Origin of the sequence: Indibacter alkaliphilus LW1 (assembly GCF_000295935.2) — a bacterium.
Taxonomy (GTDB): Bacteria; Bacteroidota; Bacteroidia; order Cytophagales; family Cyclobacteriaceae; genus Indibacter; species Indibacter alkaliphilus.
This window is the reverse complement of record NZ_ALWO02000021.1, coordinates 1-42,461: the sequence shown is the minus strand read 5'-3', so window position 1 is coordinate 42,461 and position 42,461 is coordinate 1. Positions and strand designations below refer to the sequence as shown.

Annotated in this window: 42 protein-coding genes; 18 read left to right on the top strand and 24 right to left on the bottom strand. The window is 40.5% G+C overall.

The genetic code is table 11. The features are described from left to right. Window positions 1-48: 48 nt before the first annotated feature. From A33Q_RS04200 to A33Q_RS21945, 17 genes are all read right to left on the bottom strand, one after another. Window positions 49-477, bottom strand: coding sequence for a hypothetical protein (locus A33Q_RS04200; protein ID WP_009035895.1), 429 nt, complete (start codon window positions 475-477; stop codon window positions 49-51). Between the two features lie 48 nt (window positions 478-525). After that, window positions 526-969 (bottom strand): hypothetical protein, encoded by a 444-nt coding sequence (locus A33Q_RS04195; RefSeq protein WP_009035896.1) that lies wholly within the window; start codon window positions 967-969, stop codon window positions 526-528. Between the two features lie 87 nt (window positions 970-1,056). Continuing rightward, window positions 1,057-1,230, bottom strand: coding sequence for a hypothetical protein (locus A33Q_RS22280; protein ID WP_009035897.1), 174 nt, complete (start codon window positions 1,228-1,230; stop codon window positions 1,057-1,059). Between the two features lie 435 nt (window positions 1,231-1,665). Further along, window positions 1,666-2,457 (bottom strand): hypothetical protein, encoded by a 792-nt coding sequence (locus A33Q_RS04190; protein ID WP_009035898.1) that lies wholly within the window; start codon window positions 2,455-2,457, stop codon window positions 1,666-1,668. Continuing rightward, window positions 2,435-3,367: a conjugative transposon protein TraN gene (gene traN, locus A33Q_RS04185; RefSeq protein WP_009035899.1), complete on the bottom strand. Its 933-nt coding sequence runs from the start codon at window positions 3,365-3,367 to the stop codon at window positions 2,435-2,437. Before traN ends, A33Q_RS04190 begins: the two co-directional genes overlap by 23 nt. 4 nt (window positions 3,368-3,371) lie before the next feature. Further along, window positions 3,372-4,589, bottom strand: a complete 1,218-nt coding sequence (gene traM / locus A33Q_RS04180; RefSeq protein ID WP_009035900.1) for a conjugative transposon protein TraM — start codon at window positions 4,587-4,589, stop codon at window positions 3,372-3,374. A gap of 49 nt (window positions 4,590-4,638) precedes the next feature. After that, a complete protein-coding gene (locus A33Q_RS04175) occupies window positions 4,639-4,986 on the bottom strand; it encodes a hypothetical protein (RefSeq protein WP_009035901.1) in 348 nt (115 codons plus the stop codon). Window positions 4,987-5,000: 14 nt separating this feature from the next. Beyond that, window positions 5,001-5,618: a conjugative transposon protein TraK gene (traK, locus tag A33Q_RS04170; RefSeq protein WP_009035902.1), complete on the bottom strand. Its 618-nt coding sequence runs from the start codon at window positions 5,616-5,618 to the stop codon at window positions 5,001-5,003. A 12-nt stretch (window positions 5,619-5,630) separates the two neighbouring features. Next, window positions 5,631-6,731, bottom strand: coding sequence for a conjugative transposon protein TraJ (gene traJ, locus A33Q_RS04165; RefSeq protein ID WP_009035903.1), 1,101 nt, complete (start codon window positions 6,729-6,731; stop codon window positions 5,631-5,633). Then, window positions 6,728-7,357, bottom strand: a complete 630-nt coding sequence (locus A33Q_RS04160) for a hypothetical protein (RefSeq protein WP_009035904.1) — start codon at window positions 7,355-7,357, stop codon at window positions 6,728-6,730. Before A33Q_RS04160 ends, traJ begins: the two co-directional genes overlap by 4 nt. After that, window positions 7,354-7,992, bottom strand: a complete 639-nt coding sequence (locus tag A33Q_RS04155) for a hypothetical protein (RefSeq protein ID WP_009035905.1) — start codon at window positions 7,990-7,992, stop codon at window positions 7,354-7,356. Before A33Q_RS04155 ends, A33Q_RS04160 begins: the two co-directional genes overlap by 4 nt. After that, on the bottom strand, window positions 7,989-8,687 hold the full coding sequence (locus tag A33Q_RS04150) for a hypothetical protein (RefSeq protein ID WP_009035906.1): 699 nt from the start codon (window positions 8,685-8,687) through the stop codon (window positions 7,989-7,991). Before A33Q_RS04150 ends, A33Q_RS04155 begins: the two co-directional genes overlap by 4 nt. Further along, complete coding sequence (locus A33Q_RS04145; protein WP_009035907.1) at window positions 8,684-11,161, bottom strand: TraG family conjugative transposon ATPase; 2,478 nt, start codon at window positions 11,159-11,161, stop codon at window positions 8,684-8,686. Before A33Q_RS04145 ends, A33Q_RS04150 begins: the two co-directional genes overlap by 4 nt. Beyond that, a complete protein-coding gene (locus tag A33Q_RS04140; RefSeq protein WP_009035908.1) occupies window positions 11,151-11,492 on the bottom strand; it encodes a DUF4133 domain-containing protein in 342 nt (113 codons plus the stop codon). Before A33Q_RS04140 ends, A33Q_RS04145 begins: the two co-directional genes overlap by 11 nt. 1 nt (window position 11,493) lies before the next feature. After that, window positions 11,494-11,790, bottom strand: a complete 297-nt coding sequence (locus A33Q_RS04135; RefSeq protein WP_407635777.1) for a DUF4134 domain-containing protein — start codon at window positions 11,788-11,790, stop codon at window positions 11,494-11,496. A gap of 12 nt (window positions 11,791-11,802) precedes the next feature. Beyond that, window positions 11,803-12,126, bottom strand: a complete 324-nt coding sequence (locus tag A33Q_RS04130) for a hypothetical protein (protein ID WP_009035910.1) — start codon at window positions 12,124-12,126, stop codon at window positions 11,803-11,805. A gap of 137 nt (window positions 12,127-12,263) precedes the next feature. Then, window positions 12,264-12,488, bottom strand: coding sequence for a hypothetical protein (locus A33Q_RS21945; RefSeq protein WP_152527376.1), 225 nt, complete (start codon window positions 12,486-12,488; stop codon window positions 12,264-12,266). 190 nt (window positions 12,489-12,678) lie between these two features. Here A33Q_RS21945 and A33Q_RS04125 point away from each other — a divergent pair, with 190 nt between their 5' ends. The 3 genes from A33Q_RS04125 to A33Q_RS04115 all read left to right on the top strand — a co-directional run bounded on the left by A33Q_RS04125 (window position 12,679) and on the right by A33Q_RS04115 (window position 15,523). Further along, entirely contained in the window at window positions 12,679-14,058 is a 1,380-nt protein-coding gene (locus tag A33Q_RS04125; protein WP_009035911.1) for a sensor histidine kinase, read from the top strand. Then, complete coding sequence (locus A33Q_RS04120; protein ID WP_009035912.1) at window positions 14,022-14,753, top strand: response regulator transcription factor; 732 nt, start codon at window positions 14,022-14,024, stop codon at window positions 14,751-14,753. The genes A33Q_RS04125 and A33Q_RS04120 overlap by 37 nt, the downstream gene beginning before the upstream one ends. A gap of 356 nt (window positions 14,754-15,109) precedes the next feature. Further along, the gene (locus A33Q_RS04115) at window positions 15,110-15,523 is read left to right on the top strand and encodes a response regulator (RefSeq protein WP_009035913.1); all 414 of its coding nucleotides are present in this window, start codon (window positions 15,110-15,112) and stop codon (window positions 15,521-15,523) included. A 776-nt stretch (window positions 15,524-16,299) separates the two neighbouring features. Here A33Q_RS04115 and A33Q_RS04110 read toward each other — a convergent pair. Further along, entirely contained in the window at window positions 16,300-17,160 is an 861-nt protein-coding gene (locus tag A33Q_RS04110) for an RteC domain-containing protein (protein WP_009035914.1), read from the bottom strand. A gap of 40 nt (window positions 17,161-17,200) precedes the next feature. Continuing rightward, window positions 17,201-17,794 (bottom strand): Crp/Fnr family transcriptional regulator, encoded by a 594-nt coding sequence (locus A33Q_RS04105; RefSeq protein WP_009035915.1) that lies wholly within the window; start codon window positions 17,792-17,794, stop codon window positions 17,201-17,203. Window positions 17,795-18,023: 229 nt separating this feature from the next. On the opposite strand from A33Q_RS04105, the gene A33Q_RS04100 reads away from it, so the two are divergent. Together A33Q_RS04100 and A33Q_RS04095 are read left to right on the top strand one after the other, a co-directional pair. Beyond that, a complete protein-coding gene (locus tag A33Q_RS04100) occupies window positions 18,024-18,455 on the top strand; it encodes a MauE/DoxX family redox-associated membrane protein (protein ID WP_009035916.1) in 432 nt (143 codons plus the stop codon). Window positions 18,456-19,117: 662 nt separating this feature from the next. Further along, window positions 19,118-19,393 carry a DUF6520 family protein gene (locus tag A33Q_RS04095; RefSeq protein WP_009035917.1) on the top strand — a complete coding sequence of 92 codons (276 nt, stop codon included), beginning with the start codon at window positions 19,118-19,120 and terminating at the stop codon, window positions 19,391-19,393. A gap of 46 nt (window positions 19,394-19,439) precedes the next feature. Here the strand turns inward: A33Q_RS04095 and A33Q_RS04090 are convergent, their stop codons facing one another. From A33Q_RS04090 to A33Q_RS22090, 4 genes are all read right to left on the bottom strand, one after another. Further along, entirely contained in the window at window positions 19,440-20,813 is a 1,374-nt protein-coding gene (locus tag A33Q_RS04090; RefSeq protein WP_009035918.1) for a RagB/SusD family nutrient uptake outer membrane protein, read from the bottom strand. 192 nt (window positions 20,814-21,005) lie between these two features. After that, on the bottom strand, window positions 21,006-24,200 hold the full coding sequence (locus tag A33Q_RS04085) for a SusC/RagA family TonB-linked outer membrane protein (RefSeq protein WP_009035919.1): 3,195 nt from the start codon (window positions 24,198-24,200) through the stop codon (window positions 21,006-21,008). A gap of 10 nt (window positions 24,201-24,210) precedes the next feature. Beyond that, entirely contained in the window at window positions 24,211-26,532 is a 2,322-nt protein-coding gene (locus tag A33Q_RS04080) for a TlpA family protein disulfide reductase (protein ID WP_040489870.1), read from the bottom strand. 357 nt (window positions 26,533-26,889) lie between these two features. Further along, the gene (locus tag A33Q_RS22090) at window positions 26,890-27,045 is read right to left on the bottom strand and encodes a hypothetical protein (RefSeq protein WP_160169333.1); all 156 of its coding nucleotides are present in this window, start codon (window positions 27,043-27,045) and stop codon (window positions 26,890-26,892) included. A gap of 343 nt (window positions 27,046-27,388) precedes the next feature. Between A33Q_RS22090 and A33Q_RS04070 the strand changes: the two genes are divergently transcribed. The 6 genes from A33Q_RS04070 to cas6 (A33Q_RS04045) all read left to right on the top strand — a co-directional run bounded on the left by A33Q_RS04070 (window position 27,389) and on the right by cas6 (A33Q_RS04045) (window position 34,019). Next, a complete protein-coding gene (locus A33Q_RS04070; RefSeq protein WP_009035922.1) occupies window positions 27,389-27,925 on the top strand; it encodes a helix-turn-helix domain-containing protein in 537 nt (178 codons plus the stop codon). A 491-nt stretch (window positions 27,926-28,416) separates the two neighbouring features. After that, complete coding sequence (locus A33Q_RS04060) at window positions 28,417-29,685, top strand: STAS-like domain-containing protein (protein ID WP_009035924.1); 1,269 nt, start codon at window positions 28,417-28,419, stop codon at window positions 29,683-29,685. 288 nt (window positions 29,686-29,973) lie between these two features. Further along, entirely contained in the window at window positions 29,974-30,753 is a 780-nt protein-coding gene (locus tag A33Q_RS04055; protein ID WP_009035925.1) for a DUF5677 domain-containing protein, read from the top strand. Between the two features lie 725 nt (window positions 30,754-31,478). Then, window positions 31,479-31,646, top strand: a complete 168-nt coding sequence (locus tag A33Q_RS22085; RefSeq protein ID WP_016254637.1) for a hypothetical protein — start codon at window positions 31,479-31,481, stop codon at window positions 31,644-31,646. Then, window positions 31,639-32,241 (top strand): zeta toxin family protein, encoded by a 603-nt coding sequence (locus A33Q_RS04050; RefSeq protein ID WP_009035926.1) that lies wholly within the window; start codon window positions 31,639-31,641, stop codon window positions 32,239-32,241. The genes A33Q_RS22085 and A33Q_RS04050 overlap by 8 nt, the downstream gene beginning before the upstream one ends. A gap of 986 nt (window positions 32,242-33,227) precedes the next feature. Further along, window positions 33,228-34,019 (top strand): CRISPR-associated endoribonuclease Cas6, encoded by a 792-nt coding sequence (gene cas6, locus A33Q_RS04045; RefSeq protein ID WP_009035927.1) that lies wholly within the window; start codon window positions 33,228-33,230, stop codon window positions 34,017-34,019. 207 nt (window positions 34,020-34,226) lie between these two features. Here the strand turns inward: cas6 (A33Q_RS04045) and A33Q_RS04035 are convergent, their stop codons facing one another. Next, window positions 34,227-34,754 (bottom strand): hypothetical protein, encoded by a 528-nt coding sequence (locus A33Q_RS04035; protein WP_152527375.1) that lies wholly within the window; start codon window positions 34,752-34,754, stop codon window positions 34,227-34,229. A 153-nt stretch (window positions 34,755-34,907) separates the two neighbouring features. Between A33Q_RS04035 and cas6 (A33Q_RS04030) the strand changes: the two genes are divergently transcribed. The 7 genes from cas6 (A33Q_RS04030) (at window position 34,908) to A33Q_RS21755 (ending at window position 42,447) form a co-directional block, all read left to right on the top strand. Next, window positions 34,908-35,564, top strand: a complete 657-nt coding sequence (gene cas6, locus A33Q_RS04030; RefSeq protein WP_009035929.1) for a CRISPR-associated endoribonuclease Cas6 — start codon at window positions 34,908-34,910, stop codon at window positions 35,562-35,564. 5 nt (window positions 35,565-35,569) lie between these two features. After that, window positions 35,570-36,130 (top strand): hypothetical protein, encoded by a 561-nt coding sequence (locus A33Q_RS04025; RefSeq protein ID WP_009035930.1) that lies wholly within the window; start codon window positions 35,570-35,572, stop codon window positions 36,128-36,130. Then, window positions 36,127-38,259, top strand: coding sequence for a CRISPR-associated helicase/endonuclease Cas3 (locus A33Q_RS04020; RefSeq protein WP_009035931.1), 2,133 nt, complete (start codon window positions 36,127-36,129; stop codon window positions 38,257-38,259). The genes A33Q_RS04025 and A33Q_RS04020 overlap by 4 nt, the downstream gene beginning before the upstream one ends. A gap of 10 nt (window positions 38,260-38,269) precedes the next feature. Then, window positions 38,270-39,640, top strand: a complete 1,371-nt coding sequence (locus A33Q_RS04015; RefSeq protein WP_009035932.1) for a hypothetical protein — start codon at window positions 38,270-38,272, stop codon at window positions 39,638-39,640. Between the two features lie 30 nt (window positions 39,641-39,670). Continuing rightward, window positions 39,671-40,774: a hypothetical protein gene (locus A33Q_RS04010; RefSeq protein ID WP_009035933.1), complete on the top strand. Its 1,104-nt coding sequence runs from the start codon at window positions 39,671-39,673 to the stop codon at window positions 40,772-40,774. A 66-nt stretch (window positions 40,775-40,840) separates the two neighbouring features. Next, complete coding sequence (locus A33Q_RS04005) at window positions 40,841-42,244, top strand: hypothetical protein (RefSeq protein WP_009035934.1); 1,404 nt, start codon at window positions 40,841-40,843, stop codon at window positions 42,242-42,244. Between the two features lie 35 nt (window positions 42,245-42,279). Then, window positions 42,280-42,447, top strand: coding sequence for a Dna2/Cas4 domain-containing protein (locus A33Q_RS21755; RefSeq protein WP_235062772.1), 168 nt, complete (start codon window positions 42,280-42,282; stop codon window positions 42,445-42,447). Window positions 42,448-42,461: the final 14 nt, after the last annotated feature.

Below are 42,461 nucleotides of genomic sequence, written 5' to 3'. Positions count from 1 at the left end.
ACACACTTATCGGGATAGTGTCCATTTAAAAGAAATTTTTGAAATAATCTATTTGCAGCTTTCATTGACAAACACCCTCCCATTCTTTGCTATTTCCCCATCAGGAAAAATAGTTTTCAGATATAATTCACAATCAGAATGAGACTCAATAAAATATTTATAAGTAGCCAAAACTTCTAAATCATTTATGATTAAAGTATCCTTATCAATATACCAAAGACCTATTTTGTCAATAATTTTTTCGTTTTTTAAATCTTTAAAATGTAAAGTATCACTCTTAAATTCCAGAAAAACATTTTCCATATAAAGGTTATACATTTGAAAACCTCTTATTTGGTCTTCATTGCTAAGTTCCTGAAAACTTTTAGACCCGATTATATTTTCAAAAGTTTCATATTTTTCTAAAATCCATTTTCCTTCCAAAATAGGACTCAAAACCAAAATGAAAGACCCTATTAAAATAATTACTTTAGTCATACTTTATTTATTTATGATTTCAAAATATTCTATAAAATGAATTTGCATTTAATCGAAATCCATCAATTCTTCCTTTTTAAAAATCATACTACTTTTAAATGGAACTCCATCACGTGGATTAATCATTTTCATGTGTAGTTCAGTATTGCTTAATTTGGTAATTAAATATTTTTGAACGCTCATTTTTTGTAATTGTCCAATTACTAAAGTATCACCATCTGTCCACCAAAGACCTTTTAATTCAATAATTTCATTATTTTTATAGTCTGTAAATCTTACAGTATCTTTTGCAAAATGGTAATATGAACCATTTAGAACCTTTGAAAAGGTTTCAGCTAATTGACTTTTTGTCTCTTCATCTTCCATTTGAAATCTTTTTGATGTAAGAATATTTTCCATAGGTTCATTTCGATACATTTTCCACTTTCCGATTAAAAGATCATCATGGATAGAAAAAATTAGTAATACACATATTATTTGGATAGGATTCATATAGCACGTGAGACTTTAATTATATATTTAATTTGTAAACAAAAAGAAAATAAAGGCTGATTCTTAGAACAGCCTTTATAGCTAAAATCATTGCATTGGTGGGTTATGATTCGGACAATTTGCTTCATATGACTGTATTAGAAGCTGATACAATTCATCGCTACCCTGAAATCCACCACCACTAAGCAACAACCAAGCTGTGTCACAATAATCCGATCCACCGACCAGATTCTCCATTTTTTCCATGTCTAATCTTTCCATGATTTTTAAAATTTAAATGTGAATGAAACTAAGAAAATAAAGATTATGATCAAATATTGTTAGGCATTGATAACTTTACACTTACCGTAAATTGTACTATTCTTATAGTCATTCCCCAAAGAATATTCTAAATCTTTCGTTTCTCCCCTCCTTAATTCAAACTATTTATTAAGTAAATTTATGATTTACTTAATAACAAACTTTTTTTATAGTTTTTGTAAAAAAATTAAAATACAATTATTAATTATCCAATTTTATTTATAGCATATACCTGATAAAATTCCAGATTTGGCATTTATTAACTGCTTTGAATTTTTTACTAATGAGAAATTCGATGTATTTATATTTTAATTTCCAGTTTTGATTAAAGTCATGAAAAAAACACCTCCCCATTAGAAAGGTGCTTTTTACTTCATTCCAGTTTACTTTTACAAGTCAAACCCTCTTTCCCTTAGAAGCCTTGGGCACCTGGGGCGTTTCGGGTATCATACGGGCTTTTTTTTTGGATTCATCCGGCTCTTTGACCACATTGTCCAGCGTAAGCTCATTGGTTTTCACCGTCCTCATCTGTGAATCATACACGTTGACAGACTTGAACTTGGGGTTGGCCTCCACATACATGATTTCCTCTTTTCCGTCCTTTTGCATGGTAACCGGATATTGGTTGCCTTTTTGAACCGCTTTCAAAAGCCAATCTGCTTTGTTGGGATCAAAGGCCTCTTTGATGGGCAGGTTCTCCAGTACCTTTTTGACATCATAGCCATAATTCTCATGGTACTGCTCCATTTTGAAGTTGCCGTTCTGTTCCTTTACGCCCAGGTCCAGCTGCAGCCAGGCTTTGTAAGGCTCCTTTTCTGCATTGAGCAGGTTTTTCATTACTGCCCTGCCTTCCATTAGGTTGAAGGCCTCCTTGACCGTCACTCCCTGATTAGCATAGAAGGTATGGGTTTTGGGTTCAATGGAGGGATTGGCATTGGACAGGCTGACATCGTATTTGTTGAAGAAATAGCGATCAGAGACAGCTGATTTTCCGAAATGCAGCTGCATGTCCATGTTTCTGCCTTCCACTTCCATTTTGAGGGGGAGGGTAAAGTTCTCCTCCCCTGCTTTGAGCTTCTTTTCCAGCTGGGTTCCCAGGCTTTCATCGAAGCCTGAGTACTTGAGCCTTTCTTTGAGGTAATCCAGATTTTCCTGATTCATGGTGTTAGTGTATATTAAGTTGAACATTGGCAGGCTTTCTTGCTTTGAGCAGTTGCTTACCTTTAATTTTTAATGCGATATTGCGGTCACCCATACTTTCGGCAAATCCTATATGCAGGTATTTGTCATCTGCAATGGTGAATTCAGGATATACCAATACCAGCTCCATGGGGCCTTTTAAGCCATCTGCATCTTTTTCATGAAAGACTTTGACCGGAGTCTTTTCAATCTCCCTGACGCTGGTACGCTTCGCCAGTTTCTTATCCTGAACCCTGGAAATATCCAGGATGGGATCAAATGGAATATTGGACCTGTTTTTAAGCTGCATCCTGAAGTACATCAGACCATCCTGGGCATAGATGCTCCTGAGCATCAGCTTCAGCCCCAAATGCTTGTGCTTTTTGCGCATAAAAGGCCTTTCTGACTTCAGGGCTTCCGCCACTGCTTCTATTTCATGGGATTTGGGAAAGCCCTTGGCCAATCGTTGAAAAGATACCCTATCCCCTTCCTGTATGTTGATGGATGTTTCTGCGGGAGTATCATGGTAGCTTACTTCGAAATAAAATATGGCCCCATCTGCTGTCATGACATGGAGGTTGGTTCCCGGAAAATGTCTTTGACCTGCTTTCAGTTTGAGAACATTATGGGCAACCGCATCCTTTTGTGCCATGAGGGCTTTGCTTCCCCTGTCCACGCTCATGATTTCAAAAGGAAAGATGAGCACGGTAGTTTTATCCCATCCCACCTGGAGAGAAGAGCCGGAAATGATAACCTTTTGGTAGGTCCCGATTTCCGGACTCCTTCCCTGCGCCAGGCTTGAGTGGCTGTAAAATGCCAATAAGAATAAGAGCATGAGCAGGGACCATACCGGCCACCTTTTGGGAGAGGTACAGACTGCAGAATCACTGCACTGGAAAATATTGAGTTCAGCTGTCATGGCTTCAGGATTTGTCGACCAATAGAACCGGGTGCCCTGCCTTGACATTCACCTTGATCAACCTGGCTTTTTTGGACAGAAAGCCACGGGCTGTTTCCACTCCCATGCTGGCCAATTGGGTTTCCAGGGTAAATCCTGGCTGTACGGGATTGTATCCTGAAATTCCTGTATTGACCCCTTCCTTGGCCGCATCCCTTGATATGGCTCCGGGAATAAATACTCCTGGCAAGGCATCAAGTCCAAAGACTTCCATATCCACAGGCAGCAGGTAATAGTCCTTGCGCAATTGGGAAACCTTGACCAAAAGCCTTTCTCCCGATAGCCGGCAGGTGCCTGAAAGTTCATCTCCAATGTTAAAAAGCATCCCGTTGATCATGAGATCCTCTTCAAGCCGAAGCTTGACAGAGGCGCCTGTCACCAGCTCTTTGTCTTCGGCTATGATGGCCTGAAAAGCAGGCCTTAATTCCAGTTCCATTGAGGAGACCGTATTCAGGTCATAAAAACCGTTGGACTCAATAGGGACAAAAGCCTTTTCAGCCTCACTCTCAAAAATCCCGATGTCAGGTTTCACTTCAGGCAAGGGAGGTCTTTGGGCACTTTTTACTTCAAAAACAGGAGCTTTTTCCATACCTCCCTCTTCCCTGCTTTCCGAAACCATTTCAGGGTATTGTAGCAGCAGGATTTTATCAATCAGGCCCTCCAGGTGTTCCATTTCAGGATCCGGGGCTTTCTGGGACTGGGTAATATTACCCAATAGTTTTTCCAGCTTTTCCACCTCGGGATTCAGTGGAGGTTCCGGCTCTCTAAGCGTCTTTTTCCTTTCCGGAGCAGGAATATTTTTGGGCATAGCCGGCTCTTCAATCAGCTTGGTGATTTCTTTCAGGTTATCGGCTATGGCCAGCTGTTTTCTCTCCAGGCCAATGGGCATGCCTTCTGGTTCTAGAATCTCTCTTTCCGGAACCTTATCAAAATAAGGATCCAACCGTCTCTGTTCTTTGAGCTTTTTTTCTTCCTGCTCGGCCACCTGATAAATTTCCATTTTGCCGGCTTCAGCCTGTGTATTGATGGCCTGAGGCAATTCGGTATTGAGTCCGCTTGGACTTTCAGCAGCTACGAGCTCCATCCCTCCGCTTTTGTAAAGCAGGAACAACAGCAAGGGCACTATGCCCAGGGGCAACAACATGTAAAATATTGCCTGTCTTTTCTTTTTGAGATCTTTCATGGTATTGATGTTTAAAGTGAATGGTTGATTTATAGTGGTATTGTGGTTTTCAGTCTTCAAATATTTCTAAAGGAAATGACAGCCTATTTTCCCGAACCGTATCCGATGGAGCAAGCACAGGTATTTGAATATGATTCAAATACTCCTCTCCCCTTCTTTCAGCCCAAAGTCCGGAAATAAGCATGAAGCAATAAGCCATTGCCAGAAATCCCCATACATACCTCCTGATCGGTTTGGGCAGTTTTTGTTCCTGCTGTCCGAGAAACTCCCCTAGTCTTTTGGCATTTCTTTCTATGCCCAAATAGATGATGGATCCTGAAGGGAGCAGCTCCACCCCTAGCAATCTGATGCTTCCTGGACACCTAGCAAGGGATATTGAATCATGTTCAGTTTTCATGACAGATCATTTTTTTATCTCTTGATGACTTCCAGGTCCAGGTTCTCTATGGTCTTCCAGTTCTGGATCAGGAAGCCATGGGGGTTGTTGTCCGATTTCTGTACTTCTCTTAGGCGTCCTTCAGTGATCAGGCTCCGGATCACGATGGAGCTGCTCCGCTCAATTCTCTGTTTGCCGAAATAGCTGAAATGGTAGGGATAGACAGAGGTATCCAGCACTACGCTGTCCGGAATAAGCTCCTGTTGGATATTGGATGCCACCAACTGGCTATAGTATCCCTTTTCCCTCAGGTTGTCTATGGTTTCCTTTGCGGATCTATCGGCCAGGTACAGGGCTTTTTCCAGTTGTCTGTTGATGGCTTTTTCATCCGGTGAGAGGGAAAAGAAATGGTGGTGAAACATCCTGATATGGTCTCTCAGCTCCACATCCAAAAAAGCTGCCCTTGGGGAAGCCTGGGCCTCGAGGAGCTTATCCCATGCAAGCACATATACTTTGGAGGCGGACTCTTCTGCTGATTGCCGTACGGTCCATACCGCGTAAAGCATCAGCAAAAAGGACAGGCCCAAGGCTGCAAAGGAGAGCCTTTTGACATATTGGAATGCGGTTTCAAGGTGTTGTAATTGTTTGAACATGGTTTAGGCAGGTTATAAAGATGAAGAAGAGTTGAACCGCATGTACTTGGCAGCCATGGCCGGAGATGAGGTCAGTAGGTTGCTGCTTCGGTGGAGAAGTGTATCCCGGCCTCCCACGCTGACGATGTAATTGGCCACAGAAGGCACCGTAAAGTATCCTATGATAGCAATGATCAAAAAGACCAGATAGGCTATATCAGTGGAAGAAAAATAGGTTCTTCCCGATGCGGCAATTTGGTCCATATCCATGAGAAGCATATTTTCCTGGATCTTGGCAATGATGGCTCCAAATATGTTGGCAATGGGCAGCCACATGAACACATTGATATACCGGGCAAACCAGGTATACAAAGTATGTTGGAAACCGTCGAATACGGCCAGTCCAAGAACAATGGGACCCAGTATCCCCAGCACGATCAGGTAGAAAATCCGTATGGTATTGATGGCCAAAGCAGCTGCCTGATAGAGCAGTTGGAGGATTTCGGAAAGTATCCTTTTCACATACTGCTGCATGTTGAATACCAATAATTGACTCAAAAACTTAGAGGCATTTACACTGTCAGCAGCTAAGCTTTCCCCCGGCACCCTATCAGGATCTTCGTATTTGAGCCAGAGTTCTGCATTGCCCAGGCTCTCGGGACTTACAGCAAATACCTCTGCATATTTCCCGCTCTCCAGGGCCTTTTGTTTTTCATCCAGCATGAGCTGTATGGCAGCATGTGAATCTCTTGTCAGTATACCTGTCACCTGCGTGATCGGATCCAGTATACCGTTCATGATATTGAGCAGGGTGGGAAAGAAAAGAATGGCCAATCCTATCCCGAAGGGTCTGAGCAGTGGATAAAACTCCACAGCTTCTGCATTGGCAATGTGCTTCCACACCCGGGAAGAGATATAGAGCAATGCTGCCACCCCTGCAATGGCCCTTCCCACAGAAGTCAGACCGGAAGCCAAGGGAATCATTTCCCTGTAAAGGTTTTCCAATACTGCCTGCAACCCTGATGTTTCATTGCCCAGGCTTTGGGCCATCAGCATACCTCCCGGCATGAGCAGCAAAGCCATGAAAGCAAATGCCTTCTTTTTCCTTATTTCCATCCTGGCTACCTTTCTCATGGCCTTGTAAACTGAAGTGAAACGGAAACCTGATGCTGCTCCTGCCTCTTCAGGCCTGCTATGCCTGCAAAGACCAGATCAGCCTGGGTATAGGCTGAAAATAGCCTGCCCATGTCCCTGTGTATCCCATCAATGGCAGCAAGCCTTTGGTCATCGGACATGGAGAGCCTTCCTGCAGTAAGTATGAGACCTAATTCCTGAAGGTTGGAGATGCTCCTGTCCATCAGCCTGCCGTAATACCTTTGCATATAAGCCAGCTCATTGGGACCAAAGCTTCCTGACTGCCTGAAGTAATTCAGGGACTGGCCGGAGAGTCTGATCACCCTGAGCTGCATATCTATGATCTCCCTTATCCTGTAGTAATTCCTTACCTGTGGACTGACTTCCAGCAGGGCATCAAAAAAAGTCCTGTGCAGGGAAAAATTACCCTGACTCAGATCCCTTACACCGGTATATCCTTTGGATAAGATGTTATAGCCATCTTCCATTGTGGTAAGGATACTTCTCAGTTGGTTGAGCTTGTCAACATTGAGGAGCAGCTGTTGTATTTCATGGTCCTGGGCTTTTGCCGAAAAGCCGGTAAAGCACATCTGAAAACAGAGGCAAATGGCAAACAATCGTTTCATGGGTATAAGGTTTTGCTTTGATTAATTGCTGTAGATTCTATCATCCTATGTTGTAGGATTCCCTCGTAGATCAGGACCAGTCTTCTCAGGTCTTTTTCCGTTTCTGTTAAAGCCCGGCCCAGCGCTGTCAGCCTTTCCAATCTTTCTGCATCATCCATTTCGAGCTCCCCTTGGGAGAGCAGTATTTCTGCCTGTGACTTCTTTTGTTGCAGAACCTTATTTATGCCTGAGTGAAGCTGCATCAACCCCTGCTGTAAGCGAATGGGAATGCCGGATCTGTTGATCATTTTCCGAACTGCGAAACTTAAGTTTTCAAGCTGATCGAGTTGGGTTTTGATTTCGGATTCCAGGCGTTCATGTTCATTCGGGGGAAGGGCTTCAAAATCCAAATAATGGGAGGTATGCAGTCCAAACTCCCCTTGCAGGTCTTCATTGATCAGACCCAGTCCAAAGCCCTTTTCACTGTATCCTTTTCGGATCGTTCCGTTCAATACCCGGAGGGCTGCATTCTGGGAGACGAGGTACTCGATCTGGGTCTTTTGCTGCATAAACCACTCTTTGAGGTTCTGCCCTTCAACATACTGATTGACAATCAGGTAAATCACTATGGATACAATTAACTTGACGGCGTTCATGGCAGTAATTTTTTAAATGACTTCCCTTGCTGAAGCTGTGATTTGCGCATACTATGTAAGCCGGTCAGCTGGGCATTTACCCTTCGGGTATCTGCCAGGAGCAAGGCCGTATTGTCACGGATTTCCTCCATTTTTCTGATCCTCTGTCCATCCTCCATTTTGAGGCTGTAGTCTTTCATGAGCGTGGAAAGCTGCTGTACATTTTCCAGGGAATGGGATAAAATCCTCCCATACATCCTTTGGATTTCCAGTAGCTCTGCGGCCACAAAAAGCGGCTCGGCATTGAGAAACTGCCAGGTCAACATGTACTCTTCCACCAGTGCTTTTTGCAGTTCCACTGTCTCTTTGGCCATCTGCATATCCTGCAAAAGTGACCTTACTTTCCAGAGGCTTTCATAGTAATCCGAGTACAGTTCCTGCTGTCTTTGTGTCCAGTTCTGTATTTCTTCCAGGCGGAGTTTGGACAGGGTATTTTCTATTACTTTCTGTGCATTCTGGAGCCAGATGACTTCATTCTGTCTGCGTTGGATCTGCAGGTCTACGGCAATGATCACCCGCTTCACCCCTGCTTTGATGATCTCTGAAATTGGATCAGAAGTGGCATTGGCATTTCCAATGCCCACACAGGCCGAGAGTAAGAGGCATGTGATAAATTTCAGGCCCTTCCTTCTGCCCATTCTGAACAAAGGCTTCATCGCTTTAGGGTTTTGAGTTCCTCTGCCATCTGTACAATGGCCCGCTGTCTGTCTCCCGAATACCTTTTGGTGAGCATGTCCAGTCTGGAGCGTTCCTTTTCCTCAGTGGTATAGGTCAGGTACTCTTCCGGACTGACCTCAGTACGGTACACCTTCCCTACCGGTCCGAGTCCGATAAACACTTCCTTGTAGCGGTATTTGGGATCATTGGCCTTGTTGATGGAAAGTATCTGCATTTTCTCCCTATCGGTCAATCCCAGGAGATCCTGAATGTGGTGGAACTTGTTCTGGTATTTGGATTGGTCCAGCAGGATTTTGCAGTCGGAATTGTTGATGATGGCATCTTTGACCACAGGGGAAGAGATGATGTCATCCACCTCCTGGGTCACCACTACTGCTTCCCCGAAGAACTTCCTCACAGTCTTGAAGAGGTATTTGATGTATTCGGCCATACCTTCTTTGGCGATGGCCTTCCAGGCTTCCTCTATCAGGATCATTTTCCTGATCCCTTTGAGCTGCCTCATTTTGGAGATAAAGATTTCCATGATGATGAGGGTCACTACAGGAAACAGGATGGGATGATCCTTGATGTTATCCAGTTCGAAGACGATCAGCGGCTGGTCCAGGAGGTCCAGGTTTTCTGTGGCATTGAGCAGGTAGTCAAACTCACCTGACCTATAGAAAGGCCTGAGCACATACAGAAAATTATTGAGGTCAAATTCCCTTTGGCTGACCTTCAGTTCCTCCAGCTCTAGGGAGAAGTCTGCCACCAAGAACTCATAGAAAGTATTGAAGCAGGGAAACAGGTCAGGCTTTGCTTCCAAATAGGCATAGTAGGATTTCAGGGCATTGGAGATGGCCACATATTCACTTCTGGTAAAGGTCTCATCATCTTTTTTCCAAAGGGCCAAAAGCAAGGTTTTGAGACTTTCCTTCTTTTCGGTGTCCAGCTTTCCTTCTCTCAATACAAAGGGATTGAAGCTGATGGGCCGATCCTCCTCATAGGTGAAATAGTAGCCTTTGAGCAGTTCGCACAATCCCCGGTAGGAATGCCCCACATCCACCAAAACCACATGGGCACCGTGCTCCACATAGCTTCTGACCATATGGTTGGTAAAGAAACTTTTACCTGATCCAGAAGGTCCCAGTACAAACTTGTTGCGGTTGGTGATCCATCCCCTTTGCATGGGTTCATCTGAAATATCCACCAAGAGGGGTTTGCCATACAGTCGGTCTCCCAACCTGACTCCGAATGTCCCGGGAGAGCTGTGATAAGCACCCTCTGAATTGATCAGGCAGGCGGCTATATCCGCAAAGCAGTCGAAGGTTTCATTGACAGGCAAGGCTGCTTCATTTCCCGGAATACCGGCCCAGTACAGCTGAGCTGCCCCATGGGTTTCCAGTTTGGGAATGATGTTCATTTTGGTGAGCGCGGCGGCTGTCATGTTCTGAAGTTCCCGCTTACCCTCTCCCCAGCAGATCAGGTTAAAATGGGCCTTTACGGGAGTTCTGCCTTCCGATATGGCCTCATTGAGGTAATCCTGCATGGCATCTGCGGCAATGGCATTTTCCCTGCTGTAGGCTGACAATGACTGAAAGCGCAGTCTTCTGGACTCCAGGTTTTTTAAAACCTTGTTTTTGTCCTCTGTTACGATAAACTGATTGTAAATATGATTGCAGGGCAAAAGATGGGATATGGGAGCTGTCAGCCCCAGGGTGAAGGCACTCCTATCACTTGAATAAGGTTCAAACTCTTCGGCAACAGGGAAGAGGTTGGGCAGGTCATTGACATCTGCCAGACTGAATATTAGCGGCTCCTGTTCCCCTATTTTCAGCTCAGGATGGAAAGCAACATCCGACAGCAGTCCTTTGGAGGCATTTCCGTTCAGCAGGATATACTGTTCCAAAAGACCTGCTGCACCCAGATGTCCTGTATAGTCTTCAGAAAACAGCTTTTTGACCTGGATGCCGGACTCTGCCAGTACTGCTTCGCACTGTCCCAACAGTGCGTGGAATTTCTCATAGACCCCATCTGAAAGCAGTTCGGGATCAGGCAGGGAACTGCGCAGGAGGTTGGATAATGCTGAGTTGCCTAGGGGTTTGCCCTGATTTCTTCTGCATAAAAACAGGTAGGTATCATGGGAGAGGTATTCCCTTTCATGAAAGAAGAGCTTGCTTTTGTTTTCCAGAAAGCCGGCGGTGAACTCATCCAGCTCTTCTTTATGGCTATTGTCCACCTGCCTTTTCAGGAACCTGTCCTGTTTGTGCAGGATGTATCCTTCTGGCAGGAGCCGGATCAATTTGGTCCAGGTGGCATGGAGGTTTTCAAGTTGCTTTTCCCCTTGGGTAAATATTTCGGGGAAGCTCAGTTTGAATCCAGCAGTGATTTCTCCTCCATAAGAGAGCAATATCCCATCTTCCAATCTGTAGATGGGAAAGAGTTCATCCAGGTCTTTAATCTTATTATTGAACATGATTCAATTTGTTTAAAGTCTTCAACCTTTTCACAAATACCCTATCCCGAAAGCGGATCACCCTTGGCAGGCGCTTTCTTGCCGAGAGCTTCATCAGGCCATTTTCTCCATAAGTTTTGTTCATCTCCATGATTTTCCATGCCCCGAAAGCTCCGGGGGCTCCTATCAGGATCAGGCTAAGGATAAAATTCAGACCTACCAGGTACATTAGGACGAGGGCAAAGAGCATGGATAGGAGCAACAAACCCATATAGAGAATATACTGGGCTTTGAGGCCCTGAAACTCCATGGGTGCATTGACTCCTTTGTTGATTTTGAATGTCCTGCCCATATTATCCGAAGAAAGAAGATAGTACGGTGGCGACGACTACGAGGAACACACAGCTTCCGAACCATGCTGCTGCCACCTTTCCTGTATCGGGTTCACCGGAATTCCATTTGTTGAACACTTTTACTGCTCCTACCAGGCCGACTATGGCACCTATGGCATACATCAGGTTGACGCCGGACTGGAAATAGGATCTCACTTGGGTGGTGGCGGCCGAGATTCCGGCATTGCCGTCCTGTGCCACCGCTGCTGCGGAAAGCAACAGCAGGGCTGTGAGGATCAGGGGGATTTTAAACTGCATTTTTTGCATGGCTTAAGAATTAAGTTTAGTGGATTTGTAATTGGTTTCGAGTTCTTTGATGATACCCCTATAAGGTTCCTGCAGCAGTACCGGAAACGCTTTGAGGGGTTTGTTTTTATACATGAGGTAATCCCTGTAGGCAGCAAATGCCTCTATGAGCCTAGGAGAACTACTATCCACAGCCAAATCATCGCCAACTTTGGAAGGACTTTTCACCTTTCCGAAGGCCTTCTTCAGCTTATCTCTGTAAAAGCTGAGGAGAATTAGCCCATAGTAGATCAATAAGAAGAGGCCCAGGGCCAGCCAGAAATAAGGGGAGGAAAGGTCTACCATCATTATGTTCGTTAGTATGACCCAAATCTGAAAAATCCATATCCCTAAAATTCACCCTCTTGACCCAAGTCAGGTGAAAAAACCAGCAAAAAAAAACAGCCCAAAAAGGGCTGTTGGGTAAGGTTGATAAAAAGATCATCTTACATCTGCGCGCAGATAAGTAAAGCACCTGCCAATGCATCTGAACAAGTTGATGCTGTGACAGTCACTTGGTATCCATTGCCACAATCTACACTAACCTCGCAAGAGTCCATGGTTGTATTACAATCCGGACAATCCTCCATAAATGATTCCCCTGAACTCAGGCTTAGTGAACAAAGGGAGAATACAAATCCTGCCAAAATAATTTTTACTGATTTTCTCATAGTTTTAATTTTTAAAAATTGAACATAATTGAATAAAATTCAAGACAGCAATTCACTTACTGTCAAATACTTCTGGTAAATTCTGTATTATACTCTGTATTTTTTCAAGAAAAGTGTTAAGTAGTATTAACTCCTTAGTAAAATGTGCAGAATTGCACTTATATTTAATAATACTTTTAGTTTGAAAGCTATGAAATATAATAATCTCCTTTTCATCATCAGCCTTTCAGTAATTTTTGCTGTAAGCCTTCAGGTTTACAGGATAGTCCAAAACTACCATTTCCAAAAGACAAGGGTAGCAGTTGATCTACAGAACAATTTAAATCACACCACAGACTTATACTTTCAGGAAATGGGAAAGAAAGATATTTTAACTGTAAAATTTACTCCAAATCAAGACAGTTCCCCTTCGGAAATTTCCACTAATATAAATCTGGTAAAAGCCTTAGACTCAATACTAAATCCGACATCGCCAAAAAAAGAATTAAAGGATGAACTAAACATTGAAAATTTTATGGATATCAAAGTTTCCAGCAGTAAATCAAAATCCATAAAAGCCACCATTATAAGGGACACTTTGGATCAGCATTTATTTGAAATGCTCTTTGTCAGGGAGTTAATACCCTATAATCACAGCATCGATTATGAGATTATCCATATCAATGAAAACCTTGAGCCGCAGGAATTGGAACAATTAGCAAGCAACCCGGAAAACCAGGTACTTGAAGCCAAGTCGGTCTTTATCCCCAAGGGGCAGCGGATTTTTCTCCAATATACCAACCATCCCAAAGCTTTAATTGCAAGTGGCATATTCGATATCAGCATCTCCATGGTATTTATTGCTTTGATTGTATTTGCATTTATGATGCTTTTCAGGTCACTCAAAACCCAGAAGGAAATTGATGAAGGTCAACAGGAGTTTGTACAATTTATCAGCCATAGTCTTAAAGGCTCTCTTTCTAAAGGGGTTTTTTCCGTAGATTATTTAGAAAGCCAGATCAAATCAAAAGAGGCCAAAAGTCTGGATTTGAAGACCTTCGAAATTCTCAAAAGGAATCTTGGTTACCTGAACAATATCTGTGACAGAATACTGAATATTTCCACTTTGACCCACAATGAAAAGCCGCTGACCAAGACCTCTTTTGATCTTTTGGTTCTGATAAAGGAATGCATTCCTGACAAACCCGGTGAATATGGAAAAGACTTTTCCATTGAGACAGAGCATGATGAAGTACAGATCATTGCTGACAAAACTTTTTTAAGGGAAACATTTTCCATCCTTTTGGACAATGCCATCAAGTATGGAGGGGACATTATCAAAATTGTGGTTGAGCAAAAAGAAGCCATTCTTATTTCTTTTATGGATAACGGGCCCGGAGTACCCAGGAAACTCCGGAAAAAGATTTTTGACAAATACCATAGAGGCATATTCCAGAAGAATGAAAGCCTGAAAGGAAGTGGATTGGGCTTATTCTACGCCAAATCAATTATAGAATTACATAAAGGTAATATTCAACTTAAATTTTCAGAACCATGGACAATCTTTCAGATCAAAATCCCCCGGAAATAAAGAAGAAAATACTGATAGCAGAAGATGATGAGGAAATGGCCTACATGATGCAAAACGCCTTAAAAGACCTCGGCTATGAGGTAAAGGTAGTCTATGATGGTGCCGCTGCCATACATGAGTATACTATCAATCCCCCCGACCTGATTATCCTGGATATCATTATGGAAAAAACCAGCGGTTTGGAAGTTGCGGCGCATATACGAAGCAATGACAGACTAACGCCTATTTTTCTACATTCTGCAAAAACGAGTGTTGAGGATGTACTGGAAGGCTTGAGTATTGGGGTGGATGACTATCTAAGAAAACCGACAAACATCGAGGAGCTTAAGTTAAAGGTCCGAAACTTTCTGAAAAAGCCTCAACCGAAATATGATCAAGGTTGGTACAGACTCGGTGATCTTGAAATTAATTTCTATGAATCAAAAGTAAGGTGTAAGGATAAGGAAAGAAGCCTACAACAAATGAGAAAAGAAGTTTTATGGGAATTGTATACCAATATGCACAGGGTGTACCCCACTAGGAAAATGATCAACAAAATATGGGGGGCTTACAACGATCAGAATGAAGGGAATTTAAGGGTTGTGATTTCAAAGCTGAAGGATGTGTTGAAAATGGATCCCAAATGCCAAATCGTAAATTTAAGGGCTAAGGGATATCGGTTGATCACCGTTTCGAAACAAAAGGAGCTGAGCTGACTACCAACCCAGCTTTACGCCCCAATCTAGCACTTCCCTGTTTTTGGCGGCACCTTTAATTCTCTATTGGGCATCCCTCGCCAAAAACAATTCCAATGATCTACTCCAAAACCTAGGGTTGAAACCCTAGGCTATAATACAAGGTACCCCTATAGGGCTGAGGACAGTAAGCCTTTCTATTAGGCGAGAAGGACATCCTTTATCAACTTAGATCAAAAACATGGTATGGAGGTAAGATGAATGATATTTTTTGGCCTGAAGGATTTAACGCTTGAATAATTTTCATTTTTAAAATAATACCTTAAATTTAGTTCACCTTATGAGAGAGGATTGGGTTATACCTTAACCTTTATTTTATGCTCCAAAACCATCCTTGGGAAAAAGTCATTCTGATAGATGACGATCCTCTCTTTTTAACCATCAATAAAAGAATCATCCAGCAATTACTACCAGAAATTCCAGTTCAGTCTTTTCAAGATAGTATGCAGGGATTACACTTTTTGCTCAGAAACTTTCCCGAAAAATTCCACCAAAAATCCAGGTTCCTCATCTTATTGGATTTACTGATGCCAAAAATTAGTGGAATAAAACTGATAGATACCCTGTACCAATATTGCGAAGGTTTCGAGCAATGTTACGATATAGTGGTTGTCAGTAGCAGTGTTCAAGAAATCCCACTTGAAAGTTTAATCATTAGGGGCTTAATCAAGAATGTTGCTCAAAAGCCACTTACACTTTGTTTTGCCAAAACTGTACTGGAAAAGATCTAAGATCATTTTTCAGTTTTTAGATAATAATAGCCTTCGGAATTTAAAAATTCCAAAGACAGATAATTCAGGATTGGCAATCCTTTTGTAACTATATTCATGTTTAGTGAGACTGATTCCAATACTCTTGTTCAAGTCTATTGGCAGGAACCCAAACACCAGCGGTTTATAGCCCCTATATTGCTTAGGCATGCCATTCTATTTAGGGCGTGCTGAAAAACGCCAACAAGAGAATAAATTCTTTGCATTTTGATGAATCCCAATTTAACAAGTATTTTCTTTTTAAGAAGGTGCAAGTTTATTCAATGATCTAGCTTGATTTGCGTGCTCCTGGAAATTCCACAACTTGAAATTTTCAGGCTAGTCTCAGACATACCATCTTCTTCATTGGGCTCACTCGAAGTATAAGCATACATCTTCATTCGCCCGCTTTGAATCTGGCATACCTGAGACTTTTTCAGCAAGCCCTATTTAGGGCTATATCCAGCTCCAATTTCTCCCTTCCCTGTTTTTGGCGGAACCTTTAATTCCCCATTGGACATCCCTCAGTCAAAACACCATTTTTGTCAACCATAGATCGCAGGGTTCCATCTTGGGCTTTTCAATGTTTGATCAAATGATGGTCATTAGTTTCCAACAAACAGTTCCTCAGTTCATCGATTCACCGATTAAACAATTTCACAATTCCACAATTTATCAATTCTAATAATCCCTCATGCCCATCTTTAAGTCCTCTAATGGCTAAACACTGGATTACAAAATATCTAAACACCCCTCCTTTATGGGTAAGTCATATCAGAAAAAGACTCTGCCTTTTCCATGGATTGAACCAGGTTGTCCTTTAAGGAGTCAAGAAACACTGTCCTGCTTTTCTTCCTGATCCTGATCTCCTGAAAAGTCCTGTAGTAATCTTTAAGCCTTTGAGGAAAAAACCTGCTCAATCCTTCTGCTATTTCCTTGATTTCGGCACTGCCATTATTAAAAACCCCGGCCACTTTGAGTGCATAAATCAGCTCTATCAAATGGACCTTGGGTGCAGTCCACACCAGTCGGGGATCATCCGGACTATCTTCGGCAGTCGCCCGTCCAAGGAACTTTATCTCTTTTTGAAGGTAGCTGTTGACTTCTATATAGGCTTTGATTTTCGACACCAGATAACTGTGGACTGTACTGAATCTTTCATCGAGTGAGGAGCAGATTCCATTCGGTCTTTTTTCATGATTGAAGTTCTTCCTTAAAAAGTACTGGCCATCAGAATCACTCCTGTTGAGTTTGATATAATTATGCAAATGCTGCTGGGATTTCAAAAATTGGTATACGATTTCCTGTTTCTTTAAAAGGTACTGTTTCTGAACCTTTTTACCGGCAATAGGTCTATCTGATTCTACTGTAAATACTTCTGCATAGTAAAAGAGCGTACTTTCAAACTTAGGCTTGATCTCCTTAAAAAACCTGATCTCTTCCTCTTCATCATTGAACTCATATTTAAGGACAAATTCCTTGAGCTTGGCAATAGTCAATTCTGTCTGCTCAAAACAAAGCTGTAAATGCTGCAGCTTATTTCCTCCGTTTTTTGGTATTTCATCCAGTTTTTCCTGCAACTGTGACCAAAGTGAAATTGTAAACTGATCTACTGTCATAATTTTTAAACTTTTAGTGAAACATTGATTCCGTTTAAGTTCAATTTTCGGATGCTGTTCTCTTGATGGTACTTAATGTAGACCTGGAAATCCTCAACACGCCTGTAATATCTTTGCTCATCAATATATTGCCAATGTTGGGATAAAGGCCTAAAAGGGCTTCGTATTTCTGATGGCTGTTCAATTCCATAATTTCCATTTGCCAACGCAAAAGGTCCCTTTGAAAACTCCTGATCATATTTATCAGAATAGGATAAAATCCGGGAATACTTTTGATCAATTCCTTTTCGAAAGATTTTCTTAGCCTACAGATTTGCATCTCAGTCCTTGCCACTATCATAAAATCACTTGGCTTTTCACTCAAATAGGATTCTGGATCATAGGCCGTAGATTTGGGAAGAAAAATATACTTGCTGGTAGAAATCCCTTTCTCAGAAAGATGGGAATACACAGCTATGCCTTCTAAGATATATCGAAAATACATATCTACTTGACCAGCGAACTTCAGATACATACCTTTTTTATATTCTATGAATTCGAAGTATGTCATGGCTTTTTCAAAATTCTTCATGCCAAGCTGATCAAAGGGGTCAAGCTCACTTTTTAATCGAATTACCAATTCATCTCTTTTCATCAATTAGGTTGTGTTAAAAGTAAAACAAAATCAAATCACCGAATCAAAATTAATCATGCACTTTAGTTGAAAAATAAATCTATTTATAAATTGTATTATTCACCTAATAAAAAGTATTAATTAGTGCTAACTATGTTAAAACATGTTCAAAAACAATCAAAATAAGGCTCAAAAGTGAAAATGTGCAGTTTTGGACATGGGAAAAGTTAAATATTTCCGAAATTTAAACATGTCAAAGGAAGCCAAACCATACAGGATAAAGCCTTATATATCAGAAGCCTGCGCCCTCCTACTCTGCTTGCTTTTTGCCTATACGGCGATCAGCAAAGTCTATGACTGGCAGGGTACCAAAGGGGGATTGTACAACCAGGTTTTTCCGGATTGGATGGCTACGGCAATTCTTTATGGATTACCACCTATAGAACTTGTCACCTCCGTAATGCTAATCAGCAATCCTTTGAGGAAAACAGGCTTTCTGGTTTCCATTATCCTGCTGGCTGCCTTCAGCATATATATAGGCATAGTGATGACAGGCATCTTTGGCAGAACCCCCTGTAGCTGCGGCGGGGTGATCAACAGTTTGGATTGGGGAGAGCATTTGGTGTTTAACCTTGTGTTTTTGGGGATAGCGGTGATAGGGCTAAAAGTGAATAGAAAATAGTGATTAGAGAATAGATAAAGAATGAAACGGGAAAACTGAGATTTGAAAAGATATATGTTGAAATACGATAGAAATAAAGTAGAAATATTGGTTAGGCTGATTTGAAGGCTCGGTTCTCTAATTCAAGTGATTGGGGTATGGTGATTTGGTAGCCATGGGTATGGTGCAAAATTCTCTTACTACATTTTTACCGTTTTGCGCCACAGCCCATGGTCATCATTAGCCCTATAAGGGCGCAGGTATAATAGCCTCGGGTTTCAACCCGAGGATCCAAATCGAGAAGTTGGATTTGTTTTTGGCCGCAGGTAGTTCAATGGTGAATTCAGCTTATCGCCAAAAACAAGGAAGAGAAATAGTGAGATGAAAATAGGAAGAGAGTGAGTAGTAATTAGTGAAAAGTGAATAGTTAGGAATCCGTCACGCCTTAACATTTAACATTATAACCATTAACATTTCGTCGGTTCATATTTTGAACAATTTGTCATAAAAAAAGGAAAGGAGGTAAACAAAAAACAGTCAGAAAACAACAGAAAGTAAGCTCACCAGGTGACAGGCTTTCAACTGCAGGGGTAAGAAACCGGCCATCCCTCTCCAAAGGTCAATAGGTCTAAAGATCTCAGATCAGAACAGCCGGGATTTCTTTCACAAAATCATATAAAGTTATGAATACTAAATTAAAAATCCTGCTACGCGCAGGAGTATTCTCGTTAGCTGCGGTATTTGCATTTGCATTTACCCAGCCTGTAGATTCCTTCCAGCCAAAATATGGCTTGTTTGGTGGACAGTGGTATGATGCCACAGGCGCCACAGAAGGAGTCGAGTACGAATGTAACCTTGTTGAAGAGGAAGTTTGTACAAGATCTGCTCCAAATCAAGGAGCCCCAATCGTTGAAAACGGGGAGTTTATGCCTTTATCATTAACTCCTATCGAGGATTAAACAGGAAGAAAAGGTGGGGCCACTTAGCCCCGCCCTTTCATTCATCTTATTCCCTTTTATTTTGTTCCAGCCCACCCAGTTCTATGTCATTTTCCGGTATGGGCAAAGCATAGTTTACACTATTCGGCTCCAATCTGTATACCTGCCCTCCAGCTTCCCTGACCAATGTTTTGGCCCTGGAAGGCTCTTGGTTGTACCTTCTCAGATCCATCCACCGGGTTGGCCTAAAGCACAAGGTTTTCCTTCTTTCAACTATTACCCTTTCAAGTATTTCAAGGTCATCGGAAAACCCTACTGGAACGAAATATTCCGGATCAAACCTTTTCTCAAGCAGCTCATTGAGGTAATCCACAGCCTCCTCTCCCCTTCCAAGACGGGCCAGACTTTCAGCTAAATTCAGGTATACTTCATCCATGGCCAAACCTGTAAACCAGCTCGTTTGACCTGAGTAGTTTCCATTAAAATTAAAGCCTGAAGGTACTGCTCTGAAAAACACCTCTTTTCTCAGGTCACCTTCACCATAAAGATCGAAAACCTCATCACTTACCAAAGTTTCGGGAGAAAATGAAAGGGAACCTGTACCTGCTGACTGGTGAAATATCAGCTCTGTATTTGAGGTGAATGGTATGGGTATGATCAGGTTAGAATTGATTTGGGAGTAGTCCATCAATCCGTTGCCAAGGGCAATGGCATTGGAAGCATAAGTTACCGCAGCATCAAAGTCTCCTGCTATCATGCTCAACCGGGCCAGCAGTGCATTTGCTGAAACTTTGGAGGGTCTTGTAATCACATCGATTCTATCGGGTAAGAGCTCCAGGGCTTCCCTAAGGTCATCCATTATCAACTGAAAAGTCTCTTCAAGACTTGATCTTTGAACCTGAATGTTGATATTACTGCTTTTTCTTAATGGAAGACCCAGATTTGCCGATGCAGTAGATGGGTTATAGGGTAGACAAAAGATCTCCATCAGGTGATGAAAAGCAAAAGACCTGTAAAACAAGGCCCTTCCTATAATCTCCTGCTTCTGAATTGACTCCTGTGAAGTTTTCGGCTCTATACTTTCGATCCTGTCCAAAACAAGGTTTGCATTGAATACCTGTTGGTAGGTAATGGACCAATCTGAAAAATTGGGCACCCCTACCATAAGCTCTTTGTCCCAGGTATACATTTGCCTGTCCAATATTGTTCTGATAGCAAATCCATTTTCACTAAGCCTTATGTCATCTGCACTGATGATGGCCCCACTTGGACCTGTATTCATCCTTCTCAAAACTGAATCATCCAGCAAGCCCTGGAGTTCATCAAGGGAGCGGGGAACAACCATGCTGATGTCAGGTTTTTCATCCAAAAACTCCGTACATCCCGCTATGAGCCAGATCAGGCAAATCATCGGCAAGCTTTTTTTCCAATATGTTTTCATTTTATTCCTGTTTTATTGTTTGGTATTTCATTAAAATATCCGGCAGAGATCTGACGCCAATTGGTATCCGGCCAGGCAGTTCCGTCACCTTATGTGTATCCGAAAGCTACATTTGGGTTCATTATCAACATTTACCTTATGAGAAATCAAAGGCCGGTTTTCAATCAGCTTCCTACCCCCACCGGAATTTCATTATAGGTTTACATTCACTCCCAAGGTAAATGACCTCATAGGTCTGACCGTCCTGAAGTCAGGATCTATAGGCAGGTCGGTGGCCTTCCAGAGAATCCCAAGGTTGTTCAGGTAAACAAAAACTTCCAACCTGTCCAGTTTTAGTTTTGAAGGTGATTGAAGGGTATAGGCTATCCTGATATCCTGAAGTCTGATATGATCCCCTTTTTCTATAAGTGCATCTGAATTCTGAAAAAGCCTGGCACTGTTATCGTCATATGCTGTGGGAAGGGACGGTACATCCGTCACCAATTCATCTCCGGGGTTCTGCCATCTCCTTTCATAATCAGAATGGGTTATCCAGCCATTGAGCAGGTTGAAATAACTCAAAGTAGGTCTTCTGAAAACATAGCCCATCCTGTAACTGATATTGGCCGAAAGTGAGAAGTTCTTCCAAGTAAAATCATTCCTAAGGGCTCCGAATACCGTAGGCCTGCCATAACCCTGGAAAATCAGGTCATCTATTTCCGTGCTGCTGATCACGGCACCGGCATTGGTACTGGGCTCTCCGTTCAAAAACCCACGCGGGTTTCCTGTATCAGGATCCAGACCTGCATAGGGAACTGTATAGACTGCGTGTAAAGGAAAACCTTCTCTTGGAGTGGGATCTACAGGACCTCCCGAGCCATAGTCAAAGTAAGAACGCGCAGAAGTAATACCTTCAAAATCAGTCACCTCTTCCTTGTTTATAGAAAGAAAGAAATTGGTATTCCAGCCAAACTGCCTTCTCCTGTCAATATTCACAGATGTGAGATTGATATCCCATCCCCGGGTGACCATACTTGAGAAATTCCCGGTAAAAGAAGTAAATCCCGTATTACTGGGAAAAGGGATGGTACCTATCAGGTCAATACCGTTCTTTGAATAATATTCCACATTACCCATCAACCTTCCCCCTTTGGTTTCGAAGTCCATGGCAAGGTTAACTATCCCAATTCTTTCCCATCTCAGATCAGGGTTACCGGGATTGTTCAAAGCAAGATATGGGAGGTTACCTATATTGGATGCCTGTCTGATAAATGCGGTAGGAAATGCACTCAAGGAAGAATTGACATTACCGTTGTAACCATAGGTACTCCTCAGCCTCAGAAATGGAACTGCCTCCCAGTTATAAAAACTTTCCTCACTGATATTCCAGTTGAGCCCGGCAGACCATAGCGGCACCAGCCTTTGGTTGGCATTGACACCAAAAATATTGGATCCGTCCTGCCTCGCACTGAGGCTCAGCACGAACCTGTTGTCATAGGTATAGCCAAAATTGGCATATCCTGACACAAAGCGGTTCACTGTCCCGGTTACTCCCTGAAGCCTTGGAATGCTGGAAAACGAGAGACTGGAAGACCTTTGGAAAAACGGAAGGTAATCCACCGGGAGACTGGCTCCTGTTTCGGAATCATATCCATACCAGCGGTTGGTATTGCCAACAGTTCTTAAATCTTTGACCTCAGCTCCAGCGATGGCACTCAGGAAACCTTTTTCTCCCAATTTCCCATTGTACTTCAGTTGGGCCCTGAAATGGTGACTTTCTGCATTAATATCAGTGTAGTCCCTTACACCACCTATAGGAATATTTCTTACCGGATTGCCATTGGCTGCAAAGGTGGTAAAGTCATTGACAAGGTCACGTGCAAAAAAACTGTCCTCCCTTCTGAGCTGTTCGCTGCCTGAGGTATTTGACCAATACTGGTGCATCAGCTCCGCTTCCATTCCTTCAAAAATCCTGTAAGACAAACCCGTATTCAGCCTGAAATCATTCTGCCTGAAATGATCTCTTGTCCTTCCGATTTCATCAAGGGGTACAAAGCTCCAGTCCAAAAACCCGTTATCCATTGCGCTCTCGGCAAATCTCCTGTTGATTCCTCTGATCGTAGCCAGGTTATTTCCTTGCTCATCCCTTAATGGTTCATACATATAAAGGGAGGTAGGAACTCCTGTCTCTGAAATCCTTGAACTTTGGGTGATGTAAATCCCGGAACTGATTTTGAGCCTGTTTTGTGCAAGACTGAAATTGTTCTGGGCACCAAGGGTAAACCTGCTGTCTGAACGGGTGACAATTTCCTGTCTGTTTCCATCAAACCCTGCAGAAACACTGTAATCATGGTTTTCTGATCCTCCTCTTACTCCCAGGCTGTACTGCTGTCTTACCTGAGGCCTATAAATGTACCTTTCCAGATCCCTCCTGATGTCTGAGTTTCTATATCGGCCTATTATGTTTTCTGCTTCTGCTGAACTGATCAGCCCATCCCTTTCCTTGATCAGGGTTTCCACAACCGGAGAAAGTGTGAGGTTGCCCGCATTGTTTTCCCGGTCTGTAAACTGGCCTCTTTCAAACAACATGCGCTCTGCATCTATAAATGAGCCTATAGACATAAAATCTTCATAGAAAAGATCTCTGGGTTCAATCACAGTGGTATTTGCATTGATACTCACTTTTGGGCCCATTCCTTTTTTGCCTTTTTTGGTAGTGATCACCACTACTCCATTGCCTGCCTGGGCTCCCCAGATGGAAGCCGATGCAGCATCCCTAAGTACAGTGATACTTTCCACATCATTGGGGTTGATGTTTTCCAATGGACCGTCATAGGGAAAATTATCTATGACAACCAGAGGCCTGGCATCCGAAAACAGGGTTGATGTTCCCCTGATGGAAAAATCATTTTCCCTTCCCGGCACATCCCTGTTGAAGATCAGGCCTGGGGTCACATCTTCGAGCCTGTCAAGAATATTGGTACTGATTCTTCTGTTTACCAGTTCATTGTCCACCTGTACAAAAGAACCTGTAGCCCTTTCTTTGGGGATATCCTGATATCCCGTAGAAAACACTTCCACTTCTGTCAGGCCCAAAGCGTCTTCAGATAGTCTGATTTCCAGATTCTCTGCAGCCGTAGAAGGTACCCTGATTTCAATTTCCTGAGAAGTGAATCCTATGGAGGAGACCAACAGTACATAATTTCCCTCTTCCAGTCTTAAGGTGAAATTTCCTTCCATATCCGTGATGGTTCCCAGGTTGGTTCCTTTTACCACAATGGAAGCACCGATAGCCGGCAATTCATCAGTTGAAAGTATGATACTTCCCCTGACATTCGGTTCTGATTGCTGGGCATGGGAAATCCCCCATACCAGCAGCAATACTGCTAAGTAGAGCACTTTTTTCATAGGTATTTGTTTATGGTGTTTGGTTAATTGTATCAGAAATAAGCTGGATTACAGCTTCATGATCCTTTCTCAGGCCTGTAGTTTCAACAATTTTACCTTCCCTGTTGAGAAGTACCTGGCTGGGGAATCCCTGAAAGGAAAAATACTTGACCAAGGGATGGTCCGAACCCATACCCCCTGTATACAGATGGGTGGTTCCCTGAGGGGCATACTTCCCTCCTTCTATACTTTTAAGCCATTTTTCACGGTCAGTATCCACGGATACTCCCAGAAAAACCACTTCTTCGCTGTCTTCAAAATGATGTTCTACAGGAGTCAGCACATTCCCGTTGTAGAGCACACAGGCATGGCATCCGGTAAACCAAAAATCCACAAACACCACTTTCCCTCTAAAGTCATCCAGTCCAACCTCTCTCCCATCTTCAGCTGTGAGTTTATATCCCGGGACTTCATTTCCTTTTGTTTTTCCTTCTACAAAGTTTCTCAGCAATTCAATGGAAGTACTGTCTTCCATCACAGAAAATGCGGTTTCCAAGTACTCTTCCTTTTTGACGATCACAGGATAAAACCTCATGATAAATTTTGAAATCATCCTGTCCCGTAAGTAACTGTTTTCGATGGCCAGTACTTCATCAAATGCCCGGGTCCTTTTGGAATAAGATCCTGCCAGGTATTTTTCAAGTAGGTAGTCTGTATAGAAAGGTGCGCTCAAAATAAGCTCCTGATCGTAATCAATACCGGGAAGAGAAGGCAGGGCCTTTAAAAAAACCTCTGACCAGGCATCCCTGTCATCTTTCCGGTTGATATTGAAATTAAATGTCTTGGGAAAGAGCAGTTTGCCAAGCTGGTTGATCTCCAAAAGTTCCAGGAACTCACTGTCCAGAACCCCTTTATAACTCTCGATAATATCAAAATATGCATGTCCTTCTATTTCCTTTTCAAGTGTTTCCCTGTAGTGATCCAGCCTTTTTTCCTTTGGATAGGGAACAAAGCTTCTGACCCCATATTCAGGCTCCCTGGAATCTGTCCCTGCCTCCAGAAACGCCTCCATGTCTTCTACCACTAAGTTTGCGGGGCTCTCAGCAAGATCGACGAGCTTGGCTTCATCCAGTTCCTTCTGGATTTTGTATTTATCGGCATTTGGACCCAAAAACACAAGTCTGTTCCGGAAGGTATCCATGAAAAATCCAACTGTATCTCCTGGAGTGATGATAAAGTCTGAAAACAATGTCCCATGAGCTTTGGAAGTTAGCCGGCCAAAAGCATACCCTTTGATGTCTTTGGTAGTGTGGCTGAAGGTGATGTTTCCGGGCAGTCCATAGTATCCATCCCCTGAAGAGACCGGTATCTGATATATGGTGGGTGCAGGTTTCTTGACCAGGCTACCCATATAATCTTCATAGATGGCAAGCTCCAGCGTATCGGAAGAAACTTTGGCAAGTATCTCCCCATATATTACCAAGGGAGCTTGGGTTCTATTTCCCTTATCATCCTGTGCAGGGCTGGGAAAACAAAACAAAGAAAGAATCAAACCCATCCCGAGCAGCCTCTTCGGCTTGATATAAGAAGGCACGCAGACATGCCTGCTGCCGTCTTTGAGGGAGTGGTTTCTATAAGCCAGCCCCTTGATGCGGACCTTGGCTGAGCGGAGGGAGATGATGAGTAATCTTTCCCTGATCAAGTCAATGGCAGTATTTAAAATTTGACATTTAGGGAAATGAAATGACCGTGGGTGTACGTCATCCTGATCCGGAGCTTGCGGAGGTGAAAGCCTGTCCCGCAGAATTGCGGGGGATCTACCTACTCCCAAAGGAAGGAGACTCTTCGCTTCACTCAGAGTGACGGTCCCTACAATTCTGTCAATGGCAGTGTTTATAATCTGGCTTTTACAGCGTGGAAATGACCGTCGGTGTACGTCATCCTGATCCGGAGCTTGCGGAGGTGAAGGATCTCCTTCCCTTAAGAGTGGGAGATTCTTCACTACGTTCAGAATGACGGTCCCTACATTTCTCTCATAGGTACCCCGCACAGTTACTGCCAGAGAAGCCAGCCAGAGTACTGCAATTAGACTTCTGGGGTACTTGGCCCCCAGGGAAGTCACCGCTCGGAGGCGGACATAGGCAGGACAGGATTCCGGAGGGTAGAACACATTGTAGAGGGTCTTTTTGATCAACCGGATCGGGGAAAAAGCCCTCCGTACGGGAGAGGGCGGGGAGTCCTCCCCTGCCCTTTTCCCTTTGGGGTGAGCCACAACTCCCTTGCGGATGCCGTATGATTTGCTTCGGTATAGGCATAGGAATGCCAGGTAGCATAATTTTAGGTATTGCTTCATTTGATAAAATTTTAGATATGTTTGAAATAGAGTTTTGTAGACGAGGGATAGATTGTACGAAGTACAAAGTACCAAGTACCATGACCCTCTTAGACACGAGAATCGAGAGACAAGAAGAGTCCATTAAGCAGGCTTTTGACCTACTTTTAGGAGAGTAGACAATGGAAAGCCCCTACAACAGGCCAATCCATAATGGTCTAAGCGCCATTGTCTATGATCTAGAATATAGACTACAGCATCTCAAACCTGTCTTGTGTCTCGCATCTTATGTCTTGCGTCTTATTCTCAGGTCGGCCTAAAAGAATGTCTTTGGCGTTTGGAGGTTTCGTATGCCCACCTGGTAGGAAAATCGGTTTGTCAAACCGGGGATTTGATGATGTTACGTTGGATCTCTTTGAGAGAGATGATTCTACCGATCTGATAAGGGGAAGTGCAAGCGGTACCCTCCACCCTGCTTGCCAGGGAGTGCGCTGCTCGCGCAAAAAGATCGATGTGTGAAATGCTCGCTTTCATGGTTTATCATATAAAAAGTCCATTAAAGAGTCCTCTCAAAAAGTAGAGAGGTGAACATATCTCTTATAATTTGTTGCACGGCACGTAGGAAGCCTTAACTCCAAAGAGTCTCTTGAAACAAAATTACAAAGAGATAGCCCACCTCTATATTGTAAATATAGCGGATGGGCTTCTACTCTATGTCCATTGTTTCAAGAAATTTCCTACGTTTCTGCAACTGGACTAGGTTAGATGCCTAATAATCAATTATTTTCTTAATTGACATTGCTAATATAGCAATTTGTAACCACAAGCAAAACAAAAACCCAAAAAATGATGACAAAATTATTATTGACTTTGTCAAATGGGTTTAATAGATAGAAAAACAATTGATTTAAAGCAACTTGCCAAAAATCTAAAATCATTGAGAGAGCAAGCAAATTTATCAATATTAGGCTTACATGTACTTAGTGGTTTTTCAGATGACCACCTTAGGCAACTAGAAAAGTTAAACAATAGTGTGGTTCCTAATTCAAGTACCCTATTTGATCTGGCAACTATTTACAATGTGAAAATTGATGATCTCATAAATGAAAAGGAAATTTCATTAGGTGAGGAACTAAGCCATTTAGAGAACTTTTTTTCAAATAATATAAACTCACCAAATTATCTATATGATAAAAATTTTTTACCTAGCTTCATTAAAACCAAAGTTTTAAAATTACCTGGAATGAAGTCTGGCATGCGCGTTTCCGAAATAATTAAAGCTTTCCCTGACAAAACGTTAAATAGTAAAGATCTTTCTAGAGAGCTTAATAGACTATATAGAAAAGGGGAAATAGAAAGGTTTGATAAAACTGGTAAAAGTTCTGTTTTCTATTTTAAATTAAAAACCAATTAGCTATTCTTTGAATCTAATTTTTCAATTAAGTAAAATGCTTTTTACTTTTTGCCTTGATGCAAAAAGTAGCCAAAAAATCAAGAATTTCGAATTCCCGAGAAAATCAGGACAGGCTCTATCCACGCTCAAGGCCTGCGCTGGCCCGGTCGAAATTCATCCCGCCCTCCAAATTTTCAATTTACAGTTAAGAGTAAAGTTGAGGGTTTGGATCTTAAGGTCCACTTTGCAAAGGTCCGGATATTTTTTGATTGTGCTACAAATAAGAAACTCTCAATTATTCAACATTTATCCTAAAACGACAAATATTATAACGATTTTGAGTCGGTTTTTGATGAAATTACCCTGTACAGGGTATTTTTTGGGAGCGTTGGAATGAGTAGGTTTGGGGATAATTAATTAGGAAATATCCGCAACTTATTGCGCTATTAGTTCCATATGGCATACCAAACGCAATAAACTTCGCAAAGAGAACTGTTAGCATTAATATTAAAATGAGATATAGACCTACAACATATTTTAAAAATCATAATTGCGCTGTCTATGACAACGTACTTAGACCATATAATTTAACAAATAAAAGATTAATACCAGAAGTGATTAATGGATTGAAAAGACTCCATTTTAAATTTGGACATAAAAAAATAGTTATTGATTTAGCAGGAGTTGAAAAAGTTTTTCCGTATCCTGCTGTTCCTGTAGCTGGATATATTCACTATTTTAAAGAAAAACTGGGAGTAGATTTTGAGTTTATTAATGTACCAACGTATTTAAGAAAAATTCACTTTTTAAGTCCTGATGATATAACCAAAACAACAACAGGTATTGGAACAAATTTTTTAGATAGAGTTTGGTTATTCCATTCCTCTGACGATGTACACTCTTTAGTAAATGGCTTTTTGGCAAGTATTAGGAAAAGTACAACCGTTGAAGATGGAATTTTGCAAGCTTGTGAATGGGGTTTAAATGAAATAATGGATAATGTCATCCAGCACTCTACAGAAGATACAGGCTTTATAATGGGACAAGTTTTAAAGGATAGTCAAATACTCAAAGTTTCAATTTTTGATTATGGTCAGGGGATATTTCAGTCACTAAGAAACACCGCATATCGACCTCGAAATGCAAGTGATGCGATTTCATTATCTGTTCAAGAGGGTGTAACTAGGGATAAAAAAATAGGTCAAGGGAATGGTATGTGGGGACTTTATAATATTATTAATTTAAATGATGGAGCATTACAAATTATATCAGGTAAAGGAGGATTAAACTTTATAAATCGAAAAAAGGAAACGGAATCATATCAAAATATTATAATGTTAAATCAACATAAACAATCCACAGCAATTAATTTCGATATAAAACTTTCCAACCCAATTTCTATGAAAGAGGCACTTGGAGGTTATGAGCCGATAGACATGTTTATTGAAAACTTGGAGGATGATTTTGATCGAATCGTATATAAAATAATTGAGCAATCCTCAGGCACTGGAACTAGACAGTCAGGATTTAGGATTAAAAACGAACTAATAAATATATATAAGTCGGCAAAAAAGCCAGTCATAATTGATTTCGAAGGAGTAGGAATAATTGCTTCATCGTTTGCTGACGAATTGATCGGAAAACTAATTTCAGAACTTGGTCTTTTTCAGTTTCAAGCAGCGTTTCCTATGAAAAATATGAATCCAACTGTTCAAGCTATTGTTCAAAGATCGGTTAGTCAGAGATTGGCTCAAAATTTAAATACTAATGCTAACATTTAGCCCACTAGAGAAAAGCCCTCGAAAAAAAGCCCTGATAGGAGAAAAAATCTATCAGGGCTTTTTGCTAGTGGCTGTTGACTGACATCCGCAAGGTGAAGGGTTCGTTAGGTGGAATAGTAGGTTGATTGGTGGATTTTAGGAAGCGGTTGTTTTGAGCCGCCCCTTTGGTTCAAGACTTAGTCTTGGATCATACTATTATAACGGAAAGCAACCTTAATTAGATGCTTTCTTTTATAAAGGAAAGCAAAACGTTGTGCAGCAGCATAAAAAGACAAACAAGGAAGTAACATGAAAACAAAAGAAGATATTACAAAATTAGCTTTACAAGTAGCTGAAACCTCAAATCTCATTCTTGAATCATTAAATAAAAAAATCAAACCAGACTTTAAGGATTCATATCTATTGGGAATTCTATCAAGGTCAGCAGTTATAAACTACGATATCAATCAAATTCTATCAAAAAACAATCATAATTTACACACATCTGTATTCATCTTGCTTAGGTGCTTGCTTGACGATTTTATTCATATCCTGCATTTATTACAAAATAATTTTGAAGAAGAAGAAATAGTTAAAATTGCTGCTTCTGCTCATAGACAAAGATTTAAAACTTTAGAAGAGTCGAGAAAGATAAATTATAAATTTTTTGGTGGAGAAAATAATCAACTACAAACACAATCCAGAGAAGATGAATTGAAAGAAGAATTTCTACAAAACCCTAACAATGATATTTTTTTTCAGGAAAAATCAGAATTTAAGTTTAAAAAATTTAAAACTGTGCAGCAGTTAGTTGATAACCTTCCTGAAACAGAAATAGGCCAAGCTAATGTACATGCATTTATATTGTGGAAGTTTTTATCACAGTACATTCACTTTTCGAACCTCACATTTTACATGGAAAATCAGGAAGAAACAAGAAAAATTGAAATAGCCCAATTAGAAGAGGTTTTATTCTATTGTTATAAAACTATAGTTTGTGCATTTGATGAATTAAAAAAGAGGCATGAGTTTTTAGAATGGAAAGACCCACATAATTTAAATGATTATTTTAATAGTTTATCAGTCTGAAAAATAAATTGCCGCCTGCACAATCGAGGTACAGTCTTAAATTCCAAGTAACCTTTAAAGGTTTCTATTAAATCTACAATAGCGAAAAGAGGGCTTCAGGCGATTCGTTGCACGGAAGTTCATCTACTGTAGGACTGGTTTTCTCGAGTGCTAAGCTTACTTGATCCGACTTAGACTTTCCAGGACATATTGGATTTTTATCTTTTTCTGGATTTGATAAGTCCCTAAAGAGTGCCAGAAGATCCGGAATATCTCCCCTCCTATTTTAGGGGGTCAATATCATCCGGAATAGCCGTTGAATCCGGCACTTTATGCCATGTTAACTTCTGAAAAACATTCCGGAATTAAAGGGCAAATCCCGGATTCGGGACAGGTGATGCTCCCTAATATACAATGTGGAAATTAACTTTTTGAGGAATTGAAATGTCAAACATTTAAACACAAGCTTTCCGAAAATCCATATTTGCTATCTTTCATTATTCCCAATATTTACCAGTATTTTAATTTGCTGGCGTTTTTTTGATTTATATAGATGAAATCCCCTGCATATAATCCGCAAATAGAACTGCGCCAATTTAGTTAATTAAGAATCTACCACCTATAATCCCTAAGAGGCACGCCTCCTTGTTAAGCAAATCACTTATCTTTACTGAATTAAAATTCAGAGTTCTTGAATGGTATGGTTTTAGTGAATAAATTTGAATGGATATTTGTTAATTTGAAGTATGTGTAAAGAAAAATTAATCACGGGTATCAAAGTTGCTCAACAAATGAGTAAGGCAAGGAATATTCTAAATAGTCAAGTAATTCCAAGAGAAGAGTTATTCCAAATTCGGAAAAAAGAGGGCAAACTAAGTCAGGAGCTTATTACAGCTTTAAAGACAAATGCCTGATTTGACAGTAATAGCAGGATGCAATGGTGCTGGTAAATCAACCTTTGCAACATCATTCTTACCTGAGGGGTTAATCTCATTTGATTATGATAGGATTTTTCAGGAGCATTACAACAGCCTTCCAGACAGTGAATTGAGAGAAAAATTTGCAAAAGACCAGACCACAAAGGAGTTTGAAAAGTTGATTGAAGAATCAATTTCCAAAAGAGCAGACTTTTGCTACGAGACTAATTTTGATTCATACCCCATTTTTTGGCCTCAGAAATTTAAAGAGTACGGCTATCAACTGAATTTAATTTTTTTCTGCTTGGCTAACCAAAATATCGCTAAACATAGAATTCAAGTCCGTACAGAATTTAAAGGACATTTTGTGGATAATAAAACCATTGAGTTGAAATGGAAAGCTGGCTACAAAAATTTAAATATACATTATAATTTTTTTGATAATGTTTTACTTGTGGATAATTCAAATCAAAACGAAGTATATACCAACATTTTGCAAATTGAAAAAGGTAATTTGGTACTTATGATGGATAACCTGCCCCCTTATTTCAGTCACAGGTTACCTGAAATTTATAAACTTATCTGTATTTAATAATTCATCGGAGCATTAACTTACCCGAATTTCGTGATTAGTTTATTGATTTAGAATTAATTATAGTATTCTGTAGCTTAGACTATCCACAATTTGACTAATACTGTAAGCTCCTCCCTATCTCCCCTACCCCAAAGCTTCATCAAGGTTGTGGATACTGGGACTTTTGGATGGGTACTAGACTTAACAGACACTTTTGTAATCGGCAAATAGAAACACACCATATTTGGCAACAAGTATGCACCACTGATAATCTCAAATCCTATTTCATCTTTTAATAACCTAAAATCATTAATGCGGATTGAATTAAAAAAGCCGTTAGTAACCTTGATTTTTGGTAGACATAATTTATTTTTAGTAGGGAATGGTTGGTCCCTGTAAAATCGTGAGGATGAATTTGGAATAAGAAAGTAGAGTAACCCACCTAAAATTGATAGTTGCAGTAGTTTGAATTACCCATAAAGAACTCCTTCCGGGGAGTTCTTTTTATTGAAAGGACTGGTAAAATTACCTTGTACAGGGTGTTTTATGGGAGGGGGGGGGGAATGGTAGGAGATTGATCTTATACTTTTTGCCTTGATGCAAAAAGTAACAAAAAGATCAAGAATTCCGAATCCTATCAACCCACAAACCAACCGCCGGCCCGGTCGGAATTCGTTCCCGCCCTCCAAAGTTTCAATTTACAGTTAAGAGTAAAGTTGAGGGTTTGGATTTTTGGATTTACCGTGAAAGGATCCTGATATTTTTTAATTGTGTTTCTAACAAAAGACTCTCAATTATTCGATTTTTATCCTAAAACGACAAATATTATAACGATTTTAAGTCAGTTTATGGTAAAATTACCCTGTACAGGGGATTGACTACTATTCATTTATTTTAAATCTTACAACCTGCCTTTTTTGTAAAGAAATTAAAGACAGACAATACATGTCAAACTTTTGATAAATAAAATCTTAGCGACTAGCTTGAACAAAAAATGTAAGCCTATGCGATTCCGGATTTATATCAACAAAACAGGTAAAGAGAGTTTCTTACCGATCAATTATCAGTATGAACTTTCTGCTGCTATATATAAGACCATTGATCGGGCAGATAGTGAGTTCAGTAAGTTTTTGCATGAGGAGGGGTATTTGGCTTATGGCAAAAAGTTTAGACTTTTCACTTTCTCAAGGATATTTTTCGAGCAGTTTAAGGTAATCAAAGATGCAGGACGTATCCATCACCAAGGAAATGCTGCCTTCTTTGAGATCAGTTTCCTGGTTGACAAAGCCGCTGAAGAATTCATAAAGGGGCTGTTTTTAGATCAGGAATTTGTATTAGGTGACAAAATCAGCAGGGCATTTTACCAGGTAAGTTCCATCGAGGCAGTACAGCCTCCTTTGTTTAAGGAAAATATGAGGTACAGATGTCTTTCACCTGTGTTCCTCCGCAGAAAAAGGTCTGGTGGCGGAGAAGATTACCTCCATCCGGAAAACAGTGACTATGGAATTCTTTTAATGCAAAACCTGCTTTCAAAATCCAAAGCTTATGAATTGGCCAATCAATGGGATGAATCCCCTATCGGAAACCCAATCCCTGACTTTGAATTTACTCCTATTGGCAGGGTTTTCAAGAATGGGGTCAAAATCAAACAACTGACCGAAAAAGAAACCCAACTTATAGGCTACAGCTTTGAATTTGAGTTAAAAGCTCCTGTTGAGCTGCATGAGATCGGCTACCACGCAGGATTTGGACATTTAGGCAGTCAGGGCTTTGGCTGTGTGGGGGTGAAAAGTTAATTCTTCAAGGTAAGGAAAAAAAAAAAAATGAAAAGAACTTCACATTACAATCAACAATCATTCGAAATTTTCTTCTTAAAAATACGATCAGCCTTTTCTTGGATGTCGATTTTAAGTTTTTCAATCCTGCTTTTCATAAGACGATCTATTTCCAATGACCTCTCAAGTGAGATTTCTCCTTTTGGAAGATTTCTATCGTCAAAGCTATTAGGAATGTGTTTTTTGGACATAATTGATATCAAAGGAATTGAAAAACAATACCCAAATATAATGAAAAAACTTCAATTCCAATTCTGTATAAGTAATTTGATTTTGAGCTTTCAACTTCTCCAATTCTGTCCGCGCATGAGACTGACATACATTAAAAAGATTCAAAATTTGATCATCTTCAAAAGAAAACCCCCAAGTAAGACCTGGTCTTTGAACTTCAAATATAAAATCTGGTGTAGTTACAACAAGCTTGGAAATATTATGAAAAACTGCCATTTGAATATCTTCAAAGGAAAAAGAAGTATTCATCGGGTGGTTATGAACAACTACACTATCAGCCAACTGAAACAAATATCCCATGGGAATATTTACATGCTTGTCAGTGCCCTTAAATCGAAGAATCTGTTTGTTATTTTTAAAAACATAAAGATGTTCTTCCTTATCAAACCTGATTTTCTTAATGGCCTGTTGAATGGATTTAACTTCATCTCTTGGGAGAGGATAGTGGTATTCTTCTTTCATCATATTCAATTCTTTGAAATAAAAGAACCCGGGGTAATCCCCGGGAGAAATCAGGGTCGATTAAGTTCAAATTACAGTACTAATTTTTAAATTCCAATTGATTTCATTTCAAATTTAAAAATAAAAATTTTAAATTACAGTACTAATTGGAAAATTATGCGAATACACATTAAACTTAGCCAAAATACTGAATTAGTTCCTTTTGATTATCAAAGAAGTCTTGTTGGCACATTTCATAAATGGCTTGGAGAAAATCATGTTCACGATGCTATTTCTCTATATTCTTTATCATGGCTGATGGGTGGTAGAATTGATAAAAAAGGTTTTGATTTTAAAAATGGTGCCTATTGGCAAATCAGTTCTTACGATACTGCTTTGATTAAAACACTTATCAAAGGAATACAAAACGACCCTGAATTGAATTTTGGAATGAGTGTCAGAGAAGTATCGATTATGGAGGATCCTAGAGTTGAGCCCATTCAACGGTTTTTCTTAAACAGTCCCATTTTCATCAAAAGGAAATTAGAAGAAAGAGTGCATCATTATACATTTTCTGATGCTGACTCAGGCCTTTACATGACTCAAACCCTCCAAGAGAAACTCGAAAATGCAGGTCTCGACCCAAAGGGTGTAAAGGTCTATTTTGACTCCACATATCAAAAACCAAGTACCAAGATGATCAATTACAATGGCATCAAATGCAGAGCGAGTATGTGTCCTGTAATTATCGAGGGCAGTGAAGAACAGCTCAAATTTGCTTGGAACGTGGGTATTGGGAATAGTACTGGAATTGGATTTGGCTCTTTAAAATAATAGATATGACATATTATGTAATAAAATATTCTGGCCCCTTTGGTTTTATTAAACCTTGGACGGCAGTGAGGGATGAACTGACTTATTCGCAAACATTTCTTTCTCCATCTACTGTAAAGGGGATAAGTCAAAAACTGTTTGGTTTAGGGGAAGTAAATCGAATAAAGCGATATCGGTTACAATTTGATGTAATCTCAGAACAACAAGAGCAAACTTGGGCTCCCTTGCGGAAAGTGAGTAAAAAGGCTGGTGTAAAATCACTCAATAATGGTATTCTAACTAGAGGTGTTCTTTTAAATCCTGAGTTGTTCTTGGCTTTCACCAGTCTGGAGGATGCCGAGAATGCCATCGAGCAACATCTTTGCTTATGTAGAAATGAGGATGTCCTTCTGCCTAATTATGAATTTGGTGTTGAAGAAATTTTAGAAAATGATTTTAATAATCTGCCTGGTTTTGAACTTCTACCTTCTGATGATCCCAACGATATCCCAGCAGGACGCGATCGGTATGAGGAAGGTGCACCCATGACTTACGGACAACTCTATATTAAAGAACCTGCCTCATGAAACCTAAGCTGTTTGCTAAATCAGTTCACTATGGTGCAATCCCGCTGGAAGATCATCTTCGTGCAGTAGGTGATACTGCTTTTGCTTTTGCTGAAACATTTGGATTGGATAAGGAAATAGCTAAGACTGGAGGATTATTGCATGATCTAGGTAAAGCTCACCCTTATTTTCAAAATGTAACACTTGGAGATCAATTGCCAACACCTACTCAGCAACGTAGGTTTGGTAGTCGTCCACCTTTCCGGCATGAAATCAGTTCATTGTTGTTTTTGCCACTTTTCATTAAGGATTTATGGCCCCCTTTAACAGAAATGATTGTGGGACACCATAAGTCAATTGACGCAGATCGTGGAATTCTCACACTTGACAGCAATTTAGATGAAGCACTCACAGAATTACACCTAGGTGAATGGGAGGAATGGAGTCCGGCAGCACTGGAAGTATTGGCTAAGTTGGGTATTGCCACAAAAAAAGTTTCAAGAGAGGAAGCCGAAAATGCTTTGGAATGGGTAATAGATTATTGCGACCAAACCGATACTGGTTGGAGTGAGTGGAGAGGCCTTCTAATGGCTGCAGATCATTTTATTTCTGCTACTGAAGGAAAGCTGAATAAGAAAGAACTACCGTTATTCAAATCTCCTGACACCACTGCATTTAAGCGAACTTCCTCATTGTTTCCTCTATCTCTTCTACCAGCAGATATACCAGAAAAGCATACTTTACTAGTGGCACCAACTGGGGCTGGAAAAACTGATTACCTGCTAAGGCGTTGTAAAAACAGATTGTTTTACATCCTTCCTTTTCAGGCTTCCATCAATTCAATGTATGATCGCCTTAAAGCTGCTATGCCATCAGATGATATTCGTATTCAACATGGTTCATCTAAATTGGTTGACTTGGAACAAGGTGATGAATATGCGGCTATATTACAGCCACATTGCGGAGCAGGAGCTAAGGTCATGACCCCTTTTCAACTGGCATCTATCGTTTTCGGAAGTTTCGGCTTTGAAGCTCAGATTCTGGATGTCCGAGGTACGGACGTGATCCTTGATGAAATCCATACTTATTCAGATGGTGCCCAGGCAATAGTTATGGCATTGGTTGATCGACTAGTGAAATTGGAATGTCGGGTTCATATTGGAACCGCAACTATGCCAAGCGCACTTTATAACGAGTTAAAGAAAGTCCTAAATAGAGGAGGTGGTGTTGCAGAGGTTTCCCTTAGCCCCAAGGATCTTAGTACTTATGATCGTCATATAGTTCATAAAATATCAAACGAAGATTGGCTTGATGTTTTGAAGGAGGCCATGTCCATGGAAGAAAAGGAAAAGGTTCTAATTGTATTCAATACCGTAAAAGGAGCGCAGGACGCTTATAAGATTGTTGAAAAGGAGTTTTCTACCGTAAATAAATTGCTAATCCACAGTCGATTCAAGAGGCAAGATCGAAATGATCGCGAAGCTCAATTAATGGCTATGGAAAGTTCAGATGATAGGTGTATTCTGGTAAGTACCCAGGTAGTGGAAGTCAGTCTGGACATCAGTTTTGACCGTATGATTACAGAAGCTGCTCCTATTGATGCATTGATTCAACGTTTTGGAAGAGTAAATAGAAGAAGAACTAATGCGGAAAAACGACTGCTCAAACCAGTTCATGTACTTGAGCCAAGCGAAAACACACTTCCTTACAAGAAAAAAATAGTTGCTGAAAGTTTTGAACTTCTACCTAGTGGTGGGTCATTGAAAGTTACTGAACTACAATGTATGCTTGATCAGGTATATCCAGAAGTAGATATGCAGGGCATCGAAACATACATCGCATGGAGAGAAGAAGATTTTCGGTATAAAAAACTCTCCAATGTACATGGTCAACCATTGCTCGATATTCTTGAAATGGACAGTGATGTATGTATTCTAGGTGCTGATCAGAAAGCCTATGAAGAAGCAAATTGGATAGAGCGAACAAAGTTGGAAATTCCAGTAAATGGAAAATCTTTACGCCCTTATCGTCAACATTACCCAAGGTTAGAGAATGTTGGAAACGCTCCTTTGGTCATACATGATGAAGGGGTACTTGAGTTATATCAGAATTTGGGATTAGTTTTGAAAGACCCTGATAATATTTGGTAAATAAAAAGTTATGAACACAATATATATTGGAAAACTACTTTTGAAAATCCTTAGCGAGGACAGAGGGAAGTCAATAGATGCACACATTTTCTTTGAAGAAGAATTCTGGCCGGTGATGTTTAATGCTCCTGATACGAAACACCTAATGCAGGTACATAACTCCGCGTTCTTCCAGGGATCTTATGTGTCTGAAGCAAAAGAATTGAACATTGAAGTCCCCTTGCATCGGAAAAATAAATTTCAGATTCAACTTCAGGAAGTAGCTTCAGGTAAAGATAAGGTATCAGGTAGTATTGGCGTGGGCTTTATGGCAAGTGAACCAGAAAAAATCACCTATGGACAGGTTACTGATTTGCCCAATCGATTTACAGAAGAAGAACTTCTTTGTTCTTGGTTTGGTGGAGCCTTAGGAATTGGGTTTGGGGGAGGTTTCGATTTTTTAAGTACGGATCCAGAGCTAATCCGCTTTATATTCAGCGGCTGGCATTATTATCGTAAACTCATTGAGGAAACCCCCAATCTCAAGGGGCGACAAATCGAAACCTGGAATGGGTTATGGTTACTTTATGGGTTAGAGCAAAGAAATAATCCCCAGAAAGCATATGATTCCGTCAGTCAGAAGATTGGTAAAGCTCTTAATACAACTAAAAGTGTTGTAAAACTAGACCGCCCAGAATGGAGTGATCAATTATTAACTCTAGCAAAGTCTTATGGTGGTAAAGAGTCCTTAACTCTACATGGGTACAGTTTTGGAAGTTACAACAAGACTTTAGGTTATATGCTGGTTCAGCTTCCAAAAGTCAGGAAATTTTCACAACTCTTTGATCATTTTGTAGCACAAGAAACTGAAATAAAAAGTCTGGCCTTGCAGGAGGTTTTTAAGGCACATTACTCAATGCAACTTGCTGCAAGATTTGGAAAGCTTGGTTTAAGAGCGCTTACACCAAAGGATATTTCCAAGCATCTGGGAAGAGACGCTCCAACAATTTCCAATCTACAGAAAGAATTTCAAAAAGATCCCTATCAATTCATCATTTATAAATCATGGATAATCGCTATGCTAAACAACGAAGAAATACATGAATTGGCTGAGAAATTAGCCAAAGCTCTTCTCGAATATAAAAATCGAGGAACAGACAAAATCTCTACCCACGGAGATAAAAATAAAAACATTGAACGCCTTTGGGAAAAGAGACATCCTTCGCCTTTTATTGACAGGTTGACTGATATTGTGGATGAAACACCTCAGCCTCCTGAAATTTTCAAGCATGTTAGTAAAGCTGTTGCAAATAAAATGACTCCAGATCAGTTTCAGTTATTTCAAAGCTTACTGAGGTTTGAATACACCTATAGTATCAGAAAAGAAACAAACGAATCGTAAAACATTATTTACAACTTAAAATCAAAAACCATGAGAAATTATCTCTTTATACGCGGATTGCGAAGAGCTGATCATACTGTATTTGCTGTAGCAGATAGTCAGAAAACCTATCGTGAACCACAATTTGGTCGTGAGTTACCATATTCAAGTGGACAACAAGTAAAACGATCAATATTGGATACAATGGTTAGACAAATGGGGATCAGCAGGGCTCCCGTACAATTTCAGTACAAGCTCGATAAGAAGGATTTGAAAAAGGCATCTCCTGTGGAGGATATTGCTTTGCAACAATTAGACCCGAGAAATGTTGATGAATTGTTAGGTGGGTGGATGAAAGCAACAGGAAAGGGCACAAAAAAAGAGGATGATGAGTATTTGGGTGTGATCAAAAGGAGAAGTCCTCTAAGTATATCCGCTTTGCATCCCTTGCATCCTTTATTAGCCAGTACAGAAAGGGAAAAGGCTATATCTTTTGACCGTACGGATGATGGTGGTTCTAGTGTTAGGCTTCTCGACCATGAAGGTAATCTTATGACTAAAGAAGAGATGCTTGCCTATTTGGACAATCATGATCTTACCCTTCGTAAGGCAAAGTATATTGATTCAAGGAAAGCAAATCGAGCTTACGGTCTATTTATCTATGATATAGCCATAGATATTGAAAGATTGTTTGCTGTATCGATTGATGAAACACAACCTGAGGTAGAGCCAAAACGTCAGCAGAAACTTCGTGAAGAAGGTTGGATTGAAGGTGTTAATACTTATGGTCCATGTTTAATAGCCCCAAAAGAAATACGTGATAAAGTCATTCCCGCATTAGCTGAAGCTTTAGTAGAATGGCATATTGTCAGCAACCAAGCAACAAAATATTCACCTATGGAAACTTTAGCTGTGTCTATTTCAGAAAAAGCTAATCAAGTGAATGCTGCAATACGCGCTAAATTGGAAACTAATGAGAATGGCCGACCCATAGCTACACCTATATTAGATAATCGTGTTGGCGAGCTTTACATCTACCTGCCTGCTGAGAGTTATGTAAATGGAGCAAATCCATCTGCAACGGCTTTGGAAGATGCAAAGGCTTCAATTTTAAAGAAATTGGAAGCCTTTGATTACGAAAATCAAATCGCTTAATTTTTAAAGGCACCTTCTTTGATAAGTATCTAAAAGAAGGTGCTTTTTCATCCACCCTCTCCTCCCATGTTTGACCAATTCTACCAGCAAGCTTCCGATCAGCTCAAACTTTCATTTCTCAATACTATACTTGAGCAAGATGAACAGCTTAAAGAGCAATTTATCAACTTTTACCTCAAGCCAAAGGACAAACAGCTGGTGCTGACGGTGTCAGATCCAGATGATTTCATATTGGCCAGTAAGGACCTGATTGTTGAAGCCCTTGAGACTATTGTGTTCAATGAGCCAGATTGGGCCAATTATTTACCGCGTCACAATGGGTATATTCCGGATTACGAAGCTATGGAACACATGGCAGAAGATGAAATCGGCCGAATCATTGGTCTTCATATAGCAGAAGTCGAAAGATATTGTTCCATAAAACATTTTGATCTGGCATTTTTGTATATGATAAGCATCTATAAGGCATGCTTGGAAGCGGAAATCGAGGATGATTATGGTTCTGTTCCAGACCCCTTACAAACCATGCTCCAAGAATTTGAAAATCATTTGCAAAGCTGTCTTCCTATTTTCAAGGCTATTCAAATTCCCGAAGATCAGCTTTTCACCATAGCAACTGTTCTATTTGATCAGCATACTGAATTAGATGCTAAAGATTCCCATTTTCTGTTATTTTTTGAGGCATGTTTATACAGCCTGATTCACTCTGGCTCGGAAGCTAGTATCCTACTCGATGTCATTGAAGGGAAAAACAAAGCAACACATTTATCATGGTTGTACACCGAACTACATAGAAAAACCGGGGGGATTGAAAGCTACGAAAAAGCAGCACTAAATTATTATCAATCGAGTGGACATGTGGCACTAGATCTTTTGGACCTATACAAATCTACTGACAGCAACAAGTTCAGGGACATCGCCAAAAAATTATGGATTAATGGATTATTTCGTCATGAATGTGCTGAAATGTACTTTGAAGTTCTCAATCCAAATGAAGACCCAAACTTATACCTAGAGGTCACACTGTACTTGATTAAGATGAACTTCTCCAAAAAATATTACAAAATCATCAAAGAACTGATGACAGAGGATGATCGGATGATTTTTTTGAAATCACTCCAAAACGATCACCCTGCCTATATCACAGCTTTGTGTATGGAAGGAAAATATGGTGAAGCTCATAAACATGCACTTCACCATACGAACAGGTGGAATATCATCGAAACAATGACTCCTTGCTTAGAACATGACCCTGAGCAAGCTATAGTCACCCTTGCACAGAAGGTAGAAGAACTCCTTCTCGACGAACGAGGAAGAAATTTCTATGCGAGAGTAGCTACAATACTAAAGATTGCTAAAGATATACCAGCCATTCAAAATCAAACAGAAGTGCTGATAAATAGAATAGTCTATGCCAACGGTCTCTTAAGTGCATTAAAAGGTGAATTGAGAGTCGCTGGAGTTATTTGATCAACTCAAAAAGATTCCTTTTTAATTTATTGATTTTGTCTACTAAACTTATGAACATCACCGGAACACATATAGCCTACCTCCACACCTGCTTTAGGAAACTTTGGCTATTTGCCAATGGAATTCAAATGGAACATACTTCACAAGTAGTGGCTGAAGGAAAATTAATCGCTGAGACCACCTATTTGGACAGAGATGGATAATACGGTTCGATTTG

Coding starts and splice junctions, on each gene's coding strand:
- A33Q_RS04015 (WP_009035932.1), top strand. CDS start 38,270: ATGAACACAATATATATTGGAAAACTACTTTTGAAAATCCTTAGCGAG.
- A33Q_RS04145 (WP_009035907.1), bottom strand. CDS start 11,161: ATGTTCAATAATAAGATTAAAGACCTGGATGAACTCTTTCCCATCTAC.
- A33Q_RS04010 (WP_009035933.1), top strand. CDS start 39,671: ATGAGAAATTATCTCTTTATACGCGGATTGCGAAGAGCTGATCATACT.
- A33Q_RS04060 (WP_009035924.1), top strand. CDS start 28,417: ATGAGATATAGACCTACAACATATTTTAAAAATCATAATTGCGCTGTC.
- A33Q_RS04025 (WP_009035930.1), top strand. CDS start 35,570: ATGACATATTATGTAATAAAATATTCTGGCCCCTTTGGTTTTATTAAA.
- A33Q_RS22090 (WP_160169333.1), bottom strand. CDS start 27,045: ATGAAAGCGAGCATTTCACACATCGATCTTTTTGCGCGAGCAGCGCAC.
- A33Q_RS21945 (WP_152527376.1), bottom strand. CDS start 12,488: ATGAGAAAATCAGTAAAAATTATTTTGGCAGGATTTGTATTCTCCCTT.
- A33Q_RS04005 (WP_009035934.1), top strand. CDS start 40,841: ATGTTTGACCAATTCTACCAGCAAGCTTCCGATCAGCTCAAACTTTCA.
- A33Q_RS04135 (WP_407635777.1), bottom strand. CDS start 11,790: ATGCAGTTTAAAATCCCCCTGATCCTCACAGCCCTGCTGTTGCTTTCC.
- A33Q_RS22085 (WP_016254637.1), top strand. CDS start 31,479: ATGTGTAAAGAAAAATTAATCACGGGTATCAAAGTTGCTCAACAAATG.
- A33Q_RS04150 (WP_009035906.1), bottom strand. CDS start 8,687: ATGAAGCCTTTGTTCAGAATGGGCAGAAGGAAGGGCCTGAAATTTATC.
- cas6 (WP_009035927.1), top strand. CDS start 33,228: ATGCGATTCCGGATTTATATCAACAAAACAGGTAAAGAGAGTTTCTTA.
- A33Q_RS04035 (WP_152527375.1), bottom strand. CDS start 34,754: ATGATGAAAGAAGAATACCACTATCCTCTCCCAAGAGATGAAGTTAAA.
- A33Q_RS04130 (WP_009035910.1), bottom strand. CDS start 12,126: ATGATGGTAGACCTTTCCTCCCCTTATTTCTGGCTGGCCCTGGGCCTC.
- A33Q_RS04110 (WP_009035914.1), bottom strand. CDS start 17,160: ATGACAGTAGATCAGTTTACAATTTCACTTTGGTCACAGTTGCAGGAA.
- A33Q_RS04020 (WP_009035931.1), top strand. CDS start 36,127: ATGAAACCTAAGCTGTTTGCTAAATCAGTTCACTATGGTGCAATCCCG.
- A33Q_RS04140 (WP_009035908.1), bottom strand. CDS start 11,492: ATGGGCAGGACATTCAAAATCAACAAAGGAGTCAATGCACCCATGGAG.
- traN (WP_009035899.1), bottom strand. CDS start 3,367: ATGACAGCTGAACTCAATATTTTCCAGTGCAGTGATTCTGCAGTCTGT.
- A33Q_RS22280 (WP_009035897.1), bottom strand. CDS start 1,230: ATGGAAAGATTAGACATGGAAAAAATGGAGAATCTGGTCGGTGGATCG.
- A33Q_RS04190 (WP_009035898.1), bottom strand. CDS start 2,457: ATGTTCAACTTAATATACACTAACACCATGAATCAGGAAAATCTGGAT.
- A33Q_RS04125 (WP_009035911.1), top strand. CDS start 12,679: ATGAAATATAATAATCTCCTTTTCATCATCAGCCTTTCAGTAATTTTT.
- A33Q_RS04080 (WP_040489870.1), bottom strand. CDS start 26,532: ATGAAGCAATACCTAAAATTATGCTACCTGGCATTCCTATGCCTATAC.
- A33Q_RS04055 (WP_009035925.1), top strand. CDS start 29,974: ATGAAAACAAAAGAAGATATTACAAAATTAGCTTTACAAGTAGCTGAA.
- traJ (WP_009035903.1), bottom strand. CDS start 6,731: ATGAGAAAGGTAGCCAGGATGGAAATAAGGAAAAAGAAGGCATTTGCT.
- A33Q_RS04200 (WP_009035895.1), bottom strand. CDS start 477: ATGACTAAAGTAATTATTTTAATAGGGTCTTTCATTTTGGTTTTGAGT.
- A33Q_RS04120 (WP_009035912.1), top strand. CDS start 14,022: ATGGACAATCTTTCAGATCAAAATCCCCCGGAAATAAAGAAGAAAATA.
- cas6 (WP_009035929.1), top strand. CDS start 34,908: ATGCGAATACACATTAAACTTAGCCAAAATACTGAATTAGTTCCTTTT.
- A33Q_RS04095 (WP_009035917.1), top strand. CDS start 19,118: ATGAATACTAAATTAAAAATCCTGCTACGCGCAGGAGTATTCTCGTTA.
- traM (WP_009035900.1), bottom strand. CDS start 4,589: ATGAAAGATCTCAAAAAGAAAAGACAGGCAATATTTTACATGTTGTTG.
- A33Q_RS04085 (WP_009035919.1), bottom strand. CDS start 24,200: ATGAAAAAAGTGCTCTACTTAGCAGTATTGCTGCTGGTATGGGGGATT.
- traK (WP_009035902.1), bottom strand. CDS start 5,618: ATGTTCAAACAATTACAACACCTTGAAACCGCATTCCAATATGTCAAA.
- A33Q_RS04175 (WP_009035901.1), bottom strand. CDS start 4,986: ATGAAAACTGAACATGATTCAATATCCCTTGCTAGGTGTCCAGGAAGC.
- A33Q_RS04100 (WP_009035916.1), top strand. CDS start 18,024: ATGTCAAAGGAAGCCAAACCATACAGGATAAAGCCTTATATATCAGAA.
- A33Q_RS04070 (WP_009035922.1), top strand. CDS start 27,389: ATGGGTTTAATAGATAGAAAAACAATTGATTTAAAGCAACTTGCCAAA.
- A33Q_RS04090 (WP_009035918.1), bottom strand. CDS start 20,813: ATGAAAACATATTGGAAAAAAAGCTTGCCGATGATTTGCCTGATCTGG.
- A33Q_RS04105 (WP_009035915.1), bottom strand. CDS start 17,794: ATGAAAAGAGATGAATTGGTAATTCGATTAAAAAGTGAGCTTGACCCC.
- A33Q_RS04155 (WP_009035905.1), bottom strand. CDS start 7,992: ATGAACGCCGTCAAGTTAATTGTATCCATAGTGATTTACCTGATTGTC.
- A33Q_RS04050 (WP_009035926.1), top strand. CDS start 31,639: ATGCCTGATTTGACAGTAATAGCAGGATGCAATGGTGCTGGTAAATCA.
- A33Q_RS04160 (WP_009035904.1), bottom strand. CDS start 7,357: ATGAAACGATTGTTTGCCATTTGCCTCTGTTTTCAGATGTGCTTTACC.
- A33Q_RS04195 (WP_009035896.1), bottom strand. CDS start 969: ATGAATCCTATCCAAATAATATGTGTATTACTAATTTTTTCTATCCAT.
- A33Q_RS04115 (WP_009035913.1), top strand. CDS start 15,110: ATGCTCCAAAACCATCCTTGGGAAAAAGTCATTCTGATAGATGACGAT.